Raw genomic sequence first — 56,397 nt, forward strand, 5'->3', positions numbered from 1 at the left:
TCATCGGATGCGATCTTTGGTCAGACGAAGAAGGGTTTGAAGCCCAGACCGCCGCGACCGGCATCACCGGCATCTGCGGGTCCGGCATTATCGAAGCCGTCGCTGAAATGAGGCTTGCAGGTATCGTCGACGGCCCAGGCCTCATAGGGTCGGCAGAACAAACTGGAACGGATCGCTGCTTCCCAGAAGGCCGTACCAATTCCTACCTGGTTCATGATGGCACCGCTGATGGCGGGCCAAAGATCACGGTCACCAACGTTGACATCCGCCAAATTCAAATGGCAAAAGCCGCGCTTTATTCAGGTGCGCGCCTCCTCATGGATAAGTTCGGTGTCGACGCCGTTGATCGCGTGGTTCTCGCTGGTGCATTCGGCGCACATATCAGCCCGAAACACGCAATGGTTCTGGGCATGATCCCCGACGCGCCGTTTGAGAAAGTGACAAGCGCAGGCAATGCCGCCGGTACAGGTGCGCGGATTGCCTTGCTTAACACCGAGGCGCGCAAAGACATCGAAACCACTGTGCAAAACATTGAGAAGATCGAGACCGCGATCGAACCACGGTTCCAAGAGCATTTCGTAAACGCATCAGCGATCCCGAATTCTGCCGAACCCTTCCCAATCCTCAACAGCTTGGTCGATCTGCCCAACATCAATCACAACCAAGGTGGTGGAGATGAAGAAGCAGGTGGTCGTAGGCGTAGACGTCGCCGCGCTTAATCCGGTTTCGAAACAATATCTCCGATAGGTCAAAACTGTCTCCAAATTGCCTAAATTTGGACACTCATTTTGATCCCTACGCCCTAAATCCGACACGAGATTTTAGTCTTTTGTTCCGTAGATGAGTGTGTACACGGGACAGCCGCTCATCCTGAGACTAAATCTGCGGCTTCAATTTGGCCGTGTCGTGTTCCGAGGTGGGCAAAATGATCTTAAAAGATCAAAGTCAGACAAATCTTGCTGCAGATCGTTCAACCGAACGGTCTCAATTTGACGGCCCCATATACAAGGACGCAGCCCCCTGCTTCACAGAAGGAACCCGCATTATTGCCCTCGGCGGTGAAAAGCCGGTGGAAAACATCCAAATTGGCGATCAAATCTTAACAGCTGACCATGGCTTCCAGACCGTCCGCTGGGTGGGCCGCCGACATGTCAGCCAAGATGATCTTGTCCAGTATCCCCAACTCCGCCCCTACATCATCAAAAAGGGCGCTTTTGGTAACCAACGCGACCTGCGAGTGTCACCTCAACACGGCATGGCCCGCCGCATCAATGGCAAAGAAACCCTTCTCCGCGCCAAGAATGTTGAGCAAGAGCTGGGTTCGGACGCTGCCGTCCTAGATTTGGACTGCAAAGAGGTCCTCTATTTCCACATTCTTTTTGACCAGCACGAGTTAGTCTTCGCAGAAGGCGCATTGAGCGAAGCCTACTTACCAGGCCCTTCTGCCATCGGTTCACTCGATCAAGACGCACGAGATGAACTATTGTTCCTATTCCCCGAACTCCACGACATCTGGACCAGCGCGAAACCCACTCACGCTGTCTTCGGTCGCCCTGCTCGATCTTACTTTGAGCCTGACGCCATAAAGATCGCAGCTTAGCACTTATTGACCCTAGCGCGTTCCCTGCCTATTCGTCGGTCCACTGCGGGTATGGTGAAAAGGTATCACGCGAGCTTCCCAAGCTTAAGTTACGGGTTCGATTCCCGTTACCCGCTCCACCACATGATCAGAGGTCAAAATGTCAGACATCACCCGCATCGAATCCGGCGCTCGTATGAGCCAGGTCGTCATCCACAACGGTATCGCTTACCTCGCAGGCCAAGTCGGCGCTGAGGGAGCTTCCGTCACCGAACAAACCGAAGCTGTTTTGGCGTCCGTTGATCGGCTTCTGGCCGAAGCAGGAACCGACAAAACCAAACTCTTGACGGCTCAAATCTGGGTCGCTGACATTACCGACTTTGCAGAGATGAACGCGGTTTGGGATGCTTGGGTCGCGCCAGGCTGCGCCCCCGCTCGTTGGACCGGCGAAGCGAAACTGGCAACCCCCAGGTTCAAAGTCGAAGTGATCGTAACAGCTGCGGTCTAGGCCCTAAAGATAAAACAACCCTGCCAGCGCCATCGTGCCGATGGGCCATGACATCGGCACGATCCGCTTTCGAAGCGCCGCCCAGTTGCTATCTTCACTTCCGAACATGCCTTGCATCAAGATGAAGAGGAACGTGTAGAAAAAGAGGCCCGCGACAAATATCCCCAGAAGCCAGCCCCATTGCTCGAGCGGCATAAAGAGCATGATCGCCGCGCCGAATTTGACAGCGCCAGCGCCAATGGCGCCCAGAGCAAACAAAACAAGACCCGCGACAAAGACCGCCGCGGCCACGCCAATTTGCCAGTAGAGATCAACCGTTGTTGGAAACATCACCGCTTGCGCGACAAAAAGCGCCAGCAAAACAAAGATGATCCAGTTCGGGATCTTGGCCACTTTGGCATCCAGAAACGCTGCAATCAAAATTGCTGCGCCCACCGCATAGGAAATCATCTCAACCGTCATCGTGCCTGCCCTAGTTTGTTTTCGGGCACGCTAGCCGATCAATGGTTACTTACACACCATGTCGTTTGAGAAAATCCACAAGTGCGGCAGTTGAGCCATCCTTGCCCTCGACGCTCTGAGCACCTTCCACGATGGGCTGCAACGCTGTGGCAAGTTCCTTGCCTAGCTCAACGCCCCATTGGTCATAGGAATTGATGCCTAGCACCACACCCTCGACAAAAACTCGATGCTCATAGAGAGCGATGATCTGGCCCAAAACGAAAGGAGTCAGCTGAGGATAAGTAATCGTCACTGACGGGCGATTGCCAGTAAATTCGCGATGGCGCGCCTGCCGCTCGAGTTCCGCGCCCTCAAATTTTCCCGCTACTTTCGAGCGTGCCTCATCAAGATCACGGCCTTTCATCAAAGCCTCGGACTGCGCCAAGCAATTGGCAACCAGCAATTGATGCTGGTGGTGCAACGCATCGTCATGACCTCTCGCAGCAACCAAAAACTCGCAGGGGATCACACGCTTACCTTGATGGATCAGTTGGTAGAAGGCATGCTGCCCGTTCGTCCCTGGTTCACCCCAGACAACCGGCCCAGACGGGCCATCCAGATCAGCGCCATCCATGCTGACACCCTTGCCGTTGCTTTCCATCTCCAACTGTTGAAGATAAGCCGCTAACCTGCTGAGATTGTTATCATAGGGCAAAACCGCTCGGGTCGCATGGCCGCAGATTTGATTGTGCCAAATACCCACCAGCGCCAGCAGCGCGGGCATATTATCGCGCCAAATAGCTGACCGGAAATGGACATCCATCGCTTGACCGCCGCGCAAGAAGGCGCGGAAAGCATCGGGACCGATTGCGATCATCAATGACAGCCCAATCGGGCCCCACATCGAATAACGCCCACCAACCCAATCTTCGAACCCGAAAACACGTTCAGCGGCGATGCCAAAGGCAGCCGTCTTATCTTCGGCAGTCGAAAGAGCGGCGAACTGCGCACCCGGCTCGGCCACGCTTTCGCCCATCCATGCCATCGCGGTCCGCGCGTTGGTCATGGTTTCGATTGTTGTGAATGTCTTTGACGCCACTATCACAAGAGTCGTTTCAGGGTTACAGCCTTGTAAAACCTGAGAAATGTCCGCCGGATCGACGTTGCTGACAAAGTGGCACCTCGGCCCATCATGGTATGGGGCCAAGGCCAAAACACCCATAGCAGGTCCAAGATCAGACCCGCCAATGCCAATGTTGACCACATCAGTGATCTTGCCACCCTGTCCCTTGAAAGATCCGTCGCGAACTGTGGCAGCGAATTTCTCCATCCGCTCCAACGTCGCCAAAACACCGGGCATGACATCTTCGCCATCGACGAAAACCGGCCCACCGTCGAGATTGCGGAGAGCCGTATGCAGAACAGCGCGCCCTTCGGTCTCATTGATCTTCCCGCCAGAGAACATCTGCGCACGCTTGTCACCAACGCCTGCGTTTTCGAGCAGATCGATCAACAGCCCTAAGCCATCAGCATCAATATTGGTCTTCGAATAGTCCAACCGCATGTCGCTGGTTTCTGCACTGAACGCCTCAGCACGATCAGCATCAACCAGCGTTTCGAACCTGCGATTTTTGACGTGTTCATGATGTGCTTTGAGCTGATCCCACATCTTCACTTCTCCGCCCAATGCACTGTCGTTCCTTGCAAAATTGCCGACACTGGTGCTTCCGTCGCAGGCAGGGTTTGCGCACGTTCCAGCGCCTCTTTCTTCTCAGCCCCAACAATCACAATGTGCCTGTTGATCGCTGCGTTGATCACCTTGGCTGACAGCGTAATACGCGGTTCCGGCGCACCCGGCGCCCGCATAGCGACGAGGTTTGAATCGCCCGTCAAAGCCGCTTCAAGATTGTCTGCACCGGGAAAAATAGACGCTGTGTGCATGTCAGCCCCCATGCCCAAAAGCATGACGGAGATCGGTGTTGCTTTCTCAATACCCGTATTCAGTTCATCGAGCATATCTTCAGGGTGCTCCGCATCCGCGTACAAAGGCACCAACGTCGCCGAGGCCGCGCGCCCTGTCAGCAACCGCCCACGCAACAACCGCGTATTGGAGCGACCCGAACCTTCGGGCACCCAGCGTTCGTCCGTCAACATCACAGACACACGGGACCAGTCCAACGGCGCACCGCAAAGACTATCGAAGACCGGCCCCGGTGTGGTGCCGCCGGGCACTGCCAACGATGCGCTGTCTTGGGTCAAGAGAACATCTTCCAGCTCGCTCGCCAAAATATCGGCGAGGCGCATCATCATCATTTCCTTGTCGGGGTACTCAATTAACTTCATCTGACTACCCTTTGATTTCACGCCACTTTCGGCCGTCACGGTGGATCAACAACATCGCATCTTCAGGTCCGCTTGAACCAGGTTCGTAGGTTTTTGGCACGTCATTGCGCGCTTCCCATCCCTGAATAATCGGGTCAGTCCATTTCCAAGCCGCCTCAACTTCGTCGCCCCGCATAAAGAGCGTCTGGTTGCCGCGAATAACGTCCATGATGAGCCGCTCATAGGCATCTGGGACATCCTCCGCTTCGTCGCCTAGGGCTTCTGCAAAGGTCATATCCAGAGGGACATCGATCAAGCGCATACCACCTGGGCCCGGTTCCTTGATGGTCACTTGCAAATCCATGCCTTCATTTGGCTGCAACCGGATGGAAAGAATATTGCGATGCCGCTTGTCATCCTCTTCAAAGATGGAATGACCAAGGTCTTTGAACACAACGGTGATCTCTGACACACGCTCGCTCATCGCCTTGCCGGTGCGCATGTAGAACGGCACGCCAGCCCATCTCCAATTCGAGATATGGCACTTCATCGCAATGAAGCTTTCAGTAAAACTCCTAGGGTTTTCAGCGTGTTCTCGGTAACTCTTCGAGTCCTCACCGGCCTCATATTGGCCGCGCACAATGTGGTGCGGCTCGACTGGTTCCAATGCGCGAATAACCTTTAGCTTTTCGTCCCGCACGGCATCGGCGCCGAACTGACTGGGCGGTTCCATTGCGATTAAGCAGAGCAGCTGCATCAGGTGGTTTTGCACCATATCGCGCATCGCACCGGATTTATCGTAATACGCCCCGCGCCCACCAACATCGACCGTCTCGGCCACCGTGATCTGAATGTGATCGACGTAATGATTGTTCCAAAGCGGCTCAAAGAGGACATTGCCAAACCGCACCGCCATCAGGTTTTGAACCGTTTCCTTTCCGAGATAGTGGTCGATCCGATAAATCTGATCTTCCTTGAAGTGCTCTGCGAGGGTTTCGTTGAGTTCTTGCGCCGAGGCCAAGTCGCGACCAAACGGCTTTTCAACGACGATCCGACTGTCGCGGTCTGCAATCTTGTAGGAATGCAGACGTTCCGCAAGATCACCAAAAAGCCCCGGGCCAACTGAGAAGTAGAACGCGCGGATAACGTCAGACCTTACAAGCGCAGCAAGTTCACTCCAACCACCTTCGCCACGCGCGTCGACGGGGACATACTCAAGCCGATCTAGGAATTTCGCGATGGCCTTGGTTTCGGATTTTTCTTCCCCACCAAACTCCGCAATCGCTTCCTTGATCATCACTCGATAACCGGCACTGTCGATGTCACTTCGAGCGGCACCAATGATGCGAGAGTCTTCAGGCATCTGACCAGACAAAAAGCGTCTGAACAGGCCGGGCAAAATCTTGCGCCGAGCCAAATCCCCCGTTCCTCCAAAAATCACCAGATCAAAAGGTTCTACCGGAATGACACGAGCGACCATGGGAACTCCAAGATTTTGTTAGCGCTAACGAGGGCCTTTTAGCAGACTGTTCGAATTAGTCTAGCGATCCCAGTTGCAAAATCTATGCTTCGAGTTCGGCATCCCAATAGAGATAATCCATCCAGCTTTCGTGCAGATAATTCGGCGGAAACTTCCGCCCCATATTCATTAGTTGCCCAGATGCGGGCTGAATGGGTTTCTTTTGAAGTGACATGGACGTCTGACTAAGCAGTTTGCTGCCCTTTTTGAGATTGCACGGGCTACACGCAGCAACGACGTTTTCCCAAGACGTGATCCCACCCTTGGCACGCGGCACGACGTGGTCAAAGGTCAGATCGCCCTTGGCTCCGCAGTACTGACATTTAAATTCATCCCTCAGAAATAAATTAAAGCGCGTGAAGGCCACGCGCTTTTGAGGTTTCACATAGTCTTTCAGAACCACCACAGAGGGTATCCTGATCGTGGTACTGGGACTGTGCACAACCTCATCATATTCGCTGACGATGTCGACCCGATCGAGCCATGCGGCTTTCACAGCGTCTTGCCACGGCCACAAAGACAATGGGTAGTAAGACAGGGGGCGATAATCCGCGTTCAGAACCAACGCAGGGAAATGCTTTAACGCCCTGGGTTCACGCACAAATTCCGTCCTGAAATCTCCGTCCATGGTCATAAGTACCCTTACTCTGTCGCCTCAGGGCCTCAGAGCGGGGTTCCCGCCTCGGGCCGCTTGCCTTTGACTATATCTGGTAGATTGCGAAGAACAACAGCCAAATGTAGTCCCTTTTGACGCAGGCATATCCGCGCCATGTGACGGTTTGATGAAGCCCCCTTCAAAACGACGAAAGCCGCCCTGAGGCGGCTTTCAATTTGTTCGACGTTCGCTGCTACGCGGTTACTGCAACAGGTTTGGAATGATCGTCACCACCGCAGGGAATGCTGCCAGTAGCGCAAGGCCCAGAACCTGGATACCGATAAAAGGTAGTACGCCGCGATAGATCTGACCTGTGGTGATCTCCTTCGGAGCCACGCCCCGCAAGTAGAACAACGCAAATCCAAACGGCGGCGTCAGGAACGACGTCTGCAGGTTCACCGCAATCATGATCGTCACCCACTTCGGATCGAAGGTACCGCCATAGATAACCGGCCCCACAATCGGGATTACGATGTAGATGATCTCTAGGAAGTCGAGAACAAAGCCGAGAATAAACAGCACCAACATCACGATGATGAAGACCGTCCATTCGGATGTGAAGGATTTCAAGAACTGCTGGATATAGTGCTCACCACCGAATGAGATCAGGACGAGGTTCAGCAACTGTGATCCGATCAAAATGGTGAAGACCATCGAGGTCACTTTCGCGGTCTCACGGACCACTGGCGTCAGCACGCCGCCTGCCCACAACGTCCAGCAGCACCACAGGATGCCAAACATGGAAAAGAGGAACGCACCGAAGGCAACAAAAAAGGCCACATAGTTCTCGAACAGAACAACCTCTTGCCCAAGGCGCATGTCGAAGTTCACGCCGACCAGCAGCATTGTCACGATAGCCGCAGCCGTCCAGAGCACCATGCGCCCGTCGCGACCTTCATCCTGGAGTTTGCGGAAGGCGGCGAGCATAATCGCACCACCCGCACCAAGCGCCGCAGCAGGTGTTGGGTTTGTAATCCCGCCAAGGATCGAACCAAGCACAGCGACGATCAGAACCAACGGTGGGAAGACCACGCGCAGGATTTCATTGCTGAAGATCCTCACCGCCGCGGCTTTCAGCCCTTGGAAGGCAATGATCAAAGGAATGGCGATCAACAATGTTGTCGCGCCAGGCGTCGTAAGCGGCCCGATGAACAACAGGTCAACGACCAAGATCAAACCAACACCAATGGCACCAGTAATGATTGGACGCTGATCTCTCGACGGTGTGACCCCGCGTGCGAGGACAAGAACAAGACCCAGCAACAATGCACCGATGGTGAGACCAGTTCCTAGAGGTGCAGCAGCCTCAATCCGTTCTTCGACAAGGGCCTGTCGCTCTTCCTCACTTAACTCTCGAGCTTGCGCGACACCACCAGCTTCGTCGATCGCTGCCTGTTCTGCCAACGCTTGATCCCAAGCGTCTTGCCCGTGCAATTCAATCATAGAGGCCGCGCATTCGTCACCGACGTTGGTACGGAGGGAAGCGGTCTGCCCCGCGTCGGTATAACTATCCACGATGACTGATTGAGAGCCGATCAGGTTGGCTTGGCTTCCTACAATCACAAAGCCAATCAACAGTATCGGCATGGCAAGGAACCATGTCAGACTATCGCGTCGTGTGATGACTTCATCACCAGCCGCGCCGCCCATTGGAACAGCAGGCGCTTTGGACGGGTTCAGCAGCGCGTAGCCAAACGCATATGCCGCGTATAGGCCGGCCAGAAGGATGCCGGGCAAAAGCGCCGCTTGGAACAATGTTCCAACAGAAACAACTGCAGGCTCACCTAGAAGCGTCAAAGCGTCTGAGCACCCGGCAAGCTGTGCTCGGTCTTCCTGAGCCGCTGAATAGAGGTCGCCCGCCAAAGTACCGAGCAAAACGATCACGATCGACGGTGGAATGATTTGACCGAGCGTACCGGACGCGGCGATCACACCTGTTGAAAGCTCGGGTGAATACCCATTCTTCAGCATGGTCGGAAGCGCAAGCAGGCCCATGGTCACAACCGTCGCGCCAACGATACCGGTGGAGGCTGCAAGGAACGCACCCACGATAACGATGGACACAGCCAAACCGCCTGGCAGCGGCCCAAAGACCTTGGCCATCGTGGTCAGCAGTTCGTCGGCGATGCGGGACCGTTCCAGCGTGATGCCCATCATCACGAACATCAAAACCGCGAGAAGAGTTTCGATAGATTGCCCGGCCAGAACACGCTCGTTCATACGGTTCACAACGAAGGACACGTTGCGGTCCAGCGCCTGTTCCCAACCATTCGGGAACAAGGCCGTTGCGTATCGCGGCAAATCCGGGTGGGTAAAGACCGAGACCGCGTCTGGTTTCGCCCCCTCTGCTATGATCGCCTTATAGGCGTCCGTTGTTCGATCGATCGCGAAGTGCGTCAAAAGACCGCCACCGTCGAGGATCGCAATGATTGTGAAAGAGATCGCGGCGGCGCCGCCAATCGCAAAGGCAACCGGGAACCCTGATAGGATCGCTCCGAAAAGCGTCAGGAATACAATGATCAGGCCAATTTCTACGCCATCAAGTCCGAAAAGCATCTGTCTTAGCCCTTAGTGAATTTCTGCTACAAGCTCAGCTTGCGGATCGCCCAGCTGATCTTTGTCGAGGTATTTGCCTTCGCTCTCCTCGCCCTCCTTCCGCTCGAGGTAAGAGCGATAGAAGAACGCGACCGCCTGCAAGATCACCAAAATCGTGAAGGCGACTAAAAGGACCTTAAACAGGAAGTAGGCGTTGAACCCATTTGGTGAGAAGCCGATCGTCTCAACGTTGAACTTCAACGCGCGCGCCTTGTTCAACAGACTATCGAGGTCTTTCGACGCATCTGAAGCGGACAGCTTCGGAGTCACCATATGGCGCCACAGGAAGAACCAGCCGTAGAAGTATGTCAGCAAGGCTGCGGGGATCATAAAGACGATACTACCGAACATGTCGATCAGACGCTTTGTGCGGAATTTTACCGCGGAATAGACCAAATCGACCCGCACATGTCCGCCCTGCACGAACGTATAAGAGACGCACATACAAACAATCATGGCGTTGTAGAACTTTAGTTCTTCCGACCACCAACTCACGTCATAGGTCACTGTTTTGCCAAGCCCGATACTGATCTCTGACACGGCAAACACACGTTGCATGAAGATGATGACGATCTGTTGCAGCACCATCAAAAGGCCGGCCCAAGCAAAGAAACGCCCTATCCCATTCGCAAACCCTTCGAGGCCGCGGACACAGGCCCACATGAAGGAGTTACGGAAAAGCCCGATGATTGTTGTCACGAGGAAGATGAAGAAAAGAACAAAGAAAAATTCCCAAGACGCGCCGTAGTAGACAAAGCGGATCAAGGACTGAGCTGCTTCGAGGTCCTGGATCTTCTGGTCCAGCGACACGTGTCCCAGCCAACCAAGCCAAGAGGATGGATTGGAAAGTGCTGCGACCAAATTGTATGGAGCCTCTACAAGTCCGCCAGCGACGAATTGGATGCCCCCACTTTCTTGGAATTTTTCAAGACAGCTAATTGTGTCTTCTGCGTTCGCGCGGAAAAAGCCTGAACAGGCGATCTCTTCTTCCATCGAAGCCCCCGAGTTGTACGGGGATCAGACCGACCCGCACCGTACGAAATTATTGGAAAGAGTTTGGATGGGCCCGCCCTGAAGCAGGCCCAAACATTTTGGCGATTAGCCCATGACGCGGTCACGCTGGGCGCGGTATGCGCCTTCGGAACGCTGAATCCAGCCGGAAGAGGCCTGCATGGATTCGTTGTAGTCTGCGCGCAGACGGTCATAAAGATCGTCACCTGCATACTGGTCCATAGTCTCAGCAGCTGCTGTGCCCATGGCATCCCAAACGCTGTCAGGGAATTCCAGAACTTTAACACCACCGGCCTGCAGACGCTGAAGCGCTGCACCGTTGTTGTTCATGAACTGTGCAAGGTTCCACTGGTGTGCTTCTGCCGCTGCGATCTCGATGATCTTCTGGTGTGCTGGGGACAGCTCATTGAAGACGTCGAGGTTTGTTGCGAGGGACAGAGCCGCACCTGGCTCGTGCATACCAGCTGTGTAGTAGAACTTTGTGATTTCCTGGAAACCAGCTTTTTCGTCAGCCCATGGGCCGATCCACTCAGTTCCGTCGATCGCGCCAGACGCAAGCGCCTGATACACTTCAGCACCTGGAAGGTTCTGTACGGACGCACCCATACGGCCAAGGGCCTGACCACCCAGACCTGGCATACGGAACTTCAGACCTTGGAAATCTTCTGGGCCTGCGATCTCTTTCGCGAACCAGCCACCAGCCTGTGGACCTGTATTACCAGCCAAGAAGGACTTCAGACCAAAAATCTCGCCCAGCTCATCGTGGTATGCACGGCCGTTGCCGTTGTAGTACCAGTTCATGATTTCGCCTGGCGTCATACCGAATGGTACGGATGTGAAGAAGGCATAACCTGGGTGCTGACCGACAAAGTAGTAGTCCGCACCGTGGTACATATCGGCCTGACCGGATGTCACCGCGTCAAACACTTCGAACGCGCCGACGAGTTCACCAGCCGCTTTCAGATCAATTGTCAGGCTGCCGTCAGACATTGCTGTGATTGTATCAGCAGCGCGCTGTGCTGCGTCATGCACACCTGCAAGGCCGCGGCCCCAAGTTGTGACAAGTGTCAGCGTCCGGTTGCCCTGTGCATATGCAGGTGCTGCCAATGCTGACGCAGCTGCGGCTGTCCCACCGAGTGCTGCTTTGCCTAGAAAAGAACGACGATCCATGAATTTCCTCCCATTAGGTTCCGTCACCCGTGACTCCGTTATGGAGTCCGAGCGGATCATTTCGTAGGCGAAAGTTAGCGCAGGACAGGTTTTTGGCAAATCCGTAGTACTGCGTAGTTTTGACGCTTTTGTCACCAAATCTTACCAATTTCGCAAATATGTTGGGCGCTAACACAACCGTCAGTTTGTTGATTCGAGAAGATTCGAATTTGATTCGCTGCTGATTCCCGCGTACCCAAGGCCTATGGTTCAGCTCTTTGCGCGCATCCGAAATTGGTTCGACTTCAGTTATGGTCAGAAGGTCTTTCTTCTGGCAACGGTTCCGCTCGTCCTCGCTGTTACCCTGATTTCTTTGGTCGTCACCAGCCAGTCGCGGCAACTCGCCGAACGCGAGATTGCGGTACTCGAAAGTCAGTTGATTCAGGCAAAGCAAGACGAACTAAAGAACTACTTATCCATCGCTAGAACCGCCGTCGTGAACACCTACGGTCGCGCGGCACCCGATGACGAAGAAGCGAAGCTCGCCGTCAGTCGAGAACTAGCGGCTATGCTCTATGGCCAAGATGGGTATTTCTTCGTATTCGACTATGACGGCATGAACCTCGTCGCCCCTCGGCAAACCGACTTGATCAACAAGAATTGGAGCGGGTTGGAAGACGGCAACGGCATTCCGATCACCGATGAACTCATCCGGATTGCCCGAACCGGCGGCGGATATCACAGCTTTGAGTGGCCAAAGCCTTCGACAGGCGAACTCGGCCAGATGGTCGTTTACGTCAACGGTCTGCAAGATTGGCGCTGGGTCGTGGGAACAGGCATTTTTATCGATGATGTTGTTGAAAGTGTTGCCGCTGCGCGAGCAGACGTCGAAGACCGTATCAATCGGACATCCTTCTATATCTTAATCATTGCATCGATCGCTGTATTGGGCGTTTTCCTATCAGGCCTCGTTCTCAACATCCGCGAACGGCGACTGGCCGACGTCAAACTCAAAGCGCTGACCCAGCGGATCATCGACACGCAGGAAGAAGAACGCAGCCGCGTCGCGCGCGAACTTCACGACGGCATCAGCCAGATGCTCGTCGGTGTACGCTATGCACTCGAATTGACACGTCGCCGCATCGGTTTGGGTGATGAACGTTCCGGCGAAAGCCTAGAGAAAGGGATCGACGGGTTGGGCGAGGCTATCCAAGAAGTCCGACGGATCAGTCGCGACCTGCGCCCCGGCGTGCTGGATGACCTTGGCCTTGGCCCTGCTCTTCAAGCGCTAACGGATGATTTCAGCACGCGCACCTCTATCGATGTCGAGTTTGAAACCGTTGTCTTCCGCAACCGCCTCGATCAGGAAGCCCGGATCGCCCTTTACCGCATCGCGCAAGAGGCCCTCACGAACATCGAGCGCCACGCGCAGGCCTCCCATGTGTCTGTCTCGCTCAAAGGTAACAGACGCGGCGCCCTGCTCCGCATCTCCGATGATGGCACTGGCATGGTTTGGCCCGCCGCCGCGCGCGGGCGCGTGTCAGGGCTCGGATTGCGAAACATGCAAGAACGCATCGAACAGATCGGCGGCAGTCTTCGCGTTATGTCTTCAGAAGACGGCACGACCATTGACGCCCAAGTACCATTAACGCACATGCTGCGCCCACAAGACCCCCAGAAGGAAAGCGCATGACGATCCGCGTTTGCATAGTTGACGACCATCCGATGGTCACAGAAGGCATCCAGGCGATCTTGGAAAGCTATGACGATATCTCTGTCGTGGGGACACTAACAGATGGCAAAGAAGCGGTGGAGCAAGTGCAGGCTCTTGCACCTGACGTGATGCTGCTGGATCTGAACATGCCTGGCATCAATGGGTTAAACGCAACCGAAATGATCCTTGAAGAACGACCAGAGACGCGCATCTTGATCCTGTCGATGCACGATAGCCCTGAATACATTTCTACCGCGCTCAGCCACGGTGCAAAGGGCTATATCTTGAAAGATGTACCCACAGAGGAAATTCGCACGGCAATTGATACGGTTATGGCGGGTGGCGAATATCTTTGTACCGGTGCCAAGGGGTCCTTGTCGCCCAAGATCGCTGACGGTCGCGAACCGCTTACCAACCGCGAACAAACCATTCTTTTGGAACTCGCCCAAGGCAAGTCCAATAAAGAAGTGGCCAACTCATTGGGAATTTCAGTGCGGACCGTTGAAACGCATCGCAACAACATCAAAAAGAAACTCGGGATCAGTAGCACAGCCGGTTTGACGCGTTACGCGATGGAGCATGGCGTACTTCAGGGCACCAGTATCTAGCTCCAAGAACTACCCTTTGCGAAGCAACCAAAAAGAGACCTGACAAACCTTTTGGGTTCCTGTAGGTGGTACCCAACGACTCATGATGGAGTAACAAAGATGATTCAGCTCAGGACCTTTATCCCGCGAACTTAAGCGCCGGTCCTGTTGGGTTGGCCTCGCACCAACCACCCTTTCATCTTTATTACTTTTTGCCCGACGGAGGGCACCATGTTTCGGAAATTCGAAAATCTCGTAGACCCATTTGTTGCCAGAAAACGCGATACTCCGCCGTCTGATCTCTGGGCCTATATCCGCTCGCAACTTACACCATTTCGCAAATGGCTTCCTTGGATGGCCCTCACCGGCTTCCTTGTCGCCATCATGGAAAGCGGACTTGTCTTCTATTCCGGCCGTCTGATCGACCTGATGACCGAGGCCGGCCCGTCCGCTTTCTGGGCCGAACATAATGTTGAGGTAATCATCGTCGCCCTCCTCATCCTGTTCCTGAGGCCCTTAGTGATCACCTTCAACCACTTGTTCCTGGAACAAACGCTTGCATCCAACATGCAGGAACAAGCGCGTTGGCGTGCGCACCGACACATGCTTGGTCAATCCAGTGGCTTCTTCCAGAACGATTTCGCCGGTCGCCTGTCAAACCGCGTCATGCAAATTGGTCCTGCGATAGAAGATAGCACCTATATGGCTTTCGAGGGCATCTGGTACGCCTTCACCTACGTCGTCGGCGCTACTTTGGTGCTGAGCCAGATCGATTACCGCCTTGGCATTCCAATGATGATCTGGCTGGTGCTTTACATCTTTTACGTCAAATACATCGCGGTGCGGGTCGCTGTAGCGTCTGAAAAATGGTCCGATGCGCGGTCTATGGTCAACGGACGCGTGGTTGACGCCTACACCAACATCGAAACTGTCAAGCTTTTCGCCCACGGCGAGCGTGAAGAAGCCTATGCGCTGTCCGCGATGAAACGGTTGCGGCTGCGGTTCCAGCGATTCTTACGCCTGATGACCGAATTGTCATTTGGTCTCAATGCCTTGAACGGCCTTCTTATGGTTGGCGTTCTCGGCCCCGCAGTCTGGCTTTGGACCAACGGTTTGATCACGGTTGGCGAAGTTGCCGCGGCTTCCGCGCTGGTAATCCGCCTCAACGGGATGAGCGGCTGGATCATGTGGGTTGTGATCCGCCTGTTCGAACACGCGGGCACAATGCGCGAAAGTTTGCAATCAATCGCGGTCGAGCAGGACGTGGTCGACAAAGATGACGCGCAGCCGCTTCAAATCACAGATGCGGCCATCGAGATCGACAATCTGGTGCATCACTACGGCAAAACCTGTGGCGGCCTGGATGGCGTGAGCCTTTCAATTCCTGCCGGTCAAAAGGTTGGTTTGATTGGTCGGTCGGGCGCTGGAAAGTCAAGCCTTGTCAACCTGTTACTGCGTTTTCGTGACGCCGAAGGTGGATCCATCAAAATCGATGGCCAGTCGGTTGCAGATGTGACGCAAGACAGTCTGCGCCAACAAATCGGCATGGTCACGCAAGACAGCTCCCTCCTGCACCGCTCCGTGCGCGCCAACATCATGTATGGCAAGCCTGAGGCGAGTGAGGCTGACATGATCACCGCAGCCACCCGTGCCGAGGCCCATAGCTTCATTCAGGATCTTGCGGACCCTGAAGGTCGCACCGGGTACAACGCGCAAGTGGGTGAACGTGGTGTGAAACTCTCCGGCGGCCAACGCCAGCGGATCGCGATTGCACGTGTGATGCTCAAGAACGCGCCAATTCTGATCTTGGATGAGGCGACATCGGCTTTAGACAGCGAAGTCGAGGCCGCGATCCAAAAGACGCTCTATGGGATGATGGAAGGCAAAACCGTGATCGCGATCGCGCACCGGCTGTCGACCATCGCGCAGATGGACCGGATCGTTGTTCTGGACGAGGGTCGCGTGGTTGAAGATGGCACGCACGACCAATTGCTTGCGGCTGGGGGGCTCTATGCTGATCTCTGGACACGGCAGTCAGGTGGGTTCTTGGCGAATGACAACTAGGCGCTTTGTTTGCGACTGGGGCGGCTAGGGTCCGTTTTGAAGCTCGGTTCAAGCCTGTCAAACAGCGACAGGGTGTTTTCGTCACCATTGGGCGCGTCAAACGAATTCATCCACATGGTGGGCGGGGCGAGAGTGCCGCCCTTTTGCCATTCAAAATATCCTAGAGCGCCTTTCGCAGGGATCGGATCGAACATCGATGCGTTTTCTAGAACCAAACCGCATGGCCCTCCAAACCATTCGCTGTCACTTTGCTCTATGATATCAACAACTTCACAGACGCCAATAATCGCGGAGCGCGGCAGTTCTGCGGGATGAGGGCATTGAACGCCATGGCGATGCAACCGCCAATATCCCCAGTGGAATTCGTCCTCTTTCAATCCCTTCGCTGCGTGAATGGCAATCCGGCGACAGTCCATCCCGCCAGAGCGGATCGCCCCCCTTGTTCGGTTTTCGATCCGTTTGTGGCCCGCCACAATGGCCCATGCCCACGGCTGTCGAACCGACATGGCGATTGGAGGAAGGTCATGCTCACCCATATCACTCAGGTAGAGGCGTTAGATAATTCGACAAGCACTGTGCAAAGACAAACATTGCACCCTCCCCAATTGAGATTACTTAACCTTTAACAAAGGAGTGATCTATGACCTATACCCCCCCGAAAGTCTGGACATGGGATGCCGAAAGTGGCGGCCAGTTTGCGAATATCAACCGCCCGATTGCAGGCGCAACGCATGACAAAGAATTGCCCGTTGGCGAGCATGACTTACAGCTTTATTCACTCGCGACACCAAACGGCGTCAAAGTGACTGTTATGTTAGAGGAACTGCTCGAGTCTGGTCATGAGGCCGAATACGACGCGTGGCTGATCAACATCCAAGAAGGCGATCAGTTTGGCTCTGGCTTCGTTGACATCAACCCAAACTCCAAAATTCCCGCGATGCTGGACAAATCGAACGGCGTCAAAGTCTTCGAGACGGGCTCGATCCTGATCTATCTGGCTGAAAAATACGGCGCATTCCTCTCCACCGACATTGCCAAACGCACCGAAACTCTGAACTGGCTCTTCTGGCTGCACGGCTCCGCCCCCTACCTTGGCGGTGGCTTCGGACATTTCTACGCCTACGCACCCGAGAAATTCGAATACCCGATCAACCGCTTCGCGATGGAAGCAAAGCGCCAGCTCGATGTTTTAGATCGCAACCTTGCTGAGCGCCAATTCCTTGCCGGTGACGAATACACCATCGCTGATATGGCCACAGCGCCGTGGTACGGGGCTTTGGTGAAAGGTCTTGTCTATGACGCGGCGGAGTTCCTCGACGTTGCTAGCTACACCAACGTTATCCGCTGGACTGACGAAATCAACGCTCGCCCCGCGTTCAAACGCGGCAAGATGGTGAACCGCGCGTGGGGTGAACCGTCCGAGCAGCTACACGAACGCCACAGTGCGGATGATTTCAACACCAAAACTCAGGATAAAGTCGGCGAGTAAACTCAGCGCCTTTAGATCAAAAATGGCGGCATCGACGATCGAAATAAGATGGTCGATGCCCACCAAGGCACAGACCCACCTGCTCTACACCCAATAAACTATATATTATATATACATTTTAAATATTTAAGATAAAACTATAAAACAATTACACTGACCTTCTAACCCCTACCAAACCATCCTAATGCCCCAATTAAGACTAAATTAACCGTCATCTTGGGGTTGTTGAGTTTGCGCCTGTCGCAAACGCTGTTGGAGAGTTGGATGAAGGGTAAAAGGTTCACCCTTATCATATCCGCTTTGATTGGCTTTCTTGCGATGGTTGCAAGTGGGCCTCTTTCTGCTGCGACATTCGCTTTGACAGAAGACATCCAGCTTGAGAACGTATCTGCCGCGCGGAGCATCGAGACGCGCAACATTTATCAGATCAATTTCACCGCACGCACGCCTCGTTTTCTGAGCCCGCTAGAGGTCTTGGAAAACGCAAAGGACGAGCCAGAGAAGCTGCTGGAAATCAAACATTGGCTGGCCACGGAACGCAAAGTTATCTTCCGCCTCCTTCAGCGGAACGGCCGGTTTACGGACGTCGATGATCCCAGAATTCGGTGGTACAGAACTAAGACGAGCGAGACCGAAATTGGATTCCGACCGGAGGAAACGAGTACAAGTGAAGTTTCTTTCCCCACCGGAAACGCGCTGTCTTGGCCGGATCTAGAAGACGGCGAAGAAAAAACCTCGAACCTGACAACCTTTGTCGTGCGCGAGCAGGACTCCACTTGTGGGTTCCCCAATGACTTTTACAATGTTGCCCTCTCCTCGTCGGAACAAGGAGGGCTTGCCTGGTTGCGAACTGCAACGTTTCAACCTGCGGCGCCTAGCCAACCGCGAACGCCAAAAATATCGGGGGTTACGTGGCTGAATATGTCAATGCCGCATGTTGTGGGCTACGCGATGGGCGGCGAAGACCACTCTTCTGTCCCTGAATCTCAAAGGCTTAGCTTCGGCGCTACGACGAATTCGGAAGACTCCACCATATCTGGATTCAAACAGCCGCGCGATATTTTCCGCTGCCGCGTTTATGCATCAGATGAGACCGCATCGTTCAATCCTCCTGACTTTACGTCACCGTTCATACGAGCTGCCTTCCCAACATTCCGCACCAGCTCCGCTCCAAACTCTCCCGAGGCCGTTCCCCTCCCCGCGGGTGCTGCACTGTTGCTATCTGCTCTGCTTGGTTTGTTTGTTTTTCGCAAGACACCCCGGAGCGCCTAATTGAAACTAACTTTGAAATAAAGTTGCAATTTTTTGCCCTGCGGCGAAATTTTCTCCACATCTCCTGTTGACGCTCTCTGCGCTGCCGCATAGGGTCTCGCCACACGAAAGGACCCCGAGATGAAATCTATTCTCGTACTAGTGGTGGATATGATGCGCATGGGCCGGTAACGGTAAGACCATAACGATCCCATGCGCCCCCGACATCCTCGGGGGTTTTTTTGTGACTGAGAGCAACGCGGTAGAAAAGGACGCGAGACAGATGAGTAAAACCATGACCGGTGCAAAAATGGTCGTTCAAGCCTTGGTAGACCAAGGTGTGGAGGTCGTCTTTGGATATCCCGGTGGTGCTGTCCTCCCAATCTATGACGAGATCTTTCAGCAAAACCACATTCAGCACATTTTGGTGCGCCACGAACAAGGCGCTGTTCACGCGGCCGAAGGCTATGCCCGTTCAACTGGCAAGCCAGGTGTTGCACTCGTAACATCCGGCCCCGGCGCGACAAATGCTGTGACAGGCCTGACCGATGCCCTGATGGACTCGATCCCGATCATCGTTCTGACCGGCCAGGTCCCGACGTTCATGATCGGCTCCGACGCTTTCCAAGAGGCGGACACCGTCGGCATCACCCGCCCCTGCACGAAACATAACTGGCTGGTCAAAGAAACCGACAGACTGGCAGCAACGATGCATGAGGCGTTTCATGTCGCAACCTCCGGCCGCCCCGGTCCGGTTCTGATCGACATTCCAAAGGACGTTCAATTCGCAACTGGGAAATATACTGAGGCCCGTCAGGTAGAGACCCATTACGCGCCACAGGTCAAAGGCGATCTGGATGCAATCACCGAATTGGCGAAAGCCATGGAGACCGCCAAGCGCCCAATCTTCTATACCGGCGGCGGCGTGATCAATTCTGGCCCTGCGGCAAGCCAATTGCTGCGCGAACTGGTGGCAGAAACCAATTTCCCAATCACATCAACTCTGATGGGGTTAGGCTGTTATCCGGCTTCTGGCGAAAACTGGCTGGGCATGTTAGGCATGCACGGTCTCTATGAGGCCAACATGGCGATGCACGACTGCGATCTGATGATTAACATCGGCGCGCGCTTTGATGACCGGATCACCGGTTTGGTGGATAAATTCTCCCCAGGCTCAAAGAAAGCGCATATCGACATCGACGCTTCCTCCATCAACAAAGTCATACGCGTGGATATCCCAATCTTGGGCGATGTGGCTCACGTGTTGGAAGACCTTTTGAAGGTCTGGAAATCTCGCGGACGCAAGACCAACAAAGAAGGTCTGTCCAAGTGGTGGGATCAAATCAACGAATGGAAACAGGTCGATTGCCTGAAGTTCAAGCAAGAAGGCAAGACCATTAAACCGCAACACGCGGTTGCGCGGTTGGAAGCTCTGACCAAAAGCCATGATCGCTACATCTGCACCGAAGTGGGCCAGCACCAAATGTGGGCGGCGCAGTACCTTGGGTTCGAAGATCCGAACCGTTGGATGACCTCTGGCGGTCTGGGCACCATGGGTTACGGCTTCCCTGCCTCTGTCGGTGTGCAACTGGCACACCGCGATGCACTGGTGATCAACGTCGCAGGCGAAGCGTCTTGGCTGATGAACATGCAGGAGCTGGGCACAGCCGTTCAATACAACCTGCCCGTCAAGCAATTCATCCTGAACAACGAACGTCTGGGCATGGTCCGGCAGTGGCAAGAGCTTCTGCATGGCGAGCGCTACAGCCAATCATGGTCCGAAGCCCTGCCCGATTTCGTCAAACTGGCGGAAGCTTTCGGCGCCAAAGGTATCATGGTCAGCGACCCCGATGATCTGGATGATGCGATCATGGAGATGATCAATCATGACGGTCCAGTTCTGTTCGATTGCTTGATCGAGAAGCACGAAAACTGCTTCCCGATGATCCCATCTGGCAAGCCGCATAATGAGATGTTGCTCGGCGAAAATGCGGACACCACCAACGCCATTCAAGCCGGCGGCGCGGTGATGGTGTGATGAAAACTGTATGCACGGGCTGTGTACGCTGTGTGTACAGCCTGTGTACGCACGGTGTACCAATAAAATAACGTTTTGAAGGACGACAAGATGTCCCCACTAAAAATCAAAAAAGGCGCAACAAGCCATTCTGCATACAACCTCCGTTCCAGCTACGGGGATGAGGTTGAGCGGCATACTTTGGCTGTGATCGTCGCCAACGAACCTGGTGTGCTCGCCCGCGTCATCGGGCTTTTCTCTGGTCGTGGCTACAATATCGAAAGCCTCACCGTGGCGGAGGTGGATCACGAAGGGCATCGGTCCCGCATCACCATCGTGACCTCCGGCAAGCCGCAGATCATCACACAGATCAAATCCCAACTCAGCCGGATCGTACCCGTGCATCAGGTCCATGACCTAACGGTGGAAGGCCCGACTGTTGAACGCGAATTGGCCCTGTTGAAAGTGGCAGGCTCGGGCGACCACCGAATCGAAGCGATCCGTCTGGCAGACATTTTCCGTGCCAATGTTGTGGACAGCACGCTCGAAAGTTTTGTTTTCGAAATTACTGGCACGCCTGAGAAAATCGACGCCTTTGCTGACCTAATGCGGCCTTTGGGTTTGCAGGAAGTGGCAAGAACGGGCGTCGCGGCCCTTGCCCGCGGATCAGAAGCGAAAACCTCCTGAAGCGGTGCGCCCGACACCATGAAAGGCAGGGCGCAAAAGCATTTACCCTTCAGTAGCAGGTAGCAGCCCTGCTTCTGTCGCAGCAGCGACTTCTGTCTCGTCGAGCAGTCCGTCTCCGTTCACGTCCATGACGATGAACTGATCTTCGGTCATCTCAGGCATCGCTGTTTGAAGCTCGGGATAACTGTACATTCCATCAGCGTCGGCATCGATCTCGGCATCCATCGCCAGAACAGGCGTTGCGGCGAATATCGTCACAAATGCAAGGGTGCGGGTGGCTTTGGTCATTTGGGAACTCCATTTCCTATCACAGCGCGACATGCGCGGCGTGAAAGCAGATATGAACAGGTCCTTTGCCGGTAGAAATGCCCGCTCTCGCTCCCTGTAATTTTGCGCAATTGCGTGCCAGAAGTGATCGACCAGAACGGCGGTGGAAGGATCAGTCTCTTTGAGCCTGAAAACCGGCGACCACAGGCCGATAGTGCGCAAAAAATGCCGCTTGCCCTTATTCTCACCAAGCGCCACTCTAAGGGAAAAAGGCAAAGAGGCTTACATGTCCCCACGCAAAATCATCATCGACACGGATCCAGGCCAAGACGATGCAGTCGCCATCCTATTGGCCTTGGCCTCCCCCGAGGACGTTGACGTCTTGGGCGTTGTCGCTGTGGCCGGAAACGTGCCGCTGCCGCTGACAGAAAAGAACGCGCGGATTGTGTGCGAATTGGCTGGAAAACCCGAAACCAAGGTCTTTGCCGGCGAAGCGGAGCCGATCAAACGCAAGCTGGTTACGGCTGAACATGTTCATGGGAAAACCGGTTTAGACGGCCCGAAAATGGACGATCCAACGATGCCGCTTCAAGACCAAGGCGGCGTTGACTTCATCATTGAGACCCTACGTGCGGAACCGTTCGGCACCGTCACGCTCTGCCCCCTTGGCCCGCTCACCAATATCGCGACGGCCTTTGAACGGGCGCCAGATATCGTCGACCGTGTGCAAGAGATCGTCCTGATGGGTGGTGCGTATTTTCAAGTTGGCAACATCACTCCAGCGGCCGAGTTCAATATCTACGTTGATCCAGAGGCTGCGAAGATCGTCTTTGGTTCCGGCGTCAAACTCACGGTGATGCCGCTCGACGTTACCCACAAAGCACTAACAACACGTCCTCGGGTTGAAGCCTTTCGATCGATTGGTAATCGTGCAGGTCGGATGGTTGCGGAGTGGACGGATTTCTTTGAGCGCTTCGACAAAGAGAAATACGGGAGCGAAGGCGCGCCTTTGCACGACCCTTGTGTTATCGCTTACCTGATCAAGCCGGACTTGTTTACAGGTCGCTTCGTGAATGTTGAGATCGAGACCGAAAGCGAATTGACCTTAGGCATGACTGTTGCCGATTGGTGGCGCGTTAGTGGTCGTGAACCCAATGCCATGTTCATGGGCGATCTTGATTCCGACGGCTTCTTTTCACTGCTGACAGAAAGGTTGGCACGGCTATGACATCAGCAATTCATCTGTGCGGGCCTGAGGACGCAAACGCGCTGCTGACCATGGTAGCTCAGTTCCATGAAGAGATCGGGATTGAGACAAGCGCAGAAGAACGCGAAGCGTCTGTGATGCCAATCCTCGAAGGCACGCCACTAGCTGTCGCCTATCTTTTCGGACCTAAGAATGCGCCAGTCGGCTACTTGATCATCTCCTTCGGCTGGTCGCTAGAGCTTGGCGGTATGGATGGCTTCCTCGATGAAATCTGGATCAGGCCCAACGTGCGTAAACGAGGGCTGGCGCAGGAAGCACTCAACAGTGTGATTGGCGCGCTCAAAGGCGCGGGCTTGAAAGCCATTCATCTTGAGGTCAACCGGAACGACGGTGCGACACAGAGCCTCTATCGTCGGCTGGGTTTTCATATGAGAGACAAATACGCCTTGATGACACGGGTTCTTTCGTGACCCGCCCTATATCTGAACCATGACTGTCCAGATCCCTTTCGACAATTCCTTCGCTCGGCTGCCGAACCATATGTTCACGGCACAACGACCCACGCCAGTGCAGCAACCCGCGTTGATTGCAAAGAACGACGCCTTAGCTTCCGAGCTTGGTATATCCTTCGGCGACGACGCGGCCGAGGTTTTTGCTGGAAATACTATACCAGAGGGGGCCGCTCCATTGGCGCAGCTCTACGCAGGCCATCAGTTCGGCAATTGGAACCCGCAGCTTGGCGATGGGCGCGCCATCCTACTAGGCGAAGTCGTCGGCACAGATGGCATCCGCCGCGACATCCAACTCAAAGGGTCTGGCATCACGCCCTATTCTCGCAATGGCGACGGGCGGTCGTGGCTAGGCCCTGTGCTGCGCGAATACATTGTGAGCGAGGCCATGCACGCTATGGGCGTGCCGACGACCCGTGCCTTGGCTGCTGTGACGACTGGGGAAACCGTCTACCGGGAAACGGCTCTGCCCGGTGCCGTGTTTACACGTGTCGCGCAAAGCCACATCCGTGTTGGCACGTTTCAGGTTTATGCTGCGAGGCGAGATACTGAGGCATCCCAAGCGCTTTTAGATCATGTGATTGCGCGGCATTATCCTGAGGCAACCGGCCCTCAAGATGTTTTGGACGCCGTGATCGCTCGGCACGCGAGGCTAGTTGCGAAATGGCTGTCCCTGGGCTTCATCCACGGTGTGATGAATACGGACAATGTGACCATTTCAGGCGAAACCATCGACTACGGACCCTGTGCGTTCATGGACGACTATGAACCGATGAAGGTCTTCAGTTCCATCGACCAGATGGGCCGATACGCTTACGGCAACCAACCTCGTGTTGCCGTTTGGAACATGGCACAGCTAGCGACGGCTCTGGTCCCTTTGATGCCAGATCAGGACGAAGCCGTCGAAATCTTCACAGAAAGCGTGAACCGTTTTCCTGATCTCTACGAAGCGGCTTGGCTGGAATTCTTTGGCGCCAAGCTAGGTTTGGACCTGCCCACGAAGGACGACACCCAGCTGATCAACGATTTGCTTGATTTGATGTCTGCTGGGGGTTCGGACTTTACCAATACATTTGCCAATCTGAGCAGCATCAACGCGCCGGATCATTTCGCGGATCGCGAAGCCTTTGGCGCATGGGTAGATCGTTGGCAGGAGCGACGGACGCCAAAGCATGCGGAGATCATGGCAGCGGCAAACCCTCAGGTGATCCCACGCAACCACCAAGTTGAAGCCGTGATCCAAGCGGGCGTTGAGGGCGATTTCGCCCCCTTCCACGACATGCTCGCGGCTGTGACAGATCCCTACACCGCGAACGCAAAATTCGCGAAGGTGCCTGTTGCAGCTGAGGTCGTAACTCGGACGTTCTGTGGAACCTAAGCCTTTGACGGTCGATTGATCAGAACAATCCCAATCGCCACGAGCACAAGGGCGACAATCAGCGATGAGCCGACTTCTTCCCCTAACATGAGCCACCCAAGAAAGACGGCAAGCACCGGTGACAGGAAGCTGAATGAAGCCACGCCAGAAGCTGGGTAGATCGACAAAAGCCAAAGCCAAAACACGAAGCCAGCGGTCACCACGACTACGATCTGGAAAATCAATCCGGCGATGTGGATAGGTTGCAGATCACGGATCAAATCACCGAAAAAGAGCGACGCGACAATGAGGACCGGCCCAGAGATCAGCACCTGCCAAAAGAGTTGCATTTCAGGCCGCTCTTTCCTCAAGGGCGATGCCTTTGCCAACATCGCTGTGATCGCCCAGCCCAAGGCTGCCCCCAAAGCAGCAAGATCGCCCCAAACGCTCGCCTCGCCACCGTCTCGATCCAAAAGTGCCCAAGCCACACCAGCGACGGCCAGAACAAGGCCAAGTGATTTGATGGGCGTCAGTCGATCATCCGGAAGCGTGAAATGCGCGATCAACGCAAGCCAAACTGGCATTGAATAAAAGATAACGCCCGTTCGACCCACTGTTGTGAGGTCAAGCGCCATGAACAAACAAAGAAACTCAAACCCAAAAATGACACCCGTGATGACACCCCATCCTGCGGTTTCGCGACTATACTGAAGCGGGATACCCCGCCATTTCAGCCAGAGCCATAGGCAGAAGACAGCGCCAACCGATCTAATTCCTGCAAAGAATACAGGTTGAATACCGCCGTTGGTGACTTTGATGACCACCTGATTGAAAGCTAAGAGAAGGGCAAAACCTGTGAGTGCGGCCGCGCCAAACAGGTCGATGTTTGATTTCTTATCCATGCCCGCATGAGCGATTGGAAAAGGCGCAGTGTCAACCACCGCGCCCTAATTCTTTTTCCCTAGATGCAGAGGCGGATTAGTCCGTCACACGCACCGCCGTCATCACATCGGGTTGACCGACAACGGCGCCGTTCGCACCAGTGCCGCGCTTGATCTGATCCACGATGTCCATACCAGAGGTCACTTCACCGATGATCGTGTATTGACCATTCAGGAATGGCCCCTCTTCGAACATAATGAAGAACTGGCTATTGGCGGAGTTTGGGTTCTGCGCGCGGGCCATACCGATAATGCCGCGGTCAAAGTTTTGATCGCTGAACTCTGCCGGAATGTCAGGCAAAGACGACCCACCTCGACCTGCGAGCCGCATGTCGCCGCCAAGCTGACCGAATTCCACATCGCCCGTTTGCGCCATGAACCCATCAATCACGCGGTGAAAGACAACGCCATCATATTCGCCGCCTTCAGCAATAGAGGTGATCTGAGCCACATGCAGCGGGGCAGTGTCTTCGAAGAGGTCGACGACGATTGTGCCGTTCGCTTCGCCCTCGATATCGATCTCCAAACCAGTTGCAAGCGCTGGCGAGGCCAAAACCGCGAATGCTGCCGCGAGCTTATACATCTGCGGCCACCTTAACGCTGATCATACGATCGGGATTCATCGGCGGCTCGCCGCGTGTGATCGCGTCAACGTGTTCCATGCCAGAGATCACCTGACCGTAAACAGTGTACTGACCATTCAGGAAGTCATTGTCTTTGAAGTTGATGAAGAACTGGCTGTTGGCGGAGTTCGGGTTTGCCGAACGCGCAGCACCCAAGGAGCCACGTGCGTGCGGGATCTTGGAGAATTCTGCAGGAAGATCTGGCATATCGGAACCGCCTGTCCCTGCGCGACCGATATTGAAATTGTTTTCCATATTGCCGTTTGCCACGTCGCCCGATTGCGCCATGAAGCCATCGATCACGCGGTGAAAGCACACATTGTCGTAAGCTCCCGAACGCGCCAGTTCCTTCATGCGTTCACAATGCGCTGGTGCCACATCTGGCAGCAGTTCAATCACCACATCACCGTCTTTGAGTGTCATGATGATCGTGTTTTCGGGGTCTTTGATGTCGGCCATGCCGGTCTCCTGTTTCTCAGATTTGCTTTGACATATGGCGCGGCGGTGGAATTGCCAAGTCAAAGCGCCGTTAACGGGCGCAAGACTTTTGTGCAAAAGTCTTGGCAATTTCCTGGCTCATGAAATTTGGCGCGGTTGACGGCGCGCGCATGATCGCGCATGTGAGCGGCATATTTTGACCGAATTGGAGACAGCTATGGCGTGGAAAACACTCGATGAGATGGATTTGGCAGGCAAGCGGGTCTTGGTTCGGGTCGATATCAACGTTCCGATGGAAAATGGCGAAGTCACCGATGCCACGCGGATCGAGCGCATTGCGCAGACGGTCTATGACATTCAAGACGCGGGCGGTACTGTTATTCTAATGGCGCATTTTGGCAGGCCCAAAGGTAAAGTTGTGCCTGAGATGTCTTTGGAACATGTGGCTCCAACAGTTGCCGACGTTTTGGGCCTCCCCGTGACTTGGGCCAATTCCGATTACCGCGACGCGGTAAAAGAAATCGAAGGCAATGAGGTTCTTTTGCTCGAAAACCTACGCTTCAACCCGGGTGAAGAAGCCAATGACCCAGAATTTGCGAAACGCCTTGCGTCGCTGTGCGACGTCTACGTGAACGACGCGTTCTCAGCTGCTCATCGTGCGCATGCCAGCACGGAAGCCATCGCAAAGTTGCGTCCGGCATGTGCAGGTCGCTTGATGGCAGCAGAGCTTAGTGCGCTTGAGGCGGCTTTAGGGACGCCTGAGCGCCCTGTTGTTGCTGTTGTTGGCGGTGCAAAGGTTTCAACAAAACTCGACTTGCTGGGAAATCTGGTTGGCAAAGTTGATCACTTGGTCATCGGTGGTGGCATGGCGAATACCTTCCTAGCTGCGCAGGGCATCGATGTGGGCAAATCGCTGTGCGAGCATGACCTGGCTGACACGGCAAGAGACATTCTGTCTAAAGCCGACGTCGCAGGGTGCGAAATCATCCTGCCACGCGACATCGTTGTTGCACGTGAATTTGCCGCCAATGCAGCCAATGAAACCGTCGCACCGGATGCGTGCCCATCTGATGCGATGATCCTAGACGCTGGACCTGAAACAGTTGCCTACATCGGATCGGTACTCGAAAATGCCAAGACGCTGGTGTGGAACGGCCCACTCGGCGCGTTTGAGATCGAGCCGTTCGATGCTGCCACAAACGCCGCGGCGAAGAAGGCGGCGTCGCTTTCCAAAGCTGGCAAGCTGATTTCGGTCGCCGGTGGTGGCGATACGGTTGCGGCCTTGAATCAGGCTGGTGCCGCTGACGATTTCACTTACATTTCCACCGCTGGCGGGGCCTTCCTAGAGTGGATGGAAGGCAAGATTTTGCCCGGTGTCGCAGCACTTTCCCAGTAAAGACCGTTTGTTAGCGCAACCGTTAGCGCGACCGTCATTGTCTGGTTAACTTCTCTCCCCTATCAGCGGGGTGTGGGGCCCTTTAACCGTGGATTTTCGAAATGTTGGATACGTCGTCTATGCCTAACCAAGAACAGCTTGATCAAATTAAATCCGGAAACGGCTTCATTGCCGCCTTGGATCAATCAGGCGGTTCAACGCCGAAGGCATTGCGGCTTTATGGTGTTGAAGAAGACGCATATTCAAACGACGCGGAAATGTTCGATCTGATCCATCAGATGCGCAGCCGGATCATCAATGCACCGTCGTTCACCGGTGAAAAGGTAGTGGGTGCTATCCTTTTCGAAATGACGATGGATCGTATGATTGGCGACAAACCCTCTGCACAGGCGCTTTGGGACGAAAATGGCGTGGTGCCGTTTCTGAAAGTCGACAAGGGCTTGGAAGACATCAAAGACGGCGTTCAGATGATGAAGCCCATTGATGGACTGGACGACACGCTTGGTCGCGCCGTGAATGCAGGTATGTTCGGAACCAAGATGCGCTCTGTTATTTCTGAGGCGAATGCTGAAGGCATTGCCGCTAACGTCGAGCAGCAGTTTGAGATCGCAAAACAGATCGCCGGCCATGGCCTTGTCGCGATCGTGGAGCCTGAGGTTACAATCTCAATCGACGACAAAGCCGAGGCTGAAAACCTATTGCTGGCCGAGCTTTCAAAGCAGTTGGACGCTTGGGATGATGATGTGCCGGTAATGCTGAAACTCACGCTACCGGAAGTGGCAGGTCACTATCAGCCTTGCGTTGACCATCCAAATGTTCTGCGTGTCGTTGCTTTGTCAGGCGGATATGACCGCACGGAGGCTAATCGTCGCCTCGCGCAGAACAACGGCGTGATCGCCAGCTTCTCTCGCGCGCTGACAGAAGGCTTGTCCGCCCAACAGAACGAGGAAGACTTCAACGGTATGCTTGCCAATACGATTGATGAAATACAGGCGGCCTCGATGGCTGGCTAACGTCTCCTAGACGTCGAGAAAGGGCCTTCGGGCCTTTTTTTGTGGAACCTTCATTTTTGGGATTCACAAGGCGAATCAGATGTGCGAATCTGTTCGCACCCGCCCAGCAAGAGGCGGAAAAGGCAGGCAACCATGATCCGACGCAGCAGACCAGCAATGGGTTCTTTGATGTACTTTCTCGGCACTTTGATGCTCGGGTTGTACTTTACCTTTGCCGCGGTCCAAGGCGACTATGGCGTCTTCAAAAGAGCGGAAGTCAACGCAGAGGGCCGCGCCCTTTCCGCTGAACTTGCCCTTTTGGAAACAGAGGTTGCACGCATGGAAAACCTCACGCGTCGCCTGTCCGATACCTACCTTGATCTGGACCTTTTGGATGAACAGGCACGTGATGTGCTGGGCCTCATCCGCGCCGACGAAATCGTTATTAACTGAACGCATAGCGGTTATGCGCCGCAAAGTTGACGCAGGGGCGCATTGACTCTCGATTTTTGAATCCGCATCATTTATAAATAGTTTAACGTTAAACTATTTTACGGACGCATTGGGAGGAACCTTATGCCACCAAAGAAATCAACCAAAAAATCCAACGTCTCTGCGGAAGAGCTTTTAGGCTACTATCGCGAAATGTTGATGATCCGCCGCTTTGAAGAAAAAGCGGGCCAGCTTTACGGCATGGGTTTGATCGGCGGCTTTTGCCACCTTTACATCGGTCAAGAGGCCGTTGTTGTTGGACTAGAAGCTGCAGCTAAGGATGGCGACAAGCGCATCACCTCCTATCGCGACCACGGACATATGCTCGCCTGTGGAATGGATCCGAAAGGCATCATGGCCGAATTGACCGGTCGTGAAGGCGGATTTTCCAAAGGTAAAGGCGGCTCCATGCATATGTTCTCGAAAGAGAAGCATTTTTATGGCGGCCACGGCATCGTCGCAGCTCAGGTGCCATTAGGTGCAGGACTGGCCTTTGCGGATAAATACAAAGGCAACGACAACGTCACGTTTACCTATTTCGGTGACGGTGCCGCGAACCAGGGCCAAGTCTATGAGACCTACAACATGGCGGAGCTTTGGGATCTTCCGGTCGTCTTCGTGATCGAGAACAACCAATACGCCATGGGCACATCCGTGGCCCGCTCTACCAAATCCCCGTCCCTTTGGGAACGCGGCGCGGCCTATGGCATCCCCGGCGAGGAAGTTGACGGCATGGACGTTCTTGCGGTGAAAGAGGCTGGTGTACGCGCCGTTGCGCACTGCCGCGCGGGCAAAGGGCCTTACATCCTTGAAGTCAAAACCTATCGCTACCGGGGACACTCCATGTCGGACCCTGCAAAATATCGAACCCGCGAAGAAGTGCAGAAAATGCGCGATGAACGCGATCCAATTGAACAGGTACGCGACATGCTGTTAACCGGCAAACACGCCTCTGAGGAAGATCTCAAAGCGATCGACAAAGAGATCAAAGCAGTCGTGAATGAGGCAGCCGATTTCTCCAAAGAAAGCCCAGAACCGGCCTTGGAAGAACTTTGGACAGACATTTATGCAGAGGAAGCGGTCTGATGCGGCCTCTCGTTTTCTGCAAAGTTGCAATCGCTGTCGCCGGCCTTGCAACGCCACTTGCGGCTGATGAGTTGGAAGAACAGTCGGCAGTAGAACTCACCGCCGCCATGACAGGTTCGATCTACGGCGGTGCGGTTGCTTTTGATTACTCTCAAGATGGGTGCAGCGGGCAAGCTGCCTTAACCCAAACGGCCTCTACTGGGGCCAGCCGCACCATGACAGTCAACTTCGGCTTTTCGGATATTGAACCCGAAGCGGCGAGCGTTCTCATGGTTGGCGACGATGAAGCATTCCAGCTCACTTATAAGGTACGCGAGGGTGTGGAGCCGGTTTCTCTTGTCGGCAAATTGGTTGAAGCGCAGCCGAGTGATATCGACTCATGGCTTGCTGACGGCGCAACCTGCGAAGGTAACACATGCAACATCAACAAAACCTCGCCCGAGGTTGCGTTGATCGTTTTTGGTCCAGGTGCGATGAACCGCGCCGAAGGGATCGAAGCAACCATTACCCAATTGGTAGAACATTGCCGCGCGGCGGCTGGTGAATAGGACAAACAATATGGCAATTGAACTCCTCATGCCCGCGCTTTCCCCGACAATGGAAGAAGGCACATTGGCCAAATGGCTGGTGAAAGAAGGCGATACCGTTTCCTCTGGCGACATCATCGCAGAGATTGAAACAGACAAAGCGACCATGGAATTCGAAGCGGTTGACGAAGGTATCGTTGGTAAGATCATCGTCGCCGAAGGCTCCGAAGGCGTCAAAGTGAACGAAGTGATCGCCATACTCGTTGAAGAAGGTGAGGAAGTGCCCGAAGCCGGCGCAAGCCCTGCCCCAGCTGCCGCGCCAGTTGCCGAAGCTCCGGCGGCCGTTGCTGCGGAACCGGCTGCGGCACCTGCTCCTATCGTTGCAGACGCGACGCCAGATTGGGACGAAGGCGTCGAAGTCAAGCAAACCACCGTTCGTGAAGCCCTGCGCGACGCGATGGCGGAAGAGATGCGCCGCGACGATACGGTCTTCCTGATGGGAGAAGAGGTCGCCGAATATCAAGGTGCCTATAAGATTTCGCAAGGTTTGCTAGATGAATTCGGATCCAAGCGCGTCATCGACACACCGATTACGGAGCATGGCTTCGCAGGGATCGGCACAGGCGCCGCTTTCGGCGGGCTGCGGCCAATCGTTGAGTTCATGACGTTTAACTTTGCCATGCAGGGCATCGACCACATCATCAACTCTGCCGCAAAGACGCTCTATATGTCAGGCGGTCAGATGGGGGCACCTATGGTATTCCGTGGTCCCAATGGTGCGGCGGCGCGCGTTGGTGCGCAGCACTCACAGGATTATGCAGCATGGTACATGCAGGTGCCTGGCCTGAAGGTCGTTATGCCCTACTCCGCCGCTGACGCGAAGGGCTTGCTCAAAACAGCGATCCGTGACCAGAACCCAGTGATCTTCCTTGAAAACGAAATTCTCTATGGTCGGTCCTTTGATGTGCCGGTCATGGATGATTTCACCATTCCATTCGGCAAAGCCAAGATTGAGCGTTCCGGTGATGACGTAACCATCGTGTCCTTCGGGATTGGTATGACGTATGCGCTTGAGGCGGCTGAGAAACTGGCTGAGGAAGGCGTGAATGCAGAGGTGATAAACCTTCGGTCCTTGCGTCCCATGGACACCGCAACGATTTTGGCGTCGGTGCAAAAAACCAACCGCTGCGTGACTGTGGAAGAAGGCTGGCCGCAAGGCTCCGTCGGCAACTACATCAGCAGCGTGATCATGCAAGAAGCGTTCGATTACCTCGATGCGCCAGTGATCAATTGCACCGGTAAAGATGTGCCGATGCCGTACGCCGCCAACCTCGAACGCCACGCGCTGATCACCACCGATGAAGTCATCGCGGCGGTCAAGCAAGTGACATACCGGTAAGGAGAGAGACGATGCCAATTGAACTTTTGATGCCCGCCCTCTCCCCCACGATGGAAGAAGGCACGCTGGCGAAATGGCTGGTGAAAGAAGGCGACACGGTTTCATCCGGTGACCTGATCGCCGAGATTGAGACCGACAAAGCGACGATGGAATTTGAAGCCGTCGACGAAGGTGTCATGGGCAAAATCCTCGTGGCTGAAGGCACCGAAGGTGTGAAGGTCAACGATGTCATCGCCATCTTGTTGGAAGATGGCGAAAGCGCAGATGACATTGGCGCGGCGCCTGCTGCCAAAGCGCCAGAGGCCGCAAGTGCCGACGCGGGCACGGAGGCGGCCCCCGCAGGCGGCTCCGATACGCCCGCTGCCCCCGCCCCAGCCCCTGCCGCGCCATCGAGAGATGGCACACGCATCTTTGCGACGCCTTTGGCGCGCCGGATTGCGGCCGACAAAGGCTTGGATTTGGCGGCCATCCCAGGAACAGGCCCACATGGTCGGATCGTGAAAGCAGATGTTGAGGGCGCATCGCCCGCCGCGGCTAAACCAGCTGCCACGGCCGCCGCACCTGCACCAGCCGCAGCGCCCGCTGCCACTGCTGTTGCAAGCGGTCCGTCGACAGACGTCGTGCTTAAGACATATGCAGATCGTCCGCATGAAGAAGTGTCCCTCGACGGTATGCGCAAAACGATTGCTGCGCGTCTGACGGAGGCCAAACAGTCCGTTCCGCATTTCTATCTACGCCGTGACATCAACCTCGATCCACTGCTAAAATTCCGCAGCCAGTTGAACAAACAGCTCGAAGAGCGTGGCGTAAAGTTGTCTGTGAATGACTTCATCATCAAAGCCTGTGCACTGGCGCTTCAACAAGTGCCAGAAGCCAATGCCGTTTGGGCCGGTGATAGGACGTTGAAATTTGAACGCTCAGACGTTGCTGTAGCCGTGGCCATCGAAGGCGGGTTGTTCACGCCTGTATTGCAGGACGCGGATATGAAATCCTTGTCAGCGCTCTCAGTCCAGATGAAAGATCTCGCTTCTCGTGCGCGTGACCGCAAACTTGCCCCGCATGAGTACCAAGGCGGCAGTTTCGCGATCTCCAACCTCGGTATGTTCGGGATCGATAATTTCGACGCGATCATCAACCCACCCCATGCAGCCATTCTTGCCGTCGGGGCTGGAGTGAAAAAGCCGATCGTTGGCGAAGATGGTGAATTGGCGGTCGCGACCGTGATGTCCGTCACCTTGAGCGTGGATCACCGTGTCATTGACGGCGCTCTCGGCGCTGACCTTTTGAAAGCCATCAAAGCGAACTTGGAAAACCCGATGGGTATGCTTGCTTAGAACGTCCCAACGATCCCAAAAACCAAAGACCCTCGTTCAGTAATGGACGGGGGTCTTTTTCTATTGGACCTAAAACAGAATGGAGAGCCCTTCACCAAAGGCATTTAAACCAAGGTAGAAGAAGAGAACGGCTAGAATAATCGCATTGTATTTCTCTAGCCACTTCCGCCAAGCCTGCAGCGTTTCCTGAGCGGTCTCACCCCCCATTACGTAAAGAACGATTGGGATCAGCAACCCAGCTGTTCCAAGAAACGCGAAGATGAGTGCTGTAAAAGTCATTTGAACGCCGCCAAGACCACTCGCTGCGATGATGGCCGCAGCTGATGCGATGATTGGAAAGTTCTTGACGTTGATGGGTGCCAAGAAGCAGCCGAACCCAAAGCATTTGGCCGCGGAAGAACTGTCCAAAGCAACGAGCCAGCCAGGTGCCTCTACGGCCTCCCCCGGTTCTGGACGAGACCCCCATTGCTTCCAAGCAAGGAAAAGCAGCAGGCCACCAAAGCAAAGTTTGATGATGCCACTGAGTGTCTTGGGTTCTTGACCTGTCTGGCCAGACGCTCCGTTCACCAACAAGATCACCAATCCGCTCAAAAGGAGCGCGCCTGTAAACCACCCTCCTGCGAAGGCGATGGCGTTTCTTTTGCCGGACGCACCGGTCAACATGACAATCACAGCGACGAGGGGGAGCGGACTGAGCGCAAGACCGCCAGCAAAGGGTAGGATATCACCTAATGTCGAGATCATTGCGAAATTCCCTTGTTGTTGGCTGCCCACATGATGCAGGTTTTTGGCCAACTGTTAAGGAAATTCACACCTTAGGTTGAATTGTCATGGCGAATTTTACACCAGAGGATGCTTTCTGTTCCGCACGAGCGTAGGAAAACCGAACGTAGAAGGGCTCAAATATCCCCGAGCAACTGATCCATAGTGATCGCGGGTTGGGAACAACCCGCCTCGCCCACGATTTTTGCAGGAACTCCAGCGACGGTCTTCTTTGGAGGGACGTCCGTCAACACGACTGACCCTGCGGCGACGCGACTGCAGTCACCAACGTGGATGTTTCCAAGAACTTTCGCGCCCGCGCCGATCAACACACCATTGCCGATCTTCGGATGTCGATCGTCATCCTCTTTACCGGTCCCGCCAAGGGTAACAGAGTGGAGCATCGAGACGTTATCGCCTACAACAGCAGTTTCACCCACAACAATTGAGTGCGCGTGGTCGATCATGATCCCTTTGCCGATACGCGCGGCAGGGTGAATGTCGATACCAAACACCTCTGACGTTCGCATCTGGATGAAGTATGACAGATCTTTTTTACCGTTCTCCCAAAGCCAATGACCAAGGCGATAGGCTTGGATCGCTTGAAAGCCTTTGAAGAACAACAAAGGTTGCAAGAACCGATGGCATGCTGGATCGCGGTCATAGGTGGCGACCAAATCTGCGCGGGCTGCCATTGCCAGTTCAGGCTCGGCTTCATAAGCGGCGGTAGCGATGTCGCGCATAGTTTGCTCTGACATTTCGGTCGAGGCGAGCTTCATCGCGATACGGTAGCCCAGCGCGTTCTCGAAAGAGCTGTGGTTCAGGATACCCGCATGAACCAAAGCACCGACAAGTGGTTCCTGTTCGATCGCCTCGCGACCTTCGTCGCAGATACGCTGCCAAACCGGATCAACTTCGCGGATCGAGGTATGTGCAATGGCCATGAGCTTTATCCTTCAGCTAGGCTTTCTTCCTACTCCACATAGGCGATCTGAACCAAGTTGAAAGTTTTGAATTGAGAAATCACGCAAAATGATGCGCTCATTTCGCAGCAAGCCGTTCCAGAAGATCGCGCAGGCAGGCGCGATAATGGGCATTGCAAAAGGTGATCGACTGTTTTTCGCCAGTCACTGCGCTTCCAAGCCGCCCGGTGCCGTTCCACCACATCCTCGGCTTTAGACTTGCGCAAAAATTCAAACATCAAAGCGTCTCCTTGTGCCGCGATTTGCAGCGTCGTTCGTTGGGAAATGGTATTTCATGAAATGATGAACGGCGTAGAAAACCACCGTGCGGTGCCCTTTAAAGACCGCGGATCTTCGGATTCACCCATGTTTTTAACGGTTCAACCATCAAATCATGGAGCGCCCAGACAAGTGCATCCACGCGGTCCGGAGATCCCTTCCCCGCGTACCCACGCGCTGTCATCTGGCACATTTGATCTTCCAACGCGCCAAGCCCGCGCACATGTCGCACCCGCCCTTGCTCGTAAAGGGCCGCCACAGGTTCCGCTCTGACCGCTTTGTTGCGAGAGGCATGAACTGCGCGATAAGACACAAACGGATCAACTTGCCAGATGACGTTCTCAACCAATTCTCCGCCCTGATTGACCTCGGCAACGAGGCGATCAGCATCGAAATCATGGTATCCCTTGACAGCCGCCCGCGCCCAATGCGTTGGCGTCGCCTCGCCTACGCTTAAGTCAGCAAGGACGACGGCACTCCATCGGTGTGGTTCTCCCTCCATGACGGCCCCCACCACAACAATCCCGCAGGTATCCGCAGATTTCTTTGACGTCACTGATGGATCGACCGCGACAACGATCCGCGAAAACTCCGGCAGATTGGCGGTAGTCAAAGCGTCAAGCTGATCAACCTTCCACAGAGCGCCTTCCACGTCATCCAACAGCACACCGTCCAATTCTTGCCGACCAAGGCGTGACCCTTCGTACCTTGCCCGCACCTCTTTTAGGTAGCCAGGGGCCAAATTAGCGGCATTGGCAAAAGTTGTCGCATGAGTGCTGACCGTACTTTCACGTGACAACAAGGCTTTCAAAACATCGACATTCTTCGGGGTCGTCGTCACGCACACCTTTGGATCGCCCCCGAGTCGCAATGCAAACTGCAACATATCCCAAGTGTCCTGCGCATTGCGCCACTTGGCCAACTCATCCACCCAAGCCGCGTCAAATTGAGGGCCGCGCAGCCCCTCTGGATCTTGACTGGTAAAGAGTTGCGCCTGCGCTCCGTTCGGCCAAATCAGCATGCGCTTTGTTGCCACCCAAAAGGGTTTCCGATCAGGTGGAGACACTGCCATGATACCGCTGTCCCCAAACACCATCATATCACGGGCCTGATCGTAGGTATCCGCCACCAAAGCAACGCGTTTGGCCTTCCCCTCACCTAGCGGCGTACGCCCCTCTACCATGGACCTGACCCACTCCGTCCCCGCACGGGTTTTTCCAGCACCACGCCCCCCCAAAATGACCCAAGTGCGCCAGTCGCCAACGGGCGGTAACTGATGCGGCATCGCCCAAAACTCAAAGAGATACGGAAGCGCTTTAATCTGAGCTTCGCTCAACCCTTTCAAGAACTGGGATTGGGTGTTCGGCCTCTCTGATGCGATCAAGCGCGCGCCCGATTTGATCCCGGAGTTCGTCGTAGTCGAACTCTTCACCTGCGGCGGGGTTGAATTGTTCATCGAAGGCCTCCTCAGCCTTTGCCAGTTGCATCTGAAGGCTCATCATCTCCTCGGCCTTCTTCACTTGCGGCCTTGGTGTTTCCGTCGAAATCGGGAGAATTTCGCCCAACTGGACCTGAAGGTATTCACGCAACCCTTTGTAAACGTATCGCAAAAAATCAATGCGTTCTTGCGCCATTTGCGCCCTTCGAAGGAGCGCCTTCTTTTGCTTTTTCTTTCCCATCAACCTCGTTTCCTTGCACCTGACAGCCGCGGGATCAGGGCAAACCCTCCTTTCCATTTCCCGAAACTGTTAGGACAAAAATAAAAAAAACCCGTCAGAATAATCTGACAGGTCCGGTCTCAGGCCTTTGAGAAGGCTTAATTGTTGGCGCGCTCCGCCTCAATCGCCCGCCAAGCGGCGACGTTGCGGTTATGATCAGCGAGATTAGTCGCGAAGGCATGTCCACCTGTTCCATCCGCAACAAAGAAGATGAAATCCGTACTATCGGGGTTCAATGCGGCTTCGATACTGGCGCGTCCAGGATTGGCAATCGGCGTTGGCGGCAAACCATCGATAACGTAGGTATTCCAAGGGGTATTACCACGAAGTTCACTCTGTCGAAGGCCACGACCCAACACGCCCTGACCTCTCGTAATACCGTAAATGACGGTTGGGTCGGTTTGCAAACGCATCCCTTCATTCAAACGGTTGGTGAACACGCTCGCCACCTGCCCGCGTTCTTCAGGAACGCCGGTTTCTTTTTCAACGATACTTGCCAAGATCAACGCTTCTTCGGGGTTCTCCAACGGCACACCGTCCGCTCTATTCGCCCAAGCGTCCGCGAGAATGGTCTCTTGCCGCCCTTCCATCTCCGCGATGATTTCAGATGCTTCATCGCCCGGACGGAATTCATAACTGTCCGGTGCAAGGCTGCCTTCCGCGGGGATCTCGGCGATCTCCCCGTCCAAGACATCTATCGCGTTCAAGCTGTTTGCAATTTGCCAGCTGGTGACACCTTCAGCGACAGCGATACGATACCGTGTATCCTGCCCTTCTTTGGCTTCGAGATATTCAGCCGGAGCCTCTTCTTCCAAGGGATTGAAAGACGCAACCTCCCCATAGCGGTTCGTAGCGGGATCCAACTCCCGCACCTGAACTTCTGAGCGCGTCACCCCGATCCGATAGACAATCTCGGTTCCGCAAGTGCTGACACCACTACCTGTGATCGCGTCAACAATCTCAGCCATCGAGGCACCGTCTTCAATCAGAAAGCTACCAGCCTTCAATTGGTTTGTTTTATCAGAGTAATCCGCCCCTGCCATAAAAAGCCATGGCTGGGAAATCGCGCCCTCGGCCGTCAAATCATCCCGAACATCACGGAAATTAGATCCGCTAGGCACTTGCAAACAAATAGCTGTCTCCAACGGCCCTTCGGCGCGGTAGGTGTTGCCACCCCACGCAATCACGCCAGCTAGAAGAAAAAGCGCGACGATAAGAAACGTAATCGCATTCGACGCGATATGTCGGATCATTTAGCTGACTTTCCCGAAGACCACGCTTGCGTTTGTTCCGCCAAACCCAAAGGAATTCGACAACGCGATGTTGATCTCTTTCTCTCGCTTGGAATTGGCACAAAGATCAACGGTCGTTTCGGCATCAACGTTGTCCAAATTGATCGTTGGCGGAGCCACCTGATCGCGGATCGCAAGGATGGAGAAAATCGCCTCGATCGCGCCTGCGGCCCCAAGCAAATGCCCTGTGGCTGATTTTGTCGATGACATGGTGAGCTTTGCAGCAGCCTCTGGCCCAACGAGGCGCTCCACCGCACCAAGTTCGATGGTATCTGCCATTGTCGACGTGCCGTGCGCGTTCACATAGTCGATCTGGCTTGGTTCAATACCTGCGTCGCGGCAAGCAGCTTTCATCGCACGCTCTGCGCCTTCATGATCCGGTGGAGGTGCCGTGATATGATGTGCATCGCCGCTCAACCCATAGCCAAGGACTTCGCCATAGATCTTCGCGCCACGCGCCTTGGCATGTTCGTATTCCTCAAGAATGACGATGCCAGCACCCTCGCCCATAACGAAACCGTCACGGTCTTTGTCCCAAGGACGGCTTGCCTTAGTCGGCTCTTCTGCGCGTTCTGTGGAGAGCGCCTTACACGCATTAAATCCAGCGATACCCAAACGACAAATCGCGGCTTCCGCACCGCCAGCAACCATCACATCTGCATCGCCGTGTTGGATCAAACGTGAGGCATCACCAATTGCGTGAGCGCCTGTAGAACAAGCCGTAACGACAGAATGGTTCGGCCCCTTAAAGCCATATTTGATGGAAACCTGACCCGAAATGAGGTTGATCAACGCACCTGGCACAAAGAATGGCGAAATACGGCGCGGACCTTTTTCCTCGAGGATCAAAGACGCGTTCGCAATCGAATTCAATCCGCCGATGCCAGAGCCAATCAAAATGCCGGTGCGTTCCAGACTTTCATTGTCTTCAGGCATCCAGCCAGAATCTTCGATCGCCTGTTGAGCGGCCGCCATACCGAAAACGATAAACGTATCGACCTTACGACGTTCCTTAGGGTCCATGTATTTGTCGGCATTGAACGTACCGTCGCTTCCGTCTCCCAAAGGGACTTCGCATGCATAAGTGGTCGCCAGCCCTTCTGGGTCAAAGCCCGTGATGGTTCCGGCACCTGACTGACCGTCCAAAATACGCTTCCAAGATTCCTCAACACCATCTGCTAGTGGCGTGACCAATCCCAAACCTGTAACGACGACTCGACGCATTTCACGCCCCCCAATTTTTCTTTGTTCCCTATTACCCCACGTGCTTTGCATCGGGCAAGGGCTGGCGGCAATCACTCGCCGAAGACAAACGAAAACGGCGCTCCCGAAGGAACGCCGCCTTACTCAAAATCTCAATGAGGCTTAGGCAGCTTCAGAGATAAACTTAACAGCGTCGCCGAAGGACTGAATTGTTTCAGCTGCGTCATCAGGGATCTCGATGCCGAACTCTTCTTCGAAGGCCATAACCAATTCAACTGTGTCCAAGCTGTCAGCGCCAAGGTCATCGATGAAGGACGCACCTTCTACAACTTTGTCCTCTTCTACACCAAGATGCTCAACTACGATCTTGCGTACGCGGTCTGCGACGTCGCTCATGATAATTCCTCACATTCTTATGGGTCTTCACCCGGTTTTCAGTGGATCGAAATGCGTCGACCCAAAATGGCTGAGCGGCCTATAGCAGGAAAATGCCCCAACGCAAATGTTTTCCAACGCTCGCCGCGACCAGCACCTACAACATGGCCATACCGCCGTTCACATGCAAGGTCGTCCCCGTTACATATCCGGCTTCAGCACTAGAAAGATACAGTACAGCCGCTGCTATTTCATCTGCTTCCCCCATACGACCGGCAGGGATTTGACCAAGAATTCCGGACTTCTGATCGTCGTTCAACTTGTCTGTCATCGCTGTCGTAATAAAGCCCGGAGCCACACAATTTACGGTAATTCCACGGCTCGCGACTTCATAGGCGATGGATTTCGACATCCCGACCATACCCGCCTTTGACGCGGCATAATTGGCCTGCCCAGGATTACCTGTCGCCCCTACAACACTGGAAATATTCACAATTCTCCCCCAACGCGACTTCATCATACCACGGATTACACCTTTACAAAGACGCATAGTTGAAGTGAGATTGACCTCCAAAACGCTGGCCCACTCTTCATCCGACATTCGCAAAAAGATGTTATCGCGTGTAATACCCGCGTTGTTGACCAGAATATCAACAGACCCCATCGAGTCGGCCGCTGACTTTGGAAGCGCCGTAACAGCCTCCGCGTCGCTCAAGTTACACGGCAATACATGCGCACGATCGCCAAGTTCCGACGCCAAAGCCTCCAAAGGCTCAACGCGCGTACCGGACAAGCCAACTGTTGCCCCAGCCTCATGCAACGATTTCGCGATGGCCCCACCGATTCCACCTGATGCACCGGTTACGAGTGCGTTTTTCCCTGTAAGATCAAACATATCCTGCCTCTTCTTATCCTTTAATTTCCGCAGCAACGGCGGAAACATCTTCCGGCGTGCCAACATTCGCTGTCGCCATTTCTTTGTGAATGCGCCGGATCATGCCAGTCAGCGCTTTGCCTGCGCCAACTTCAACTGTCGAAGTCACACCGTTTTCGGCCATCCAAGACACACTCTCGCGCCACCGTACAGAACCTGTGACCTGCTCAACCAACAGCGATCTGATCGTTGCCGGGTCGCTGACTGACTTCGCTAAAACGTTCGCCACCACCGGAACAGCGGGGCGTTCAATGTCCACTTCCGCCAATGCTTGCGCCATGACTTCGGCCGCAGGCGCCATCAATGAGCAATGGAATGGTGCGCTGACTGGCAACAACATTGCTCGACGCGCGCCTTGTTCCTTGGCGATTTCGACGGCTCTCTCAACCGCTGCTTTATCCCCAGAAACAACAACTTGCGACGGGTCGTTATCATTCGCAGCTTGGCACACTTCGCATTGAGCCGCCTCGCTCGCAACGGCCTGCGCTGCGTCGAAATTCAGCCCCAACAAAACAGCCATAGCTCCGACACCAACCGGCACAGCGCTCTGCATCGCTTCGCCACGGGTCCTCAACAAACGCGCCGCATCTCCAACTTGGAACGCCCCTGCCGCTGCCAAAGCGCTGTACTCCCCCAAGGAATGACCAGCTACATAGTCAACATGATCCATAGTCACGCCCTCGGCTTCCAAAGCCCGCATAGCTGCCATGGACGTCGCCATAAGGGCCGGTTGTGCGTTCGCCGTGAGGGTCAGGGTTTCTATATCGCCTTCCCAGATCAAATCTGACAGCTTTTCGCCCAAGGCTTCATCAACTTCATCAAAAACAGCCTTTGAAGCCGGATAGGCATCAGCCAAAGCTTTACCCATCCCGATTGTTTGTGCACCTTGACCCGGAAATACAAACGCCCGCATCTGTCGCTCCCCTTTTATTGTTCATTCAGACCTAACCCGCAGCGTGACGCATCACAAGTCAAATGCCTTTTGTGGCGTTATGCACAGAGCCTCAGCGATTTGCATAAGTTGAATGCCTGCAAACCCGTGATAGCTTTCGAGCAACTGCAGAAGTGGAACATCCAATGAGTCTTGCCAACAGCCAAACGCACTACGGAGCTGTCACGAAGTCCTTTCATTGGGTGACCGCAGTTCTAATCCTCATCTTGATGCCACTTGGGTCAATCGCAAATGGCGCACCTTTTGAGACGAGCGAAGAGCTCGCAAGGAAAGCTTGGCTGTTTTCCCTTCACAAAACTTTGGGCGTAACGGTCTTCTTCTTCGCGCTGCTCCGCATAGCTTGGGCGTTGACGCAACCAAAGCCGTCGCCTCTTCATCCGGAACGCAAGTTGGAGACCTTTGCAGCCGACGTCGCCCATTGGCTGCTTTATGGCTCGCTTGTCCTGGTTCCTTTGTCGGGCTGGATTCATCATGCAGCCACGACTGGCTTCGCCCCAATTTGGTGGCCCTTCGGCCAAAGCCTACCCTTTGTCCCCAAGGATGAAGATTTGGCTCATCTTTCGGGCGATATTCACTGGATTTGGACAAAGGTCCTGCTTTTCTCACTGCTCGCCCACATTGGCGGGGCTTTGAAGCACGTCTTCATTGATCGCGACGAAACTTTGAAACGCATGTGGTTCGGCACGATTGGCAAACTTGAATTGCCAAAGACTGAAAAGTCGGTCGCACCCGCTTCGCTCGCAGTTATCATCTTTGCAGCGACGGGATTGTTTATCGCTACATCCTCAACGACAGCCACTGCTGAGTCCGAAACGGTCCTTCAACAGGTTGCGTCAGATTGGGTCGTTCAAGACGGCACAATTGAGATCACCGTGACGCAGTTCGGCAGCCCTGTAACGGGTGGGTTTGAAGAGTGGACCGCCTCGATCAACTACGACCCTGCGACAAAAACTGGGACCGTCGAAACCACGATAGCCATCGATTCTCTTACGCTCGGGTCGGTGACTGGTCAGGCGATGGGCGCTGACTTCTTCGACTCAGCCAAGTTCCCGACAGGGACTTTTGCGGCGGACATCGCAGAAATTGACGGCCAACTTACAGCGACCGGAACTCTAACTGTCAAAGGCGCAACGGTTCCAATATCACTGCCCTTTACTCTAGATATAGAGGGTCAGACCGCTCGAATGAGCGGGTCAACATCGATCAATCGTTTGGATTTTGGGGTTGGCGCGTCCATGCCGGACGAAACGAATTTGAAATTCGGAGTCGATATTGCGGTTGAATTAACCGCCGAACGCCAACAAGAAAATTAAGGCGGCGCCCCGCTAAGGGCTCCGCCAAAAGCACAGGAGTTTATGGAGCTTTCTGCGCTTCGATTGAAATCTGAACGTTCACTTCGTCGCTGACGAATGGCGCGAAATTCCCCACGTCGAAATCAGAGCGCAGGATTGTTGTGGTGGCGTCGAAACCAGCCCAAGGAGTGTTTGCCATTGGATGTTCACCGACTTGATTCAACTTCGCGTCCAATACAACCGATTTGGTAACGCCGTTCATGGACAAGTCACCTGTGATCATAGCAGTGTTGTCACCAGTGACTTCGATACCAGTGGACGTGAATGTCACCAGATCGCCTTCGGAAGCGCCAAAGAAATCTCCCGACATGAAGTGACCATCACGAGCTTCCCACCCAGTGAACATGCTCATCACAGGCATGGACACGGACACCGAAGACGCTGCTGGATCATCTTGGTCGAACATGATCTCGCCCTCAAAGCCTGAGAACATCCCGTAGGTGGTGGAAAAGCCTAGGTGGTTATAGTTGAAAATAATTTGGCTATGGCTTGGATCGAGGATGTAAGCCTCTGGCGCCGCAGTAGCTTGCGTTGCGACCGCGCTCAGACCTAGAGCCGTAGCTGCAATAAGGTGTTTCATTGTCTTTTCCTTTGAAGTGACGGATTTGATATTGAATGAAAGAAGCGCGAAACCATCCGCGATCAATCCCGCAAAATCGAACAAACACTGTTCACCCCCAAAAACGCAAAAAAGCGCCCATTTGGGCGCTCAATTGTCTGTGAACTGTGGAGTTCTGCCTAGTTTCTAACCGATCGAGACATTTTGTTCCGACAGGATCAAATCACGTCCGATGCGATCCTTCAGGCGCTGTAAGGCAGCAGGACGACCCCGAGCGATTTCGAGCGTTTTAGCTGTATTCCGGTACCGCAACACCAAGCTCGCCTTACCTTCTTTCTGCTTAGAACGAACGACAAAAACGCCGCCGATTGAGTCCAAACCATAACGACCCAACACTGTTGTGCGGCCTGCACGGCTGCGGAGCGCTCGGCGCACTTCACCTTTCTGAATGTCCACGTGGATCTCTGTGACTGTTCCCCGACTTGCGAACCAAACGAGATAGCCGCCGAGAATAACAAAGACGACCGAAGCTCCAGCGCGCCACGCCATCCCATACTGATCCAAGGCCAGTTCAGGCATGCTGAAAATTGCGATGCTTAAAGCAAGGTAAAAAGCGCCAGTTAACATTGCCAGCAATTGGGCAATGACCATGACAAGGTTATGCGATCCATCGCCATGAGCGATGTATCCCCAGAATGTATCTTCTATCCGAAACCCTTGCACTTTGGCGCGCCCTTGCAACGCCTTTGTGCGAAACTCGTTACCAACATTTCCCGTCTCACGGACGAACGAAATATCAGTCATCTTGTTCTCCACCGTATCCTCAATAGATCGCTTTGGAACGCGGCCAAATCTGGGCAGGCTCGGGAAATGAATAAGGTAAGGTAAAGGATTATTTGCGGTCGCCGAAGGCCCGCAAAATAAGGTTGCGCTGCAGGGGTATTGGTGTAAAAGGCCCCATCCGGTTGCAGAAATTTAACTGCGCATCCTCTCGTGATTTGGGCGTAGCCGGATTGAAAGCTCAGATCTTTGAAGTGCGTCGAACATGAATGGAGATCACATGCCACTGTATGAGCATGTTATGATTGCGCGTCAGGACTTGTCCAACACGCAAGCTGAAAGCCTCATTGAACACTTCGGTACTGTTCTTGCTGACAACGACGGCAAGCTGCTGGAAAGCGAGTACTGGGGCGTCAAAACGATGGCCTACAAAATCAACAAGAACCGCAAAGGCCATTACGCCCTGCTGCGCACAGATGCACCTGCACCTGCTGTTCAGGAGATGGAGCGCCTGATGCGTCTGCACGAAGACGTCATGCGGGTTTTGACCATCAAGGTTGATGCGCACGAAGAAGGCCCATCCATCCAGATGCAGAAACGTGACGAACGCGACAGCCGTCGCGAGCGCCGCTAATCAGATCAGGAAAGGAACCTAAATAATGGCATCTAAACCATTTTTCCGCCGTCGTAAGTCCGATCCGTTTGAGGGCGAGAACGCTCCAAAAATCGACTACAAAGACACTCGTTTGCTGCAGCGCTATATCTCTGAGCGCGGCAAAATCGTTCCAGCTCGTATCACGGCTGTTGGCGCAAAGAACCAGCGTAAGCTTGCTCAGGCAATCAAACGCGCACGTTTCCTTGCCCTGCTGCCTTACGCTGTAAAGTAAGGAGTTAGACAGATGGAAGTCATCCTACTCGAACGCGTCGCAAAGCTTGGCCAGATGGGCGAAGTTGTGAACGTGAAACAGGGCTACGCACGCAACTTCCTTTTGCCTCAGGGCAAGGCACTGCGCGCGAACGCTGCGAACCTCGCCAAATTTGATGCCGAGAAGGCTCAGATGGAAGCTCGCAACCTTGAGACCAAGAAAGAAGCTGAAAGCCTCGCTGAAAAGCTCGACGGTCAGCAGTTCATCGTGATTCGCTCCGCGTCCGACGCTGGTGCGCTTTACGGTTCTGTCACAACACGTGACGCTGCCGAAGTTGCAACCGAAGGCGGGTTCTCCGTTGACAAGCGTCAGGTCGTCTTGACCGGTCCAATCAAAGAATTGGGTCTGCACAATGTCGAAGTCAACCTGCACCCAGAAGTCCAAGCTACAATCCAACTGAACGTCGCACGTTCTGAGGAAGAGGCAGAGCTTCAGGCGTCCGGTAAGTCGATCCAAGAATTGGCAGCTGAAGAAGAAGCAGCGGCTGAATTCGAAATCGAACAGCTGTTCGACGACATCGGAGCAGCTCAGGCAGACGACGATGAGCTTTTGCCAGCAGCTGATGAAGCAGAAGAAGACGCAGGCGACGACAGCTCAGAAGAAGAAGAATAAGTCGAAGCTGAACGAATAAAGGCCGCGCCATTTATTTGGCGCGGCCTTTTCTTTTGCACTAAGCCATTGTTTACTTGGCGAAAGTTTCCATTCGTAGCTGCGCATTGCAGAATGAACCGTCGTAAGTCCCCATCCAGATATCGATCCGTCCGTTCGCTGGGCGGGTCAGAATGATCTTTGGATCAAGGTTACCGTTGTCATCATCGTCATAGTACCAACCTGCAGAGGCAGTGTTGATTAGAAGCGCGCTGTCACATTCGCTGATCGCGCTGATGACAAGACGAAGTCCACCCATCCCATTCAGGTTGAACGAGAAATCTGGTGCAGATGTGAAATATCCTGCCCCTTGATCGGTTCCGGGCCGAATTTGTGGGCAATCCCAGATATAGTTGTCCCCCCCAGCAACAACGTTAAAGAACTTTGGCTGTCTCAATTGAGAGCCCGCAGCCTGATAAGCCTCGACAGCCTGCAATCTAAAATCAGGGCAAGCATGAGCCGCCCCGCTAAAACCAAACACAGCCAAAGCCGCAGCAATAAGTAAACGCATTAGTAGTCTCCGTAGTTTCCCCAAAGTCACCTTAGGACGGAGACCACGATCAAGCCAGTCTTTCCTGAGTAAGGAAATCCTAACTAAAAACAAAAAAGGCGCCTCACGGAGACGCCTTTCTCAAATAGTTGAGCTGGATTTACTCGTCTTCGAGTGCTTCAACAGCTTTGGTCAGATCGTCCTTGGACACTTCTTTGTCCTTAACGGCCGCCAATTCAAAGATGTGGTCAACAACCTTATCTTCAAACATTGGCGCTTGAAGTTGTTGACGGAACTGAGCGTTTTGCTGAACGAATTCAAAGAACTGACGTTCCTGACCTGGATACTGGCGCGCTTGGTTCATGATCGCTTGCGTCATCTCAGCGTCAGTCACCTGAACCTCCGCCTTCTGGCCAATGTCAGCCAACAACAGACCAAGTTTCACACGGCGCTCTGCCAGTTTTTTGTGGTCTTTCGTCGGTTCGATCTCTGGATGATCATGGCCTTCGACATCTGGGTTTTCGTCATGCCACAACTGGTGCGCAATCTGACCCGCTTCAGCATCTACCAGGCTCTCTGGCAGATCAAACTTCACTTTCTTGTCCAAAGCGTCCAAGAGCGCACGCTTAGTCACCGCACGAGCCGCACCTTTGTATTCTTCTTCAAGACGCTCTGTGATCTGAGTTTTCAACGCGGCAAGGTCTTCCGCGCCAAACTGCTTGGCCATATCGTCGTTGATTTCAGCAGCTTTTGGTTCTTTCACAGCCTTCACCGTGCATTCGAATACCGCGGCCTTACCTGCAAGATGCTCCGCCTGATATTCTTCAGGGAACGTTACCTCAACGGCCTTTTCATCACCGGCTTTCACACCAACCAACTGGTCTTCAAAACCTGGAATGAAGGAGTTTGAACCCAGAACCAACGGATAATCATCGGCCTGACCACCTTCAAATGGCTCGCCATCGACTTTACCCAAGAAATCGATCACGACCTGATCGCCATCCTTGGCCTTAGACCCTTTTCTGCGATCTTCGAAGTTCTGCGCTGTGTCGGCAAGGTTGCCCAATGCTTCATCAACTGCTGCGTCGTCAGCCTTTACGACCATACGCTCCAGTTTGATTCTGGAGAAATCCGTCTCTGGCACGTCTGGAAGACGCTCGTAAGAAACTTCGACGTTAATGTCGTCGCCTTCTTTCCAATCTTCATTGGTCATCTTCATCTGAGGCTGCTGCGCCGGACGATCGCCGCTTTCCTCTAGATGAGAGTTCAGCGCACCGTCGATGCTTTCCTGCATCGCTTCGCCCATCAGACGCTGACCAAACTGCTTGCGGAGCAATGCCATAGGGACTTTACCTTTGCGGAAACCTTTCATCTCCACATCCGGCTGCGCTTCGGCCAATTTTTCGGAGACTTTGTTGTCCAGCTCTTCTGCTGTCACAACGATCTGATAGCCGCGCTTCAGACCTTCATTGAGTGTTTCGGTCACTTGCATTTGGAGCGTCCTCTCCCAAAAGACAAAGGCCGCCCCGTCGCGGCCCGTCGGTGTCAAAAAATCTGGCATCTTCTAAAGCGCAGAGGCCAAGGACGCAAGGGCTTGAACAGGGATTTCGATAAAAAGAAATGGAAGGGATTAGCGATATAGCATTGTCGAAGAGAAACACCCCAATTCGGGCTCACATCAATCGTCCAAATGGTTAATAGATTGCATTTGACACAATCGCCCTACCCTCACTTAAGCAGCGATTAAGCGACGACGGAATAGCAACATTGAGACATTCAAGCGAAAGGGTTTCTCAATGTGCATCAAAAAGTTTTCCGCGATCAGCGCCCTCAGCATTGCAACGGTTCTTGCACTGTCTTCTCCAACCAGTGCAGCCGATGAGGATCGGGTCACAGTTCGAACCGAACTACAGGTCGCTATGCAACGCCACGTCGATCGCAACCTGATAGAGGGGGTCGTGCTCCATGTCGACTTAGAGTCCGGGGATTTGATGGAGCTCTACCCGACCACAGCGCACCCAATGATTATGGCAAGTGATGAATACTTCATTGTCCGCGCAGATCTTGTGGATGCCGAAGGTGGTCAATTTGACGTGGACTACTACATGGCCGAAACGGATCGAGGCTATAAAGTCATTCGCACAGAAATCGACAATCGTTCCGATCTCAAAGAACTGGTAGGCGCCGGTCTGGTCGCCCAATACTGAACCCAATGTCAGTTTCAAGCGTGGTCCCATCGCGCGTTCTTAACCTATATCTGCGCCTATCAGCGTGGTTGATCCCAACTTTTCTGATCTGCGCCTTGATCGGATTGCATGTTCTGTCCAAGCACGTGGTGTCGGATGTTGAGCAACGCGTTTCTTTGCGTATTGGCAATCTCAGTGCACGTATCGCTGGCGGCCTCGAACGAATTTCAGATGAGCTTCAAGCGGAAGACGCCCTAAAGGCGTTGTCAGCAGAACAAATCATGCTGACTTTGATGTCTGATCCCGCGATTAGGTGCGCAGAACTGCGCGACCCGGCAACAACGGACGCACTCATTGAGGTGCCAGTAGGTTTAGGATGCCAATCGAGCGCGGCAGATAAGGATACGACCGTTCCGGTCTGGTTTGATCAGGATGCGGACCTCTTCGTACGATGGACCGACGCCGAAGTTGCCGCTGCGCGTCAAAGACAACGCGAACTTTCGATGATGATTTTGGTGTTTGGCCTCATGGTGGCCCTCCTCACCAACTACCTCGCCTTTCGGGTGATTATCGGAAAACCTTTGAACGAATTGATTGGCCGCATTGAAGAAGCCAAAACCAACGCAGAATTTAACGCGATGCATGACAGCCTGACCGGGGTGGGCAATCGCCGAAATCTTGATGAAGTCCTACGAGATCGCTTTAGGAGAGCTCGCCGACAGGATGACACCGTCACGGTACTTCATATCGACTTGGATGGGTTTAAGACCATCAATGACACCCTTGGGCACGCGGCTGGTGATCATGTGTTGCAACATGTCTCTGATCTATTAGAGGCATGCGCAAATGAAAAAGAATTCGTTGGCCGTATAGGCGGAGATGAATTCGTGATTGTCCTTGAGAACAACAGCCGCGAAGGCCGGGACGTGGAAATCGCGCAAAAGGTCATCGCTCAGGTAAAAGAGCCTGTAACCTTTGACGACGAAATCTGCCGGATTGGAGCCAGCATTGGGATTGCACGCAGTCGCCGAGGAGATGAGGTCGATCAATTCACACCAGAACGCATCCTTATGGATTCAGATATCGCGCTCTACGCAGCAAAAAGGGCTGGTAAAGGGCAATACGCCATTTTCCATAGTGACATGAGAAAGGATGTCGAAAACCGCAAATCTGTCGCCGACGACCTCTTAGAAGCCATAGAAAAAAGGCAATTCATTTCCTATTATCAGCCACAGTTCGACGCCACCGGACAGGAAATCAGAGGGCTTGAAGCGCTCGTGAGATGGCAACATCCTAAACATGGAATCCTCCCGCCCTCTGAATTTATTGACCTCGCTGAGGAAATGAACCTGGCAGACCAGATCGACATGCAAGTGTTGGAGCAAGCCTTAGCAGATCTAAAACTTACCGATCACAGTGGACTGATAATTCCAAAGATGGCCGTTAACATTTCATCCACTTGGCTGCGTTCGCCCAAATTTCTCGAAAAGCTACGGTCCCTTCAAATTCCTCGTTCGCGGTTGGTCTTTGAAGTGCTGGAAACCGTCTGCTTGGATGAGCTGTCGGACATTCAAAAAAGAAATATCACGGGAATCCATGAGATGGGAATTGAGCTTGAAATTGACGATTTCGGAACCGGCCACGCGTCCATTTCTGGCGTCTTGGCGCTACAACCTTCCCGGTTAAAAGTTGCGCGGGAAATCGTGAATGCATTCGCAGAGGAAGACGATCAAAAATCGCTAATGGAAGCCGTTGTCGCTTTAGGGCGTGCGCTTGGTGTTGGGCTCATTGCAGAAGGCGTAGAAACAAAAAATCACGTCGAAAGCCTCAGCGCACTCGGCTTTGAAAGCCTCCAAGGCTACGCACTATCCCGCCCCAAGCCTTTGGAAACAATTCTTAAAGATTATGCTCCCAATTCAAACCTTAGAAATGCATCATAAAGGGAATAGATAGAATCTGGCGCCGTTGGTGCGTTGCGACTATCTGGGCGAGACAGGGTTAGATCAGTCACGGATGGTCTCGTGATTTTGGCTGCACAAACTGATCAAAAAACCTCATCAGCCGCCGCTTGCAAGGCACCTAGACCACCTTGGCTGTGGCTAAACATCATGCGAGCCCCCCCATTGAAACGACTGTTCTAAGGCTGAATGCAAAACATCGTGCAGTTGCCCGGTAGTCGATGAAGGTCGGCTTGCCAGACCGACGATCCTTCTAGGTCCTTTGTCGCCGAGTGGTGCCCATCGTAGTCTTTTGTCGATTTTTTGGGCTTTCCGGTTCCAAGGAACAATCGACACGCCAATTCCATTGGCAACCATGCTTGTGATGGCCTCGAGCCCCTCCAACTCCATCACTTCAGAAACATGGATTTGATGTTCTTGAAGCCATGCCTCTATCGTCTTGCCCACGACAGCATCGCGCGAGAAACGAATAAATGGCCGTGATTGAAGGAGGTCGATTGGATCAAGCGCCTCTTCTAAGGTCGATGTCAAAAGCATCATTTCTTCGACTGCAATATTCGAAAATTTTAGCTTCGCGGGCAAAACATCAGGTTTGGAAATGACGGCTGCTTGTATTTGGCCACGCTCGAGCTGCATCAAAAGATCATTCGTCAATCCGGGGACCAGTCGAATTTTTAGTGCAGGATACAGAACGCGAAGGTCTGCGAGAGCTTTGGGCACAATATCAGTCAGTGTTGTGGGGACGGCGCCAAGGGCAAGTTCGCCTGCGAGCTGACCTTGAGGAGAAATCTCCATCGCAAGGTTGTCGTAGTCATTGACCATCCTCTCAGCACGGGTGGCGAGTAAGTGTCCTTGTGAATTCAGCACAGCCGATTTCGCAGAGCGATCGAAGAGCTCGACGCCAAGTTGGTCTTCGAGACCTTTCATTTGGTGACTTACGGCTGAAGGCGTCAGGTTTTCAGCTTCCGCCGCAGCGCGGAAGCTTCCATTTTGGCTAACAGCCACGAGTGTTCGAAGGGCACGAATGCTCAAAACTTTCCCCTTTGGTCGACAATATAATAGGTGAAAAAAATTTGACTTAAGGTCAATATTTTTTCGTTTTTACGAAAAATTTTTTGATGGTAACGCTCTGTTCAAAATACACAGTCAACGGAGACCCAAAATGGTCCAGCCAAAATCAAACGACTACAACACCATTTCTGCAGTGCCATTTGCCCCAAATTTGGGCGCGGAAATTTATGGTGTCGACCTGAGCGAACCTATCTCAGATGAACAGTTTGCGGAGGTAGAAGCGGCGTTTCACACTTATCAGGTGCTCTTTTTCAAAGAGCAAAAGGAAATCCCCCCACAGCAACACATCGACTTTGGCAAGCGATTTGGGCCACTTCATGCGCATCCGGCTGCTCCGACCATGGCGGGCTTTCCTGAAATTTTTGAGATCCATGCAACCAAAGATTCCAAAGTCGCAAATGGAGAGTTCTGGCATTCGGATGTGTCGTGCGATGAAACACCTCCGCTTGGTACAATGCTTCAAATGCATATTCTTCCTCCTTGTGGTGGCGACACAATGTTTAGCGACAGTTACGCCGCCTATGACGACTTGTCGGAACCAATTAAAAAGATGCTGGACGGTCTCACAGCGCTGCACAGTTCTGAGCATATTTACAAAGGTCGCTACAGTGACCGCGGACGAAATGACAAAGATATCGACTGTCCAGAAGCCACTCACCCCATTGTCAGAACGCATCCTGATACGGGGAGAAAGTCACTTTTTGTAAACCGGACATTCACGACCAAAATCAATGGGCTGTCTGACTCTGAAAGCGACGCAATTCTTGAGATGTTGTTCCAGCACGCAGAACATATCGATTATCAAATTCGTTATCGGTGGTCGCTCAATGACATGGCCTTTTGGGATAATCGGTGTTGCATGCATCGGGCGATTTGGGACTACTGGCCAGCGGAACGCAAGGGTCGGCGCGTCACGGTCAAGGGCGAACGACCGGTCTAACGAGGAGAAAGTCCATGCGCGCAGCTGTAGTTCGAGACTTTAACCAAGACTTATCCATCGAAACTGTTCCTGACCCGATTTGTCCCGACAACGGTGTGGTGCTCAAGGTGGAAGCCTGTGGCGTGTGTCGGTCAGACTATCATGGATGGACAGGCGGCCATCCAAAAGTAAAAAATGGTTCCATTCTTGGTCACGAATATTGTGGGACAGTGGTGGAGGCTGGCCCAAACGCCGTTCGCAAGGTCGGCGAACGTTTAATTGCCCCTTTCATTTTGTCTTGCGGCAGTTGTCCAGCATGCCAAACCGGTGTTTCGAACACTTGCGCTGACCAAATTGTACCGGGGTTCGGGACGCCAGGAGCCTATGCAGAATTCGTTGCCGCTCCTTACGACCATAACCTCGTTACCCTGCCAGACAGTTTGTCGCCCGCTCTTGCGGCTGGTTTAGGATGTCGCGTCACCACAGCTTGGCATGCCCTCACAGATCGAGCGCATGCTCAGGCAGGAGATTGGGTTGCGGTGCATGGAACGGGCGGTATCGGGCTGTCAGTTCTCCTGCTTGCCAAGATGTTGGGATGTCAGGTTGTCGTCGTAGATGTCGTGGACGAGAAGCTACAACACGCGAAAGAACATGGTGCGGATGCAACCGTCAACGCAGCCAGGGAAGACGCAGTCACAGCTATTCTCGATATCACGAACGGCGGCGCGCAGGTCTCAATCGAAGCCCTAGGCATTCAGCAAACAACGAATGCATCAATTGAATGCCTTGCGACTTTGGGTCGGCATGTTCAAATTGGAATGCCGTCCGGCGACGGCCGAATGGATGTGAACATGCGTGCCATTTATATGAAGCAGTTGTCCTTCTTTGGAACTAGGGGCATGCCGTCTTGGAAGTACCCTCGCCTTCTTGATCTGATTGAGCGCGGAAGTGTGGACATTAGCCCAATGGTGGCGCGCGAAGTTCGCCTGGAAGACGCTAGCGCCGAACTCCGGGCGATGGGCGGACCAACCTCACCTGGAACCGCCGTCATCACCGAATTTAGGAGCTAGACATCACGCCAATCAAAGATCTTCCAAGACCAGATCTGACGCCTTCTCTCCAATCATAATCGCAGGAGCGTTTGTGTTTCCGGACACAATTTCTGGCATAATTGAACAGTCAGCAACACGAAGCCCTTCAATGCCGTGCACCTTGAGCCGTGCATCTACGACTGCATCTTTTCCCGTGCCCATTTTACAGGTGCCCGTCGGATGATAAATTGAGGCAGTGTTGTTCCGAGCCCAATCCAGCGTGCCTTCATAATCATCCATCTCAAGCGTATCATTGGGTCGATACTCTTCACTGATTTTGCTGGTTAGTGGCGCATGCCGCGCAATTTTTCTTGCGATTTTGACGCCTTCAACAATGGTCTGACAGTCTGTTTCAGTGGACAGATAGTTTGGGATGATCTTCGGGTACTCGCGGGGATTATTGCCGCGTAGCCTGATCTCACCTTTGCTCTCGGGTCGAAGTTGGCAAACCGACATCGTGAAGGCTGAGAATTTGTCTGCACCTTTGCCCGGGTTCTCTGCGGACAGAGGCTGAACATGAAACTGAATGTCAGGTGTCGCGACTTCTGGTCGCGTTTTCATGAAACCCGTAGCAAGACTCGCAGCCATTGTCATAGGGCCTGATCTGAACATCAGATATTTCAACCCAATCCGAGCCTGCCCGTAGAGTGAGCTTACCTCGTCGTTTAGCGTCGGCTCATTGCATTTGTAGACAAGCCGCGCTTGCAGGTGGTCCTGCAAGTTCTTTCCCACGCCCGGCAAATCCTTAACCACGTCGATGCCGTTCTCGGCCAATTGCGGCGCTTCACCGATGCCGGACAGCATTAGGATCTGAGGCGTATTTATCGAACCACCAGACAAAATGATGTCTTTTCTTGCCGTCACTGTCTTTTGGTTTCCGGATCGATCCGAATAGACAACCCCTGTCGCTCTGCCTTCTGAAATCACAACTTTATCGACTTGAGCGTGGGTGATTATTTCGAGGTTTTCCCGTGACTTAACTGGGTTGAGGTACGCCACAGCGGCACTGCAACGGCGACCGTTCTTCGCGGTAAGCTGAAAGAAACCAACGCCTTCTTGTTCCTCTCCATTGTAGTCCGGATTGAACGGGTAGCCCGCGGCCTGTGCCGCTGCAACCCAAGCGTCGGTAATAGGCCTTTGAATACGCATATTGGAAACCGATAGCGGTCCTTCGTTGCCGTGAAAGGGATCTGCACCGCGTTCATTGTTTTCAGCGCGTTTGAACAGTGGCAAGACATCGTCCCAAGCCCATCCGATGTTCCCCATCTGTCGCCAGCGGTCATAATCCTCCGGTTGGCCACGCACGTAGAGAAGTCCGTTTAGAGATGAGGACCCACCGAGGACTTTACCGCGCGGCCACTCAATTGACCTGCCATTCAGCCCAGGATCTGGTTCTGTTTTGTAGCACCAGTCGACCTTCGGATTGTGGATTGTTTTGAAATAGCCGACAGGAATGTGAATCCAAGGGTTCGTATCGCGCCCACCAGCTTCTAGTAGCACCACACGATTCTGTGGGTTCTGACTTAACCGGTTCGCTAAAACACAGCCCGCAGAACCAGCTCCAACAACAATAAAATCGGCTTCCAATGTCTTATTCCTCGGTTAAGCTCAGAAAACACTATGCAGAACTGTTATACTATACTAGTCTTTTTTGAAACGAATAGTCTCAATAATCGACAACATGGGAGGAAATCATGAAAGTTGGAGATAAGTTAAGCGGGATCTCGCGCCGCGATCTATTCAAGATCGCTGGTCAATACGGGCTAAGCTCAACACTACTGGCG

At 53.8% G+C, this 56,397-nt stretch carries 58 protein-coding genes and 1 tRNA gene (2 of these 59 only partly in view); 30 read left to right on the plus strand and 29 right to left on the minus strand.

What is annotated here, in order from left to right; genetic code table 11:
* The 4 genes from BUA85_RS04255 to BUA85_RS04270 all read left to right on the plus strand — a co-directional run.
* Positions 1–719, plus strand: the 3' end of a protein-coding gene (locus BUA85_RS04255) for an ASKHA domain-containing protein (protein ID WP_072899567.1). The gene continues 1,327 nt to the left of window position 1, outside the view; only the last 719 of its 2,046 coding nucleotides appear in the window; its start codon lies off the left edge, out of view; its stop codon occupies positions 717–719.
* 206 nt (positions 720–925) lie between these two features.
* Positions 926–1,600 (plus strand): Hint domain-containing protein, encoded by a 675-nt coding sequence (locus tag BUA85_RS04260; protein ID WP_072899568.1) that lies wholly within the window; start codon positions 926–928, stop codon positions 1,598–1,600.
* Between the two features lie 45 nt (positions 1,601–1,645).
* Positions 1,646–1,719: transfer RNA gene (locus BUA85_RS04265), tRNA-Gly, on the plus strand.
* A 20-nt stretch (positions 1,720–1,739) separates the two neighbouring features.
* Complete coding sequence (locus BUA85_RS04270; protein ID WP_072899569.1) at positions 1,740–2,087, plus strand: RidA family protein; 348 nt, start codon at positions 1,740–1,742, stop codon at positions 2,085–2,087.
* 3 nt (positions 2,088–2,090) lie between these two features.
* On the opposite strand, the gene BUA85_RS04275 is transcribed toward BUA85_RS04270, so the two are convergent.
* The 8 genes from BUA85_RS04275 to BUA85_RS04310 all read right to left on the minus strand — a co-directional run bounded on the left by BUA85_RS04275 (position 2,091) and on the right by BUA85_RS04310 (position 11,800).
* Complete coding sequence (locus BUA85_RS04275; RefSeq protein WP_072899570.1) at positions 2,091–2,549, minus strand: prepilin peptidase; 459 nt, start codon at positions 2,547–2,549, stop codon at positions 2,091–2,093.
* A gap of 49 nt (positions 2,550–2,598) precedes the next feature.
* Positions 2,599–4,197 (minus strand): glucose-6-phosphate isomerase, encoded by a 1,599-nt coding sequence (pgi, locus tag BUA85_RS04280; RefSeq protein WP_072899571.1) that lies wholly within the window; start codon positions 4,195–4,197, stop codon positions 2,599–2,601.
* Positions 4,198–4,199: 2 nt separating this feature from the next.
* Positions 4,200–4,871 (minus strand): 6-phosphogluconolactonase, encoded by a 672-nt coding sequence (gene pgl, locus BUA85_RS04285; protein WP_072899572.1) that lies wholly within the window; start codon positions 4,869–4,871, stop codon positions 4,200–4,202.
* Between the two features lie 4 nt (positions 4,872–4,875).
* A complete protein-coding gene (zwf, locus tag BUA85_RS04290) occupies positions 4,876–6,330 on the minus strand; it encodes a glucose-6-phosphate dehydrogenase (RefSeq protein WP_072899573.1) in 1,455 nt (484 codons plus the stop codon).
* 82 nt (positions 6,331–6,412) lie between these two features.
* Positions 6,413–6,997, minus strand: a complete 585-nt coding sequence (locus tag BUA85_RS04295; protein ID WP_072900410.1) for an HNH endonuclease — start codon at positions 6,995–6,997, stop codon at positions 6,413–6,415.
* 228 nt (positions 6,998–7,225) lie between these two features.
* The gene (locus tag BUA85_RS04300; protein ID WP_072899574.1) at positions 7,226–9,580 is read right to left on the minus strand and encodes a TRAP transporter large permease; all 2,355 of its coding nucleotides are present in this window, start codon (positions 9,578–9,580) and stop codon (positions 7,226–7,228) included.
* Positions 9,581–9,592: 12 nt separating this feature from the next.
* A complete protein-coding gene (locus tag BUA85_RS04305; protein WP_072899575.1) occupies positions 9,593–10,612 on the minus strand; it encodes a TRAP transporter small permease subunit in 1,020 nt (339 codons plus the stop codon).
* A gap of 105 nt (positions 10,613–10,717) precedes the next feature.
* Positions 10,718–11,800: a TRAP transporter substrate-binding protein gene (locus BUA85_RS04310; RefSeq protein ID WP_072899576.1), complete on the minus strand. Its 1,083-nt coding sequence runs from the start codon at positions 11,798–11,800 to the stop codon at positions 10,718–10,720.
* 244 nt (positions 11,801–12,044) lie between these two features.
* Here BUA85_RS04310 and BUA85_RS04315 point away from each other — a divergent pair, with 244 nt between their 5' ends.
* From BUA85_RS04315 to BUA85_RS04325, 3 genes are all read left to right on the plus strand, one after another.
* Entirely contained in the window at positions 12,045–13,472 is a 1,428-nt protein-coding gene (locus BUA85_RS04315) for a cache domain-containing protein (protein WP_072899577.1), read from the plus strand.
* The gene (locus BUA85_RS04320; protein ID WP_072899578.1) at positions 13,469–14,101 is read left to right on the plus strand and encodes a response regulator transcription factor; all 633 of its coding nucleotides are present in this window, start codon (positions 13,469–13,471) and stop codon (positions 14,099–14,101) included. The genes BUA85_RS04315 and BUA85_RS04320 overlap by 4 nt, the downstream gene beginning before the upstream one ends.
* 210 nt (positions 14,102–14,311) lie before the next feature.
* Positions 14,312–16,144, plus strand: coding sequence for an ABC transporter ATP-binding protein (locus tag BUA85_RS04325; protein WP_072899580.1), 1,833 nt, complete (start codon positions 14,312–14,314; stop codon positions 16,142–16,144).
* On the opposite strand, the gene BUA85_RS04330 is transcribed toward BUA85_RS04325, so the two are convergent.
* The gene (locus BUA85_RS04330; RefSeq protein WP_072899582.1) at positions 16,141–16,680 is read right to left on the minus strand and encodes an ASCH domain-containing protein; all 540 of its coding nucleotides are present in this window, start codon (positions 16,678–16,680) and stop codon (positions 16,141–16,143) included. The two genes, BUA85_RS04325 and BUA85_RS04330, sit on opposite strands and share 4 nt — an antisense overlap.
* A 104-nt stretch (positions 16,681–16,784) precedes the next feature.
* Here BUA85_RS04330 and yghU point away from each other — a divergent pair, with 104 nt between their 5' ends.
* From yghU to ilvN, 4 genes are all read left to right on the plus strand, one after another.
* Positions 16,785–17,633: a glutathione-dependent disulfide-bond oxidoreductase gene (gene yghU / locus BUA85_RS04335; RefSeq protein WP_072899584.1), complete on the plus strand. Its 849-nt coding sequence runs from the start codon at positions 16,785–16,787 to the stop codon at positions 17,631–17,633.
* Between the two features lie 264 nt (positions 17,634–17,897).
* Complete coding sequence (locus BUA85_RS04340) at positions 17,898–18,905, plus strand: hypothetical protein (RefSeq protein ID WP_072899586.1); 1,008 nt, start codon at positions 17,898–17,900, stop codon at positions 18,903–18,905.
* A gap of 262 nt (positions 18,906–19,167) precedes the next feature.
* Complete coding sequence (locus tag BUA85_RS04345) at positions 19,168–20,922, plus strand: acetolactate synthase 3 large subunit (RefSeq protein WP_072899588.1); 1,755 nt, start codon at positions 19,168–19,170, stop codon at positions 20,920–20,922.
* 90 nt (positions 20,923–21,012) lie between these two features.
* Entirely contained in the window at positions 21,013–21,588 is a 576-nt protein-coding gene (gene ilvN, locus BUA85_RS04350) for an acetolactate synthase small subunit (RefSeq protein WP_072899590.1), read from the plus strand.
* 42 nt (positions 21,589–21,630) lie between these two features.
* On the opposite strand, the gene BUA85_RS04355 is transcribed toward ilvN, so the two are convergent.
* On the minus strand, positions 21,631–21,876 hold the full coding sequence (locus tag BUA85_RS04355; RefSeq protein ID WP_072900411.1) for an EF-hand domain-containing protein: 246 nt from the start codon (positions 21,874–21,876) through the stop codon (positions 21,631–21,633).
* A gap of 265 nt (positions 21,877–22,141) precedes the next feature.
* Between BUA85_RS04355 and BUA85_RS04360 the strand changes: the two genes are divergently transcribed.
* From BUA85_RS04360 to BUA85_RS04370, 3 genes are read left to right on the plus strand one after another with little or no spacing between them, the layout of a single operon-like run.
* The gene (locus BUA85_RS04360; RefSeq protein WP_072899592.1) at positions 22,142–23,083 is read left to right on the plus strand and encodes a nucleoside hydrolase; all 942 of its coding nucleotides are present in this window, start codon (positions 22,142–22,144) and stop codon (positions 23,081–23,083) included.
* A complete protein-coding gene (locus BUA85_RS04365) occupies positions 23,080–23,532 on the plus strand; it encodes a GNAT family N-acetyltransferase (protein ID WP_072899594.1) in 453 nt (150 codons plus the stop codon). Before BUA85_RS04360 ends, BUA85_RS04365 begins: the two co-directional genes overlap by 4 nt.
* A 19-nt stretch (positions 23,533–23,551) precedes the next feature.
* A complete protein-coding gene (locus BUA85_RS04370) occupies positions 23,552–24,949 on the plus strand; it encodes a protein adenylyltransferase SelO (RefSeq protein ID WP_072899596.1) in 1,398 nt (465 codons plus the stop codon).
* Here BUA85_RS04370 and BUA85_RS04375 read toward each other — a convergent pair.
* The 3 genes from BUA85_RS04375 to BUA85_RS04385 all read right to left on the minus strand — a co-directional run bounded on the left by BUA85_RS04375 (position 24,946) and on the right by BUA85_RS04385 (position 26,951).
* Complete coding sequence (locus BUA85_RS04375) at positions 24,946–25,830, minus strand: DMT family transporter (RefSeq protein WP_072899598.1); 885 nt, start codon at positions 25,828–25,830, stop codon at positions 24,946–24,948. The two genes, BUA85_RS04370 and BUA85_RS04375, sit on opposite strands and share 4 nt — an antisense overlap.
* Positions 25,831–25,906: 76 nt before the next feature.
* Positions 25,907–26,452, minus strand: coding sequence for a peptidylprolyl isomerase (locus BUA85_RS04380; protein WP_072899600.1), 546 nt, complete (start codon positions 26,450–26,452; stop codon positions 25,907–25,909).
* A complete protein-coding gene (locus tag BUA85_RS04385; RefSeq protein WP_072900412.1) occupies positions 26,445–26,951 on the minus strand; it encodes a peptidylprolyl isomerase in 507 nt (168 codons plus the stop codon). Before BUA85_RS04385 ends, BUA85_RS04380 begins: the two co-directional genes overlap by 8 nt.
* Positions 26,952–27,147: 196 nt before the next feature.
* Here BUA85_RS04385 and BUA85_RS04390 point away from each other — a divergent pair, with 196 nt between their 5' ends.
* From BUA85_RS04390 to BUA85_RS04420, 7 genes are all read left to right on the plus strand, one after another.
* Positions 27,148–28,326: a phosphoglycerate kinase gene (locus BUA85_RS04390; protein ID WP_072899601.1), complete on the plus strand. Its 1,179-nt coding sequence runs from the start codon at positions 27,148–27,150 to the stop codon at positions 28,324–28,326.
* Between the two features lie 119 nt (positions 28,327–28,445).
* Complete coding sequence (locus BUA85_RS04395) at positions 28,446–29,339, plus strand: fructose bisphosphate aldolase (RefSeq protein ID WP_072899602.1); 894 nt, start codon at positions 28,446–28,448, stop codon at positions 29,337–29,339.
* A gap of 132 nt (positions 29,340–29,471) precedes the next feature.
* Positions 29,472–29,771, plus strand: coding sequence for an FtsB family cell division protein (locus BUA85_RS04400; RefSeq protein ID WP_110559071.1), 300 nt, complete (start codon positions 29,472–29,474; stop codon positions 29,769–29,771).
* Positions 29,772–29,894: 123 nt separating this feature from the next.
* Positions 29,895–30,896, plus strand: coding sequence for a pyruvate dehydrogenase (acetyl-transferring) E1 component subunit alpha (pdhA, locus tag BUA85_RS04405; protein ID WP_072899603.1), 1,002 nt, complete (start codon positions 29,895–29,897; stop codon positions 30,894–30,896).
* Complete coding sequence (locus tag BUA85_RS04410) at positions 30,896–31,444, plus strand: hypothetical protein (protein WP_072899604.1); 549 nt, start codon at positions 30,896–30,898, stop codon at positions 31,442–31,444. The genes pdhA and BUA85_RS04410 overlap by 1 nt, the downstream gene beginning before the upstream one ends.
* Positions 31,445–31,454: 10 nt before the next feature.
* The gene (locus tag BUA85_RS04415) at positions 31,455–32,822 is read left to right on the plus strand and encodes a pyruvate dehydrogenase complex E1 component subunit beta (RefSeq protein WP_072899605.1); all 1,368 of its coding nucleotides are present in this window, start codon (positions 31,455–31,457) and stop codon (positions 32,820–32,822) included.
* 11 nt (positions 32,823–32,833) lie between these two features.
* Entirely contained in the window at positions 32,834–34,156 is a 1,323-nt protein-coding gene (locus tag BUA85_RS04420; protein ID WP_072899606.1) for a pyruvate dehydrogenase complex dihydrolipoamide acetyltransferase, read from the plus strand.
* A gap of 69 nt (positions 34,157–34,225) precedes the next feature.
* Here BUA85_RS04420 and BUA85_RS04425 read toward each other — a convergent pair whose 3' ends face one another.
* The 10 genes from BUA85_RS04425 to fabD all read right to left on the minus strand — a co-directional run bounded on the left by BUA85_RS04425 (position 34,226) and on the right by fabD (position 42,594).
* The gene (locus BUA85_RS04425) at positions 34,226–34,900 is read right to left on the minus strand and encodes a GAP family protein (RefSeq protein WP_131802761.1); all 675 of its coding nucleotides are present in this window, start codon (positions 34,898–34,900) and stop codon (positions 34,226–34,228) included.
* Positions 34,901–35,055: 155 nt separating this feature from the next.
* Positions 35,056–35,862, minus strand: coding sequence for a serine O-acetyltransferase (gene cysE / locus BUA85_RS04430; protein WP_072899608.1), 807 nt, complete (start codon positions 35,860–35,862; stop codon positions 35,056–35,058).
* Positions 35,863–35,891: 29 nt separating this feature from the next.
* Entirely contained in the window at positions 35,892–36,119 is a 228-nt protein-coding gene (locus tag BUA85_RS16675) for a hypothetical protein (protein ID WP_131802762.1), read from the minus strand.
* 98 nt (positions 36,120–36,217) lie between these two features.
* Complete coding sequence (locus tag BUA85_RS04435; RefSeq protein ID WP_479723335.1) at positions 36,218–37,543, minus strand: DNA-packaging protein; 1,326 nt, start codon at positions 37,541–37,543, stop codon at positions 36,218–36,220.
* Positions 37,476–37,838, minus strand: coding sequence for a hypothetical protein (locus tag BUA85_RS16895; protein ID WP_165611583.1), 363 nt, complete (start codon positions 37,836–37,838; stop codon positions 37,476–37,478). The genes BUA85_RS04435 and BUA85_RS16895 overlap by 68 nt, the downstream gene beginning before the upstream one ends.
* A gap of 137 nt (positions 37,839–37,975) precedes the next feature.
* Positions 37,976–39,130, minus strand: a complete 1,155-nt coding sequence (gene mltG, locus BUA85_RS04440; RefSeq protein ID WP_072899610.1) for an endolytic transglycosylase MltG — start codon at positions 39,128–39,130, stop codon at positions 37,976–37,978.
* The gene (gene fabF / locus BUA85_RS04445) at positions 39,131–40,393 is read right to left on the minus strand and encodes a beta-ketoacyl-ACP synthase II (RefSeq protein ID WP_072899611.1); all 1,263 of its coding nucleotides are present in this window, start codon (positions 40,391–40,393) and stop codon (positions 39,131–39,133) included. It abuts the gene before it with no gap.
* A gap of 141 nt (positions 40,394–40,534) precedes the next feature.
* Positions 40,535–40,768, minus strand: a complete 234-nt coding sequence (locus BUA85_RS04450; protein ID WP_072899613.1) for an acyl carrier protein — start codon at positions 40,766–40,768, stop codon at positions 40,535–40,537.
* A 136-nt stretch (positions 40,769–40,904) separates the two neighbouring features.
* Entirely contained in the window at positions 40,905–41,642 is a 738-nt protein-coding gene (gene fabG, locus BUA85_RS04455) for a 3-oxoacyl-[acyl-carrier-protein] reductase (protein WP_072899615.1), read from the minus strand.
* A gap of 13 nt (positions 41,643–41,655) precedes the next feature.
* The gene (gene fabD, locus BUA85_RS04460; RefSeq protein WP_072899617.1) at positions 41,656–42,594 is read right to left on the minus strand and encodes an ACP S-malonyltransferase; all 939 of its coding nucleotides are present in this window, start codon (positions 42,592–42,594) and stop codon (positions 41,656–41,658) included.
* 164 nt (positions 42,595–42,758) lie between these two features.
* On the opposite strand from fabD, the gene BUA85_RS04465 reads away from it, so the two are divergent.
* A complete protein-coding gene (locus tag BUA85_RS04465; protein WP_072899619.1) occupies positions 42,759–43,946 on the plus strand; it encodes a cytochrome b/b6 domain-containing protein in 1,188 nt (395 codons plus the stop codon).
* Between the two features lie 40 nt (positions 43,947–43,986).
* On the opposite strand, the gene BUA85_RS04470 is transcribed toward BUA85_RS04465, so the two are convergent.
* Together BUA85_RS04470 and BUA85_RS04475 are read right to left on the minus strand one after the other, a co-directional pair.
* Positions 43,987–44,565 (minus strand): YceI family protein, encoded by a 579-nt coding sequence (locus BUA85_RS04470; RefSeq protein ID WP_072900414.1) that lies wholly within the window; start codon positions 44,563–44,565, stop codon positions 43,987–43,989.
* 165 nt (positions 44,566–44,730) lie between these two features.
* Positions 44,731–45,348, minus strand: a complete 618-nt coding sequence (locus BUA85_RS04475) for a hypothetical protein (protein WP_131802763.1) — start codon at positions 45,346–45,348, stop codon at positions 44,731–44,733.
* 256 nt (positions 45,349–45,604) lie between these two features.
* Between BUA85_RS04475 and rpsF the strand changes: the two genes are divergently transcribed.
* The 3 genes from rpsF to rplI are packed head-to-tail and all read left to right on the plus strand — an operon-like array spanning position 45,605 to position 46,862.
* On the plus strand, positions 45,605–45,958 hold the full coding sequence (rpsF, locus tag BUA85_RS04480; RefSeq protein ID WP_072900415.1) for a 30S ribosomal protein S6: 354 nt from the start codon (positions 45,605–45,607) through the stop codon (positions 45,956–45,958).
* A 25-nt stretch (positions 45,959–45,983) separates the two neighbouring features.
* Positions 45,984–46,211 carry a 30S ribosomal protein S18 gene (rpsR, locus tag BUA85_RS04485; protein WP_072899623.1) on the plus strand — a complete coding sequence of 76 codons (228 nt, stop codon included), beginning with the start codon at positions 45,984–45,986 and terminating at the stop codon, positions 46,209–46,211.
* Between the two features lie 12 nt (positions 46,212–46,223).
* On the plus strand, positions 46,224–46,862 hold the full coding sequence (rplI, locus tag BUA85_RS04490; RefSeq protein WP_072899625.1) for a 50S ribosomal protein L9: 639 nt from the start codon (positions 46,224–46,226) through the stop codon (positions 46,860–46,862).
* Between the two features lie 70 nt (positions 46,863–46,932).
* On the opposite strand, the gene BUA85_RS04495 is transcribed toward rplI, so the two are convergent.
* A complete protein-coding gene (locus BUA85_RS04495) occupies positions 46,933–47,409 on the minus strand; it encodes a hypothetical protein (protein WP_072899627.1) in 477 nt (158 codons plus the stop codon).
* A 139-nt stretch (positions 47,410–47,548) separates the two neighbouring features.
* The gene (gene tig, locus BUA85_RS04500; protein ID WP_072900416.1) at positions 47,549–48,880 is read right to left on the minus strand and encodes a trigger factor; all 1,332 of its coding nucleotides are present in this window, start codon (positions 48,878–48,880) and stop codon (positions 47,549–47,551) included.
* 304 nt (positions 48,881–49,184) lie between these two features.
* On the opposite strand from tig, the gene BUA85_RS04505 reads away from it, so the two are divergent.
* Positions 49,185–49,595: a hypothetical protein gene (locus BUA85_RS04505; protein ID WP_072899629.1), complete on the plus strand. Its 411-nt coding sequence runs from the start codon at positions 49,185–49,187 to the stop codon at positions 49,593–49,595.
* Positions 49,596–49,600: 5 nt separating this feature from the next.
* Positions 49,601–51,514 carry a putative bifunctional diguanylate cyclase/phosphodiesterase gene (locus BUA85_RS04510; RefSeq protein ID WP_072899631.1) on the plus strand — a complete coding sequence of 638 codons (1,914 nt, stop codon included), beginning with the start codon at positions 49,601–49,603 and terminating at the stop codon, positions 51,512–51,514.
* 159 nt (positions 51,515–51,673) lie between these two features.
* Here the strand turns inward: BUA85_RS04510 and BUA85_RS04515 are convergent, their stop codons facing one another.
* A complete protein-coding gene (locus tag BUA85_RS04515; RefSeq protein WP_072899632.1) occupies positions 51,674–52,564 on the minus strand; it encodes a LysR family transcriptional regulator in 891 nt (296 codons plus the stop codon).
* A 130-nt stretch (positions 52,565–52,694) separates the two neighbouring features.
* Between BUA85_RS04515 and BUA85_RS04520 the strand changes: the two genes are divergently transcribed.
* Both BUA85_RS04520 and BUA85_RS04525 read left to right on the plus strand, forming a co-directional pair.
* On the plus strand, positions 52,695–53,543 hold the full coding sequence (locus tag BUA85_RS04520; RefSeq protein WP_072899634.1) for a TauD/TfdA dioxygenase family protein: 849 nt from the start codon (positions 52,695–52,697) through the stop codon (positions 53,541–53,543).
* A gap of 14 nt (positions 53,544–53,557) precedes the next feature.
* Positions 53,558–54,592, plus strand: coding sequence for a zinc-binding dehydrogenase (locus tag BUA85_RS04525; RefSeq protein ID WP_072899636.1), 1,035 nt, complete (start codon positions 53,558–53,560; stop codon positions 54,590–54,592).
* Between the two features lie 12 nt (positions 54,593–54,604).
* Here the strand turns inward: BUA85_RS04525 and BUA85_RS04530 are convergent, their stop codons facing one another.
* Complete coding sequence (locus BUA85_RS04530; RefSeq protein WP_072899638.1) at positions 54,605–56,200, minus strand: GMC family oxidoreductase; 1,596 nt, start codon at positions 56,198–56,200, stop codon at positions 54,605–54,607.
* 107 nt (positions 56,201–56,307) lie between these two features.
* On the opposite strand from BUA85_RS04530, the gene BUA85_RS04535 reads away from it, so the two are divergent.
* Positions 56,308–56,397, plus strand: partial view of a TRAP transporter substrate-binding protein gene (locus BUA85_RS04535; RefSeq protein ID WP_072899640.1) — the beginning only. Its footprint extends 1,143 nt past the window's final position; 90 of the gene's 1,233 nt are visible here — the first part of the coding sequence; its start codon is at positions 56,308–56,310; its stop codon lies beyond the right edge, outside the window.

Origin of the sequence: Cognatiyoonia sediminum (assembly GCF_900129845.1) — a bacterium.
Lineage (GTDB): Bacteria > Pseudomonadota > Alphaproteobacteria > Rhodobacterales > Rhodobacteraceae > Cognatiyoonia > Cognatiyoonia sediminum.

Excerpts from the sequence above, each read along its gene's own strand:
- BUA85_RS04360 (WP_072899592.1), top strand. The coding sequence starts at position 22,142 with ATGTCCCCACGCAAAATCATCATCGACACGGATCCAGGCCAAGACGAT.
- BUA85_RS04420 (WP_072899606.1), top strand. The coding sequence starts at position 32,834 with ATGCCAATTGAACTTTTGATGCCCGCCCTCTCCCCCACGATGGAAGAA.
- BUA85_RS04305 (WP_072899575.1), bottom strand. The coding sequence starts at position 10,612 with ATGGAAGAAGAGATCGCCTGTTCAGGCTTTTTCCGCGCGAACGCAGAA.
- BUA85_RS04520 (WP_072899634.1), top strand. The coding sequence starts at position 52,695 with ATGGTCCAGCCAAAATCAAACGACTACAACACCATTTCTGCAGTGCCA.
- fabD (WP_072899617.1), bottom strand. The coding sequence starts at position 42,594 with ATGCGGGCGTTTGTATTTCCGGGTCAAGGTGCACAAACAATCGGGATG.
- BUA85_RS04510 (WP_072899631.1), top strand. The coding sequence starts at position 49,601 with ATGTCAGTTTCAAGCGTGGTCCCATCGCGCGTTCTTAACCTATATCTG.
- fabG (WP_072899615.1), bottom strand. The coding sequence starts at position 41,642 with ATGTTTGATCTTACAGGGAAAAACGCACTCGTAACCGGTGCATCAGGT.
- BUA85_RS04475 (WP_131802763.1), bottom strand. The coding sequence starts at position 45,348 with ATGACTGATATTTCGTTCGTCCGTGAGACGGGAAATGTTGGTAACGAG.
- ilvN (WP_072899590.1), top strand. The coding sequence starts at position 21,013 with ATGTCCCCACTAAAAATCAAAAAAGGCGCAACAAGCCATTCTGCATAC.
- BUA85_RS04355 (WP_072900411.1), bottom strand. The coding sequence starts at position 21,876 with ATGACCAAAGCCACCCGCACCCTTGCATTTGTGACGATATTCGCCGCA.
- rplI (WP_072899625.1), top strand. The coding sequence starts at position 46,224 with ATGGAAGTCATCCTACTCGAACGCGTCGCAAAGCTTGGCCAGATGGGC.
- BUA85_RS04310 (WP_072899576.1), bottom strand. The coding sequence starts at position 11,800 with ATGGATCGTCGTTCTTTTCTAGGCAAAGCAGCACTCGGTGGGACAGCC.
- pgi (WP_072899571.1), bottom strand. The coding sequence starts at position 4,197 with ATGTGGGATCAGCTCAAAGCACATCATGAACACGTCAAAAATCGCAGG.
- rpsF (WP_072900415.1), top strand. The coding sequence starts at position 45,605 with ATGCCACTGTATGAGCATGTTATGATTGCGCGTCAGGACTTGTCCAAC.
- mltG (WP_072899610.1), bottom strand. The coding sequence starts at position 39,130 with ATGATCCGACATATCGCGTCGAATGCGATTACGTTTCTTATCGTCGCG.
- BUA85_RS04410 (WP_072899604.1), top strand. The coding sequence starts at position 30,896 with ATGCGGCCTCTCGTTTTCTGCAAAGTTGCAATCGCTGTCGCCGGCCTT.
- BUA85_RS04300 (WP_072899574.1), bottom strand. The coding sequence starts at position 9,580 with ATGCTTTTCGGACTTGATGGCGTAGAAATTGGCCTGATCATTGTATTC.
- BUA85_RS04295 (WP_072900410.1), bottom strand. The coding sequence starts at position 6,997 with ATGGACGGAGATTTCAGGACGGAATTTGTGCGTGAACCCAGGGCGTTA.
- BUA85_RS04345 (WP_072899588.1), top strand. The coding sequence starts at position 19,168 with ATGAGTAAAACCATGACCGGTGCAAAAATGGTCGTTCAAGCCTTGGTA.
- BUA85_RS04375 (WP_072899598.1), bottom strand. The coding sequence starts at position 25,830 with ATGGATAAGAAATCAAACATCGACCTGTTTGGCGCGGCCGCACTCACA.
- rpsR (WP_072899623.1), top strand. The coding sequence starts at position 45,984 with ATGGCATCTAAACCATTTTTCCGCCGTCGTAAGTCCGATCCGTTTGAG.
- BUA85_RS04260 (WP_072899568.1), top strand. The coding sequence starts at position 926 with ATGATCTTAAAAGATCAAAGTCAGACAAATCTTGCTGCAGATCGTTCA.
- BUA85_RS04275 (WP_072899570.1), bottom strand. The coding sequence starts at position 2,549 with ATGACGGTTGAGATGATTTCCTATGCGGTGGGCGCAGCAATTTTGATT.
- cysE (WP_072899608.1), bottom strand. The coding sequence starts at position 35,862 with ATGGCCATTGCACATACCTCGATCCGCGAAGTTGATCCGGTTTGGCAG.
- BUA85_RS04270 (WP_072899569.1), top strand. The coding sequence starts at position 1,740 with ATGTCAGACATCACCCGCATCGAATCCGGCGCTCGTATGAGCCAGGTC.
- BUA85_RS04390 (WP_072899601.1), top strand. The coding sequence starts at position 27,148 with ATGGCGTGGAAAACACTCGATGAGATGGATTTGGCAGGCAAGCGGGTC.
- tig (WP_072900416.1), bottom strand. The coding sequence starts at position 48,880 with ATGCAAGTGACCGAAACACTCAATGAAGGTCTGAAGCGCGGCTATCAG.
- BUA85_RS04395 (WP_072899602.1), top strand. The coding sequence starts at position 28,446 with ATGCCTAACCAAGAACAGCTTGATCAAATTAAATCCGGAAACGGCTTC.
- yghU (WP_072899584.1), top strand. The coding sequence starts at position 16,785 with ATGACCTATACCCCCCCGAAAGTCTGGACATGGGATGCCGAAAGTGGC.
- BUA85_RS04370 (WP_072899596.1), top strand. The coding sequence starts at position 23,552 with ATGACTGTCCAGATCCCTTTCGACAATTCCTTCGCTCGGCTGCCGAAC.
- BUA85_RS04325 (WP_072899580.1), top strand. The coding sequence starts at position 14,312 with ATGTTTCGGAAATTCGAAAATCTCGTAGACCCATTTGTTGCCAGAAAA.
- BUA85_RS04320 (WP_072899578.1), top strand. The coding sequence starts at position 13,469 with ATGACGATCCGCGTTTGCATAGTTGACGACCATCCGATGGTCACAGAA.
- BUA85_RS04315 (WP_072899577.1), top strand. The coding sequence starts at position 12,045 with ATGGTTCAGCTCTTTGCGCGCATCCGAAATTGGTTCGACTTCAGTTAT.
- BUA85_RS04380 (WP_072899600.1), bottom strand. The coding sequence starts at position 26,452 with ATGTATAAGCTCGCGGCAGCATTCGCGGTTTTGGCCTCGCCAGCGCTT.
- zwf (WP_072899573.1), bottom strand. The coding sequence starts at position 6,330 with ATGGTCGCTCGTGTCATTCCGGTAGAACCTTTTGATCTGGTGATTTTT.
- BUA85_RS04465 (WP_072899619.1), top strand. The coding sequence starts at position 42,759 with ATGAGTCTTGCCAACAGCCAAACGCACTACGGAGCTGTCACGAAGTCC.
- BUA85_RS04330 (WP_072899582.1), bottom strand. The coding sequence starts at position 16,680 with ATGGGTGAGCATGACCTTCCTCCAATCGCCATGTCGGTTCGACAGCCG.
- BUA85_RS04450 (WP_072899613.1), bottom strand. The coding sequence starts at position 40,768 with ATGAGCGACGTCGCAGACCGCGTACGCAAGATCGTAGTTGAGCATCTT.
- BUA85_RS04400 (WP_110559071.1), top strand. The coding sequence starts at position 29,472 with ATGATCCGACGCAGCAGACCAGCAATGGGTTCTTTGATGTACTTTCTC.
- pdhA (WP_072899603.1), top strand. The coding sequence starts at position 29,895 with ATGCCACCAAAGAAATCAACCAAAAAATCCAACGTCTCTGCGGAAGAG.
- BUA85_RS16675 (WP_131802762.1), bottom strand. The coding sequence starts at position 36,119 with ATGTTTGAATTTTTGCGCAAGTCTAAAGCCGAGGATGTGGTGGAACGG.
- BUA85_RS04415 (WP_072899605.1), top strand. The coding sequence starts at position 31,455 with ATGGCAATTGAACTCCTCATGCCCGCGCTTTCCCCGACAATGGAAGAA.
- BUA85_RS16895 (WP_165611583.1), bottom strand. The coding sequence starts at position 37,838 with ATGGGAAAGAAAAAGCAAAAGAAGGCGCTCCTTCGAAGGGCGCAAATG.
- pgl (WP_072899572.1), bottom strand. The coding sequence starts at position 4,871 with ATGAAGTTAATTGAGTACCCCGACAAGGAAATGATGATGATGCGCCTC.
- BUA85_RS04525 (WP_072899636.1), top strand. The coding sequence starts at position 53,558 with ATGCGCGCAGCTGTAGTTCGAGACTTTAACCAAGACTTATCCATCGAA.
- BUA85_RS04365 (WP_072899594.1), top strand. The coding sequence starts at position 23,080 with ATGACATCAGCAATTCATCTGTGCGGGCCTGAGGACGCAAACGCGCTG.
- BUA85_RS04470 (WP_072900414.1), bottom strand. The coding sequence starts at position 44,565 with ATGAAACACCTTATTGCAGCTACGGCTCTAGGTCTGAGCGCGGTCGCA.
- BUA85_RS04425 (WP_131802761.1), bottom strand. The coding sequence starts at position 34,900 with ATGATCTCGACATTAGGTGATATCCTACCCTTTGCTGGCGGTCTTGCG.
- BUA85_RS04340 (WP_072899586.1), top strand. The coding sequence starts at position 17,898 with ATGAAGGGTAAAAGGTTCACCCTTATCATATCCGCTTTGATTGGCTTT.
- BUA85_RS04505 (WP_072899629.1), top strand. The coding sequence starts at position 49,185 with ATGTGCATCAAAAAGTTTTCCGCGATCAGCGCCCTCAGCATTGCAACG.
- BUA85_RS04385 (WP_072900412.1), bottom strand. The coding sequence starts at position 26,951 with ATGGCCGACATCAAAGACCCCGAAAACACGATCATCATGACACTCAAA.
- BUA85_RS04495 (WP_072899627.1), bottom strand. The coding sequence starts at position 47,409 with ATGCGTTTACTTATTGCTGCGGCTTTGGCTGTGTTTGGTTTTAGCGGG.
- fabF (WP_072899611.1), bottom strand. The coding sequence starts at position 40,393 with ATGCGTCGAGTCGTCGTTACAGGTTTGGGATTGGTCACGCCACTAGCA.